General features: G+C 68.6%; 54 protein-coding genes, 1 pseudogene and 1 riboswitch (1 of these 56 cut by a window edge). Of the genes and pseudogenes, 27 read left to right on the forward strand and 28 right to left on the reverse strand.

Going from position 1 to position 55,006, the window contains the following annotated elements; genetic code table 11:
- The 5 genes and pseudogenes from ACSFBE_RS05950 to ACSFBE_RS05970 all read left to right on the forward strand — a co-directional run.
- Window positions 1-277 (forward strand): annotated as a pseudogene (locus tag ACSFBE_RS05950) (acetyl-CoA C-acetyltransferase); the annotation flags it as partial.
- Window positions 278-281: 4 nt separating this feature from the next.
- Complete coding sequence (locus ACSFBE_RS05955) at window positions 282-1,541, forward strand: glutamate carboxypeptidase (protein WP_435489466.1); 1,260 nt, start codon at window positions 282-284, stop codon at window positions 1,539-1,541.
- Between the two features lie 47 nt (window positions 1,542-1,588).
- Window positions 1,589-2,719 (forward strand): acyl-CoA dehydrogenase family protein, encoded by a 1,131-nt coding sequence (locus tag ACSFBE_RS05960; RefSeq protein ID WP_435489467.1) that lies wholly within the window; start codon window positions 1,589-1,591, stop codon window positions 2,717-2,719.
- 31 nt (window positions 2,720-2,750) lie between these two features.
- Entirely contained in the window at window positions 2,751-3,182 is a 432-nt protein-coding gene (locus tag ACSFBE_RS05965) for a YchJ family protein (RefSeq protein WP_435489468.1), read from the forward strand.
- A 122-nt stretch (window positions 3,183-3,304) separates the two neighbouring features.
- Window positions 3,305-4,138 (forward strand): DUF3047 domain-containing protein, encoded by an 834-nt coding sequence (locus tag ACSFBE_RS05970; RefSeq protein WP_435489469.1) that lies wholly within the window; start codon window positions 3,305-3,307, stop codon window positions 4,136-4,138.
- A gap of 115 nt (window positions 4,139-4,253) precedes the next feature.
- Here the strand turns inward: ACSFBE_RS05970 and map are convergent, their stop codons facing one another.
- The 11 genes from map to ACSFBE_RS06025 form a co-directional block, all read right to left on the reverse strand.
- The gene (gene map / locus ACSFBE_RS05975) at window positions 4,254-5,045 is read right to left on the reverse strand and encodes a type I methionyl aminopeptidase (RefSeq protein ID WP_435489470.1); all 792 of its coding nucleotides are present in this window, start codon (window positions 5,043-5,045) and stop codon (window positions 4,254-4,256) included.
- Window positions 5,045-5,302, reverse strand: a complete 258-nt coding sequence (locus ACSFBE_RS05980) for a ParD-like family protein (RefSeq protein ID WP_435489471.1) — start codon at window positions 5,300-5,302, stop codon at window positions 5,045-5,047. The genes map and ACSFBE_RS05980 overlap by 1 nt, the downstream gene beginning before the upstream one ends.
- A gap of 97 nt (window positions 5,303-5,399) precedes the next feature.
- On the reverse strand, window positions 5,400-6,980 hold the full coding sequence (gene tnpC / locus ACSFBE_RS05985) for an IS66 family transposase (RefSeq protein ID WP_435489472.1): 1,581 nt from the start codon (window positions 6,978-6,980) through the stop codon (window positions 5,400-5,402).
- 65 nt (window positions 6,981-7,045) lie between these two features.
- Window positions 7,046-7,384 (reverse strand): IS66 family insertion sequence element accessory protein TnpB, encoded by a 339-nt coding sequence (gene tnpB, locus ACSFBE_RS05990; RefSeq protein WP_435489473.1) that lies wholly within the window; start codon window positions 7,382-7,384, stop codon window positions 7,046-7,048.
- Window positions 7,381-7,767, reverse strand: coding sequence for a transposase (locus tag ACSFBE_RS05995; protein WP_435489474.1), 387 nt, complete (start codon window positions 7,765-7,767; stop codon window positions 7,381-7,383). The genes tnpB and ACSFBE_RS05995 overlap by 4 nt, the downstream gene beginning before the upstream one ends.
- 131 nt (window positions 7,768-7,898) lie before the next feature.
- Entirely contained in the window at window positions 7,899-8,771 is an 873-nt protein-coding gene (locus tag ACSFBE_RS06000; RefSeq protein WP_435489475.1) for a hypothetical protein, read from the reverse strand.
- Window positions 8,772-8,864: 93 nt separating this feature from the next.
- Entirely contained in the window at window positions 8,865-9,656 is a 792-nt protein-coding gene (eutC, locus tag ACSFBE_RS06005; protein WP_435489476.1) for an ethanolamine ammonia-lyase subunit EutC, read from the reverse strand.
- A gap of 58 nt (window positions 9,657-9,714) precedes the next feature.
- Window positions 9,715-11,121: an ethanolamine ammonia-lyase subunit EutB gene (locus tag ACSFBE_RS06010; protein ID WP_435489477.1), complete on the reverse strand. Its 1,407-nt coding sequence runs from the start codon at window positions 11,119-11,121 to the stop codon at window positions 9,715-9,717.
- Window positions 11,122-11,143: 22 nt separating this feature from the next.
- On the reverse strand, window positions 11,144-11,920 hold the full coding sequence (locus ACSFBE_RS06015) for a DeoR/GlpR family DNA-binding transcription regulator (protein ID WP_435489478.1): 777 nt from the start codon (window positions 11,918-11,920) through the stop codon (window positions 11,144-11,146).
- A 152-nt stretch (window positions 11,921-12,072) separates the two neighbouring features.
- Window positions 12,073-14,286, reverse strand: coding sequence for a phosphocholine-specific phospholipase C (locus ACSFBE_RS06020; RefSeq protein WP_435489479.1), 2,214 nt, complete (start codon window positions 14,284-14,286; stop codon window positions 12,073-12,075).
- 20 nt (window positions 14,287-14,306) lie between these two features.
- On the reverse strand, window positions 14,307-14,498 hold the full coding sequence (locus ACSFBE_RS06025; protein ID WP_435489480.1) for a hypothetical protein: 192 nt from the start codon (window positions 14,496-14,498) through the stop codon (window positions 14,307-14,309).
- Between the two features lie 204 nt (window positions 14,499-14,702).
- Window positions 14,703-14,812, forward strand: a riboswitch (TPP riboswitch).
- Window positions 14,813-14,891: 79 nt separating this feature from the next.
- Between ACSFBE_RS06025 and thiC the strand changes: the two genes are divergently transcribed.
- Window positions 14,892-16,772, forward strand: a complete 1,881-nt coding sequence (gene thiC, locus ACSFBE_RS06030; RefSeq protein ID WP_435489481.1) for a phosphomethylpyrimidine synthase ThiC — start codon at window positions 14,892-14,894, stop codon at window positions 16,770-16,772.
- Between the two features lie 29 nt (window positions 16,773-16,801).
- Window positions 16,802-17,497: an HAD family hydrolase gene (locus ACSFBE_RS06035; RefSeq protein ID WP_435489482.1), complete on the forward strand. Its 696-nt coding sequence runs from the start codon at window positions 16,802-16,804 to the stop codon at window positions 17,495-17,497.
- 3 nt (window positions 17,498-17,500) lie between these two features.
- On the opposite strand, the gene soxR is transcribed toward ACSFBE_RS06035, so the two are convergent.
- Window positions 17,501-17,971 carry a redox-sensitive transcriptional activator SoxR gene (gene soxR, locus ACSFBE_RS06040; RefSeq protein ID WP_435489483.1) on the reverse strand — a complete coding sequence of 157 codons (471 nt, stop codon included), beginning with the start codon at window positions 17,969-17,971 and terminating at the stop codon, window positions 17,501-17,503.
- An 88-nt stretch (window positions 17,972-18,059) separates the two neighbouring features.
- On the opposite strand from soxR, the gene ACSFBE_RS06045 reads away from it, so the two are divergent.
- From ACSFBE_RS06045 to ACSFBE_RS06055, 3 genes are all read left to right on the forward strand, one after another.
- Entirely contained in the window at window positions 18,060-18,521 is a 462-nt protein-coding gene (locus ACSFBE_RS06045) for a RidA family protein (protein ID WP_435489484.1), read from the forward strand.
- 96 nt (window positions 18,522-18,617) lie between these two features.
- Entirely contained in the window at window positions 18,618-19,298 is a 681-nt protein-coding gene (locus ACSFBE_RS06050) for a glutathione S-transferase family protein (protein ID WP_435489485.1), read from the forward strand.
- Between the two features lie 83 nt (window positions 19,299-19,381).
- Window positions 19,382-20,977, forward strand: a complete 1,596-nt coding sequence (locus ACSFBE_RS06055; RefSeq protein ID WP_435489486.1) for an MFS transporter — start codon at window positions 19,382-19,384, stop codon at window positions 20,975-20,977.
- Here the strand turns inward: ACSFBE_RS06055 and ACSFBE_RS06060 are convergent.
- From ACSFBE_RS06060 to ACSFBE_RS06080, 5 genes are read right to left on the reverse strand one after another with little or no spacing between them, the layout of a single operon-like run.
- A complete protein-coding gene (locus tag ACSFBE_RS06060) occupies window positions 20,974-21,795 on the reverse strand; it encodes a VOC family protein (protein ID WP_435489487.1) in 822 nt (273 codons plus the stop codon). The genes ACSFBE_RS06055 and ACSFBE_RS06060 overlap by 4 nt on opposite strands.
- Before the next feature lie 44 nt (window positions 21,796-21,839).
- On the reverse strand, window positions 21,840-22,475 hold the full coding sequence (locus tag ACSFBE_RS06065) for a glutathione S-transferase family protein (protein WP_435489488.1): 636 nt from the start codon (window positions 22,473-22,475) through the stop codon (window positions 21,840-21,842).
- A 10-nt stretch (window positions 22,476-22,485) separates the two neighbouring features.
- Window positions 22,486-23,268, reverse strand: a complete 783-nt coding sequence (locus tag ACSFBE_RS06070) for a class II aldolase/adducin family protein (protein ID WP_435489489.1) — start codon at window positions 23,266-23,268, stop codon at window positions 22,486-22,488.
- 33 nt (window positions 23,269-23,301) lie between these two features.
- Window positions 23,302-23,688, reverse strand: a complete 387-nt coding sequence (locus tag ACSFBE_RS06075; RefSeq protein WP_435489490.1) for a RidA family protein — start codon at window positions 23,686-23,688, stop codon at window positions 23,302-23,304.
- An 8-nt stretch (window positions 23,689-23,696) separates the two neighbouring features.
- Window positions 23,697-24,641: an NAD(P)-dependent oxidoreductase gene (locus ACSFBE_RS06080; protein WP_435489491.1), complete on the reverse strand. Its 945-nt coding sequence runs from the start codon at window positions 24,639-24,641 to the stop codon at window positions 23,697-23,699.
- A gap of 233 nt (window positions 24,642-24,874) precedes the next feature.
- Here ACSFBE_RS06080 and ACSFBE_RS06085 point away from each other — a divergent pair, with 233 nt between their 5' ends.
- On the forward strand, window positions 24,875-25,855 hold the full coding sequence (locus ACSFBE_RS06085) for a Bug family tripartite tricarboxylate transporter substrate binding protein (protein ID WP_435489492.1): 981 nt from the start codon (window positions 24,875-24,877) through the stop codon (window positions 25,853-25,855).
- A 20-nt stretch (window positions 25,856-25,875) separates the two neighbouring features.
- Here ACSFBE_RS06085 and ACSFBE_RS06090 read toward each other — a convergent pair whose 3' ends face one another.
- Window positions 25,876-26,691 carry a GntR family transcriptional regulator gene (locus ACSFBE_RS06090; protein WP_435489493.1) on the reverse strand — a complete coding sequence of 272 codons (816 nt, stop codon included), beginning with the start codon at window positions 26,689-26,691 and terminating at the stop codon, window positions 25,876-25,878.
- A 98-nt stretch (window positions 26,692-26,789) separates the two neighbouring features.
- Here ACSFBE_RS06090 and ACSFBE_RS06095 point away from each other — a divergent pair, with 98 nt between their 5' ends.
- Window positions 26,790-28,010: an MFS transporter gene (locus ACSFBE_RS06095; RefSeq protein ID WP_435489494.1), complete on the forward strand. Its 1,221-nt coding sequence runs from the start codon at window positions 26,790-26,792 to the stop codon at window positions 28,008-28,010.
- Between the two features lie 9 nt (window positions 28,011-28,019).
- Here ACSFBE_RS06095 and ACSFBE_RS06100 read toward each other — a convergent pair whose 3' ends face one another.
- Window positions 28,020-28,691: a hypothetical protein gene (locus ACSFBE_RS06100; RefSeq protein WP_435489495.1), complete on the reverse strand. Its 672-nt coding sequence runs from the start codon at window positions 28,689-28,691 to the stop codon at window positions 28,020-28,022.
- A gap of 115 nt (window positions 28,692-28,806) precedes the next feature.
- Between ACSFBE_RS06100 and ACSFBE_RS06105 the strand changes: the two genes are divergently transcribed.
- Both ACSFBE_RS06105 and ACSFBE_RS06110 read left to right on the forward strand, forming a co-directional pair.
- Window positions 28,807-29,652, forward strand: a complete 846-nt coding sequence (locus ACSFBE_RS06105) for a PA4780 family RIO1-like protein kinase (protein WP_435489496.1) — start codon at window positions 28,807-28,809, stop codon at window positions 29,650-29,652.
- A 121-nt stretch (window positions 29,653-29,773) separates the two neighbouring features.
- Entirely contained in the window at window positions 29,774-30,070 is a 297-nt protein-coding gene (locus ACSFBE_RS06110; RefSeq protein WP_435489497.1) for a hypothetical protein, read from the forward strand.
- A 16-nt stretch (window positions 30,071-30,086) separates the two neighbouring features.
- On the opposite strand, the gene ACSFBE_RS06115 is transcribed toward ACSFBE_RS06110, so the two are convergent.
- A complete protein-coding gene (locus ACSFBE_RS06115) occupies window positions 30,087-31,112 on the reverse strand; it encodes an AraC family transcriptional regulator (protein WP_435489498.1) in 1,026 nt (341 codons plus the stop codon).
- Window positions 31,113-31,252: 140 nt separating this feature from the next.
- Here ACSFBE_RS06115 and ACSFBE_RS06120 point away from each other — a divergent pair, with 140 nt between their 5' ends.
- From ACSFBE_RS06120 to ACSFBE_RS06145, 6 genes are read left to right on the forward strand one after another with little or no spacing between them, the layout of a single operon-like run.
- Complete coding sequence (locus ACSFBE_RS06120; protein WP_435489499.1) at window positions 31,253-32,434, forward strand: isovaleryl-CoA dehydrogenase; 1,182 nt, start codon at window positions 31,253-31,255, stop codon at window positions 32,432-32,434.
- A 9-nt stretch (window positions 32,435-32,443) separates the two neighbouring features.
- A complete protein-coding gene (locus tag ACSFBE_RS06125) occupies window positions 32,444-34,108 on the forward strand; it encodes an AMP-binding protein (protein ID WP_435489500.1) in 1,665 nt (554 codons plus the stop codon).
- Window positions 34,105-35,727 carry a carboxyl transferase domain-containing protein gene (locus tag ACSFBE_RS06130; protein ID WP_435489501.1) on the forward strand — a complete coding sequence of 541 codons (1,623 nt, stop codon included), beginning with the start codon at window positions 34,105-34,107 and terminating at the stop codon, window positions 35,725-35,727. The genes ACSFBE_RS06125 and ACSFBE_RS06130 overlap by 4 nt, the downstream gene beginning before the upstream one ends.
- 15 nt (window positions 35,728-35,742) lie before the next feature.
- Window positions 35,743-36,528: an enoyl-CoA hydratase/isomerase family protein gene (locus ACSFBE_RS06135; protein WP_435489502.1), complete on the forward strand. Its 786-nt coding sequence runs from the start codon at window positions 35,743-35,745 to the stop codon at window positions 36,526-36,528.
- A gap of 7 nt (window positions 36,529-36,535) precedes the next feature.
- Window positions 36,536-37,210 (forward strand): DUF4126 domain-containing protein, encoded by a 675-nt coding sequence (locus tag ACSFBE_RS06140; protein ID WP_435489503.1) that lies wholly within the window; start codon window positions 36,536-36,538, stop codon window positions 37,208-37,210.
- Window positions 37,203-39,197, forward strand: coding sequence for an acetyl/propionyl/methylcrotonyl-CoA carboxylase subunit alpha (locus tag ACSFBE_RS06145; protein ID WP_435489504.1), 1,995 nt, complete (start codon window positions 37,203-37,205; stop codon window positions 39,195-39,197). Before ACSFBE_RS06140 ends, ACSFBE_RS06145 begins: the two co-directional genes overlap by 8 nt.
- A 31-nt stretch (window positions 39,198-39,228) precedes the next feature.
- Here the strand turns inward: ACSFBE_RS06145 and ACSFBE_RS06150 are convergent, their stop codons facing one another.
- From ACSFBE_RS06150 to ACSFBE_RS06170, 5 genes are all read right to left on the reverse strand, one after another.
- Complete coding sequence (locus ACSFBE_RS06150) at window positions 39,229-40,194, reverse strand: Bug family tripartite tricarboxylate transporter substrate binding protein (protein WP_435489505.1); 966 nt, start codon at window positions 40,192-40,194, stop codon at window positions 39,229-39,231.
- A 79-nt stretch (window positions 40,195-40,273) separates the two neighbouring features.
- Window positions 40,274-41,236 (reverse strand): Bug family tripartite tricarboxylate transporter substrate binding protein, encoded by a 963-nt coding sequence (locus ACSFBE_RS06155; protein ID WP_435489506.1) that lies wholly within the window; start codon window positions 41,234-41,236, stop codon window positions 40,274-40,276.
- A complete protein-coding gene (locus ACSFBE_RS06160) occupies window positions 41,233-42,039 on the reverse strand; it encodes a citryl-CoA lyase (protein WP_435489507.1) in 807 nt (268 codons plus the stop codon). The genes ACSFBE_RS06155 and ACSFBE_RS06160 overlap by 4 nt, the downstream gene beginning before the upstream one ends.
- Before the next feature lie 27 nt (window positions 42,040-42,066).
- Complete coding sequence (locus ACSFBE_RS06165) at window positions 42,067-42,975, reverse strand: dioxygenase family protein (RefSeq protein ID WP_435489508.1); 909 nt, start codon at window positions 42,973-42,975, stop codon at window positions 42,067-42,069.
- A gap of 29 nt (window positions 42,976-43,004) precedes the next feature.
- The gene (locus ACSFBE_RS06170; protein ID WP_435489509.1) at window positions 43,005-44,153 is read right to left on the reverse strand and encodes a CaiB/BaiF CoA transferase family protein; all 1,149 of its coding nucleotides are present in this window, start codon (window positions 44,151-44,153) and stop codon (window positions 43,005-43,007) included.
- Between the two features lie 146 nt (window positions 44,154-44,299).
- On the opposite strand from ACSFBE_RS06170, the gene cynR reads away from it, so the two are divergent.
- On the forward strand, window positions 44,300-45,214 hold the full coding sequence (gene cynR / locus ACSFBE_RS06175; RefSeq protein ID WP_435489510.1) for a transcriptional regulator CynR: 915 nt from the start codon (window positions 44,300-44,302) through the stop codon (window positions 45,212-45,214).
- Window positions 45,215-45,364: 150 nt separating this feature from the next.
- Window positions 45,365-46,288, forward strand: coding sequence for a hydroxymethylglutaryl-CoA lyase (locus ACSFBE_RS06180; protein WP_435489511.1), 924 nt, complete (start codon window positions 45,365-45,367; stop codon window positions 46,286-46,288).
- Between the two features lie 53 nt (window positions 46,289-46,341).
- Here the strand turns inward: ACSFBE_RS06180 and ACSFBE_RS06185 are convergent, their stop codons facing one another.
- From ACSFBE_RS06185 to ptsP, 3 genes are read right to left on the reverse strand one after another with little or no spacing between them, the layout of a single operon-like run.
- Window positions 46,342-48,138, reverse strand: a complete 1,797-nt coding sequence (locus tag ACSFBE_RS06185) for a PTS fructose-like transporter subunit IIB (RefSeq protein WP_435489512.1) — start codon at window positions 48,136-48,138, stop codon at window positions 46,342-46,344.
- A 23-nt stretch (window positions 48,139-48,161) separates the two neighbouring features.
- Window positions 48,162-49,199, reverse strand: coding sequence for a 1-phosphofructokinase family hexose kinase (locus ACSFBE_RS06190; RefSeq protein WP_435489513.1), 1,038 nt, complete (start codon window positions 49,197-49,199; stop codon window positions 48,162-48,164).
- 15 nt (window positions 49,200-49,214) lie between these two features.
- Window positions 49,215-51,788 (reverse strand): phosphoenolpyruvate--protein phosphotransferase, encoded by a 2,574-nt coding sequence (gene ptsP / locus ACSFBE_RS06195; RefSeq protein WP_435489514.1) that lies wholly within the window; start codon window positions 51,786-51,788, stop codon window positions 49,215-49,217.
- A 254-nt stretch (window positions 51,789-52,042) separates the two neighbouring features.
- Here ptsP and ACSFBE_RS06200 point away from each other — a divergent pair, with 254 nt between their 5' ends.
- From ACSFBE_RS06200 to ACSFBE_RS06220, 5 genes are all read left to right on the forward strand, one after another.
- Window positions 52,043-53,029, forward strand: a complete 987-nt coding sequence (locus ACSFBE_RS06200; RefSeq protein ID WP_435489515.1) for a LacI family DNA-binding transcriptional regulator — start codon at window positions 52,043-52,045, stop codon at window positions 53,027-53,029.
- Between the two features lie 44 nt (window positions 53,030-53,073).
- On the forward strand, window positions 53,074-53,562 hold the full coding sequence (locus tag ACSFBE_RS06205) for a YbaK/EbsC family protein (RefSeq protein WP_435489516.1): 489 nt from the start codon (window positions 53,074-53,076) through the stop codon (window positions 53,560-53,562).
- 2 nt (window positions 53,563-53,564) lie between these two features.
- On the forward strand, window positions 53,565-53,849 hold the full coding sequence (locus tag ACSFBE_RS06210; protein WP_435489517.1) for a DUF1289 domain-containing protein: 285 nt from the start codon (window positions 53,565-53,567) through the stop codon (window positions 53,847-53,849).
- Window positions 53,846-54,487 (forward strand): 2-hydroxychromene-2-carboxylate isomerase, encoded by a 642-nt coding sequence (locus tag ACSFBE_RS06215; RefSeq protein WP_435489518.1) that lies wholly within the window; start codon window positions 53,846-53,848, stop codon window positions 54,485-54,487. Before ACSFBE_RS06210 ends, ACSFBE_RS06215 begins: the two co-directional genes overlap by 4 nt.
- A 155-nt stretch (window positions 54,488-54,642) precedes the next feature.
- On the forward strand, window positions 54,643-55,006 hold the start of the coding sequence (locus ACSFBE_RS06220) for an MFS transporter (RefSeq protein WP_435489519.1). The gene runs 1,331 nt beyond the window's last position; the window shows 364 of its 1,695 coding nt (coding positions 1-364); the start codon lies at window positions 54,643-54,645; its stop codon lies beyond the right edge, outside the window.

Raw genomic sequence — 55,006 nt, forward strand, 5'->3', positions numbered from 1 at the left:
CAAGACCGGCTGGGGCGTGAAGGACGTCGACCTGTGGGAAGTGAACGAAGCCTTCGCCGTGGTGCCGATGGCGCTGATGAAGGAGATGGGCGTGGCGCACGACATCGTCAACGTGCATGGCGGCGCCTGCGCGCTGGGCCACCCGATCGGCGCCAGCGGCGCGCGCATCATGGTCACGCTCATGCATGCGCTGCAATCGCGCGGCCAGAAGCGCGGCGTCGCGACGCTGTGCATCGGCGGCGGCGAAGGCACGGCCGTCGCCATCGAGCTCGCCTGACCGCATGATCGTCTCGAAGAAGAAGAAGGCGCTTGCCCTGGCCACCGCGCTGCTCCTGGGCAGCGCCGGCTTCGCGCCCGCGGCCTGGGCGCAGAAGCGCGACAACGTGCTGTTCGACGCGGCCACGAGCGAGCAGCCGGCGGTCGTCAAGACGCTGGAGCGCCTGGTCAAGATCGAGAGCGGCACCGGCGATGCCGAGGGCATCGCGGCGGCTGGCGCGATGCTGGAAGGTGAACTCAAGGCGCTGGGCTTCACGGTCACGCGGCACAAGGCGGTGGCCAACGTCGTCGGCGACAACATCGTCGGCAAGCTCCGCGGCCGTGGCGGCAAGAGCCTGCTGCTGCTGTCGCACATGGACACCGTCTACCCGCGCGGCATGCTCGCCAAGGCGCCGTTCCGCGTCGAGGGCAACCGGGCCTACGGGCCGGGCATCGCCGACGACAAGGGCGGCAGCGCGGTCATCCTGCATGCGCTGAAGCTGCTCACCACCTACGGCTTTCGCGACTTCGCGACCATCACGGTGCTGTTCAACGTCGACGAGGAGAAGGGCTCTTTCGGCTCCCGCGACCTGATCCAGCAGGAGGCCCGCGCGGCCGACTACGTGCTGTCCTTCGAGCCCACCAGTGCCCAGCGCGAGAGCTTCTACCTCGGCACCTCCGGCATCGCCTACGTGCAGGCCGACATCCAGGGCAAGGCCTCGCATGCGGGCGCCGCGCCGGAGGCGGGTGTCAACGCGCTGGTCGAGGCGTCGGACCTGATCCTGCGCACGATGGACCTCGACGACAAGGCCAAGGGCCTGCGCTTCAACTGGACGGTGGCCAAGGCGGGCACCGTGTCGAACATCGTCCCGGACGCCGCCACCCTCAATGCCGACGTGCGCTACGCGCAAAACGACGACCTCGAGGCGATGCTGAAGACGCTGGAAGAACGCGCCCAGCAGAAGAAGCTGCCCGCGGCCGAGGTGAAGCTCACCGTCACGCGCGGCCGCCCGGCCTTCAACGCCGGCACCGAAGGCCGCAAGCTGATCGACAAGGCCAGCGCCTTCTACCGCGAGGCCGGTGGATCGCTCGAGGTCGACGAGCGCAGCGGCGGCGGCACCGACGCGGCCTATGCCGCGCTGGCAGGCAAGCCGGTCATCGAAGGCCTGGGCCTGCCGGGCTTCGGCTACCACAGCGACAAGGCCGAGTACGTGATGGTCGACGCGATCCCGCGCCGGCTCTACATGGCGGCGCGGCTGATCATGGACCTGGGTTCGGGCAAGTAGCGGCCGACGCGCCTTCCGCAACCAAAAACGAAGAACGAGAGACAACCATGCTGCTGACCAACGACCAGGAAGCCATCCGCGACGCGGTGCGCGACTTCGCGCAGAAGGAGCTGTGGCCGCACGCCCCCGCATGGGACCGCGAGCACAGCTTTCCCAAGGCCGCGCACCAGGGCCTGGCCGCGCTCGGTGCCTATGGCATCTGCGTGCCCGAGGACGACGGCGGCGCCGGGCTCGACTACCTCACGCTCGCGCTGGTGCTCGAAGAGATCGCGGCCGGGGACGGCGGCACCAGCACCGCCATCAGCGTGACCAACTGCCCCGTCAACGCCATCCTCATGCGCTACGGCAACGCTGCGCAGAAGAAGCAGTGGCTCTGGCCGCTGGCGCAGGGCCAGATGCTCGGGGCCTTTTGCCTGACCGAGCCGCAGGCCGGCAGCGACGCGTCGAGCCTGCGCACCACCGCGCGCAGGGACGGCGACGCCTACGTGATCGACGGCGTCAAGCAGTTCATCACCAGCGGCAAGAACGGCCAGGTCGCCATCGTCATCGCCGTGACCGACAAGGGCGCGGGCAAGCGCGGCATGAGCGCCTTCCTGGTGCCGACCGATGCGCCGGGCTACAACGTCGCGCGCCTGGAAGACAAGCTGGGCCAGCACAGCAGTGACACGGCGCAGATCAACTTCGACGGCTGCCGCATTCCGGTGGAGAACCTGATCGGCGCCGAAGGCGAGGGCTACAAGATCGCGCTGGGCGCGCTCGAGGGCGGCCGCATCGGCATCGCGGCGCAGAGCGTGGGCATGGCGCGCAGCGCCTTCGACGTGGCGCTGGCCTATGCCAAGGAGCGCCAGGCCTTCGGCGGCGCCATCTTCGACCAGCAGGCGGTCGGCTTCCGCCTGGCCGAATGCGCCACGCAGCTCGAAGCCGCGCGCCAGCTCATCTGGCACGCCGCCGCCCTGCGCGACGCCGGCCGGCCCTGCCTGAAGGAAGCCGCGATGGCCAAGCTCTTCGCCAGCGAGATGGCCGAGAGGGTGTGCAGCGCGGCCATCCAGACGCTCGGCGGCTATGGCTACGTCAACGACTTCCCGCTGGAGCGCATCTACCGCGACGTGCGCGTGTGCCAGATCTACGAGGGCACCTCGGACATTCAGAAGCTGCTGATCCAACGGGCTTTGGCATGACGTTCGGCGGAGATGTTCCAATCGGGGTTCCATGAGCGCCAATCCGACATCTCCCGGCCCCTGCCCCTGCGGGCGCACCGACCAGCGTGCGCGCCCCCTCCAATACGCGCTGTGCTGCGGCCGTTACCTCGAGGATTTCGCGGGCACGCCGGCCCCCGATGCCGAGTCGCTGATGCGCTCCCGCTACACCGCTTACGTGCGCGAGCAGGCCGACTACCTGCTGGCCACCTGGCATGCGTCGACCCGGCCGGCCGCGCTGACCTTCGAGCCCGGCACCAAGTGGCTCGGCCTGGACGTGCGCTCGCGCTCGGTGCTCGACGCCGATCATGCGCGGGTCGAGTTCGTCGCCCGCCAGCGCGATGCGGCGGGCACCGCCAGCCGGCTGCACGAGCGCAGCAATTTCCAGCGCGAGCTCGACGGCGAACTGCAGCGCTGGTACTACGTCGACGGCGAAGCCGGGTAGGACGACCGCGCGCGATTGTCTCCAGGGGGGAGACAGCGCAGTTCCTTTCGGCGTATTTATCGGCAGGCGCCGCCGCGGCACACTGGCGGCTTTCCATCGGCGCGGCCGCCCAGGAGCTCCCCATGCACATAGCGTCTTCGGCGTTTCCGTTTTCCCGGCGCGCGTGGGCCGGCCTCGGGGCGCTGCTGGCAGCGGCCCTCTGCGTCGTCGCCGCGCCGGCCCATGCCCAGGCCCCTGCGCCGGTCTGGCTGAGCGGTTTCTCCAGCGCCGCGCCCGGGCCGGCACCCGAGCCCTGGCACTTCACGACGCTGCCGCACAAGAACGCGACCCACTTCGAGGTGGTGCGGCAGGACGGCCGTTCGGTGCTGAAGGTCGAGGCCGACGGCTCCTACGGCAATCTGGTGCACCCAGTGCGCGTGGCGCTCGATGGCGCCGCCACGCTCGCCTGGCGCTGGCGGGTCGAGCGCTTCGTCGACGGGGCCGACCTGCGCAGCCGAAGCGGCGACGACGGCGCGGCCAAGCTCTGCGTCTTCTTTGCGCTGCCCACCGAACGGCTGCCCTTCGGCGAGCGCACCCGGTTGGCGCTGGCGCGTTCGGCCACCGGCGAGGACGTGCCGAGCGAAACGCTGTGCTACGTGTGGGATGCGAAGGAGGCGAAGAGCGCGCTGCTGCCGAACGCCTTCACCCGGCGCATCCGCATGCTGGTGCTCGAATCGGGCCCCGCCGGTGCCGGCGCGGACGGCTGGCGCGGCGAGCGCCGCAATCTGCTGGCCGACTACCAGCGTGCCTTTGGCGACGAAGCCGGCGGCCTGCAGCCCGACATCGTCGGTGTCGCCATCTCTGCCGACGCCGACAACACCGAAGGGCACGGGCTCGCCTTCTTCTCCGATCTGGAAATGCAGGGCACGCCGGCCGTGCCGCAGATGCAGGGTAAGCGGACGGCCGTCCCACCTTGACGAGGCGTTAGCTCTTAGATCTACAGGCTAGACTGCAGTAAGCGGTCAAGCTAGGCGTGCCGACGGTGCTTCCATACTGCAAATGCCAAAGGGAACAGCCGTGCTTTACTGCATGTCAAACGGGCGGGTAGCCGCCTGTGCCGCCCGGCCAAACTGTCAACACCTCATAGCCCTCTGACGTGACGGCTACCATGTGTTCCCACTGGGCGGACAGGGACCTGTCCTTTGTCACAACGGTCCAACCATCAGGCAATTGCCTGGTTTCGCGTTTGCCTGCATTTAGCATCGGCTCGATGGTGAACACCATCCCTTGCTCCAGCTTCAGCCCTTCGCCGCGCAGCCCATAGTGAAGCACCTGCGGTTCGTCGTGGTAGACGCGACCAATGCCGTGCCCGCAGTATTCACGCACCACGCTAAATTGCTCCCGCCGCGCGACGGACTGGATCGCGTGTCCGACGTCGCCCAAAGTCGCTCCAGGCTTGACCTGTTGGATTCCGGCCAGCATCGCTTCGTATGTCGTCTCCACCAAGCGTCGAGCCAACACACTCGGCGCTCCGACGAAGTACATGCGACTGGTGTCACCGAACCAGCCTTCCTTCTCCACGGCAACGTCGATGTTGACGATGTCGCCCTTTTTCAGAATCTTGTCAGCCGATGGGATGCCATGACAAACAACCTGATTGACTGAAGTGAGGATGGTCTTCGGATAACCGTGGTAACCGACGTTGGCTGGAGTTGCGCCTTGAACGTTCACGATGTAGTCGTGACAGATGCGGTCGAGCTTTTCAGTGCTCACACCCGGAACGACGTAGGGCTCAATCATTGCAAGCACCTCAGCAGCCAGCACGGCAGCGCGCCTTGCCATGTGCATGTCGTCGGCGGTCTTGATTGGAACGCCGTGCGGCATCAATGTTTGCCTGCCAACGGTGCACGCGACTTAGCAGGAGGTTGAGGCGTGATCGCCGCGACAATGTCCAGTCCACCGGACAGTTCGGCGCGAATCAGAAGTCGACAGATTTCCTGGTGGTCCAGTTCGGGGTGCATTTCGGTCAGCATGCCGACACGCATCCAGTGCTCTGCCTGCGCATTTATAGACCGGCTCAGGGCACTGCCCGCAACGCGCAGGTTCTCGTGCATCAGATCCGAAATTTTGACGATACCCATCACCACACCCTGATATGAACTATGCATGAAGTGTACATGATTCATATGCTGTGTGGCCGGTCAGCGGTGGCCGCGCCATAGACGGTGAGCGTGAGGCTCAGTGGGCGGGCTGCCAGATGTGCGGAAGCAGTTCGTCGATGCGGCTGTTCAAGTGCGTGGGCAGACGGTTGAGAACGTCTTTGAGGTACGCCCAGGGGTCGTGCCCGTTGAGTTTGACCGATTGCACCAGACTCATCACGATGGCGGCGCGCTGCCCGGCCAGTTGGCTGCCGGCGAAGAGCCATGCCTTTCGCCCCATTGCCCAGGGCCGCATCAGGTTCTCGATGTGGTTGTTGTCCACGGGGACGTCACCGTCGCCCAGGTTCACCGTCAAGGCGCCCCAGTGGTTCAGGCTGTAGTCAATCGCGCGCGCGATGCCGCTGCCATCCGGCACGCGCGTTCGCTCCAGCCGCAGCCACTCAAGAAGTGCATCCCACGCCGGCTTGGCGTGCGTCTGTCGAATGGCAAGCCGCTGCTCAGCGGGCCACCCCTGCGCCTCGCGTTCCAGCCGGTAGATCCACCCGATTCGCTGTACGGCTTCGGCAGCCACCGGGCTGTGGCCCGTCTTGATCAACTCGTCGAACTTCCTGCGCGCATGCGCCAGGCAACCGGCGCCCAGTCGCTGCTCCAGCTTCAGGACCGTCTCGTAGCCTTTGAACTCGTCGCGCACCAGCGTGCCCGACCACCCCCTGAGAAACTCCGCGGGGTACTTGGCGCCACGGTCGCAGCGGAAGTCGTAGATGACGCCGGGCTGGGCGTCGAACGCACCACGTGCATAGGCCCAGACGTAAGCCTTCCTGGTCTTGCCCGCACCCGGATCCAGCATCTCTACCGGTGTTTCGTCGGCGTGCAGCACGCGAGCGCCCAGCACGAATTCGCGCTGCGCCTCGTACAGCGGCATCAGGGCAGCACCGCCTCGGCCTGACCAGGCTGCGAGGGTGGAGCGCGGCGTGTGCACGCCCGAGCGCGCGTTGATCTGCTCTTGCCGGTAGTACGGCAGATGGTCCACGAAGCGGCTCACTAGGGTGTGTGCCACCAAGCCCGCGGCGGGCATGCCGCCGTCGATGATGTGTGGATCCACAGGGTCTTGCACCAGGCGCTCGCAGCACTTGCACGCCCACTTGCCGCGGATGTGGCGGTGCACAAAGAACTGCGCGGGCACCACGTCCAGACGCTCGCTCATGTCCTCGCCGATGCGCCGCATCGGCTGTCCGCAGCTGCATGTCGTGGTCTCCGGCTCGTGGGTATGCACGACGCGCTGCAGGTGCTCGGGCAGGATCTGCCGCTTGGGCTGGATACGCGGCTTATGCTCCTTGGGCAACGTGTCTGCGTGCTGCTGCAGGGCTTCCAGTTGAGCTTGCAGGTTTGCTTCATCGGCGGCGAGCGTCTCCTCGAAGAGCTGGCGCTGCTGGTCGTTCATGCGCTCAGTGCGGGCGGCAAACTTCCAGGCTTTCAGGCGCGCCAACTCGAAGGTGACGCGCTCCAGTTTGGCGTCGCGAAGCTTAATGGCCTGCGCCTGGCTGTCGATGCGTTGGTCCTGCTCGTCGATGTGGGCCAGCATGCGCGAGAAGACCTCGGCGACCTGCGAGGGACTCAGTCCCTGGAGGTCGGTGGCTTGCAGCGCTTGCACGTCGAGCATGGCCGCAACTTTGCCGCATGCCTCCAAGCCCCGCCATCGGGGATGTGGGGATTGCCTAGCTGGCGCTAGATCCTCGTGATCACACGCAGGCTCTCCAGACTCTGCCAGGACAGGCCCAGGCAGAGCGCATCGAACTGCTCGCGGGTGAGTTGCAGCGGCCCCGCCACCTCACCTGGCCGGAGCCAGGCGAAGCGGCCTTCATTGAGGCGCCGCGCCGCGCACCAGACTCCGAAGCCATCGTGGATCAGCAGCTTGATGCGAGTGGCGCGCGCGTTGGCGAAGAGGTAGCCGTGGTGCGCTTGGGCACGGCCAAAGACCTGCACGACTCTGGAGAGCAGCCGGTCGGCGCCGGCGCGCATGTCCGTAGGCTCCACGGCCAGCCACAGCGCGTCAATGCGGATCACCGCAGCAGCTCGCGCAGCATGGCGGTGCAGCCCTGCGCGTCTGCCGCCGGCCAACTTAGATTGATGGCCAATCCGGAGCGCTTGATCTCGATGGCGACCACCCCGTCCGCAGGAGCTTCGCTGCAATGCAGGCGCATCGGGACGAACTGCGCGTGGGCTGACGGCGCGGGCGCGGACAGTGCGGGCAATGAGGAGGTGGCGCCGTGGCTTTGCACGACCCAGCGCCGCAGCAGGCTGGGATTGATGCCGTGGATGAGGGCTACCGAGGCGAGAGAAACGCCGGGCTGCCTGCAGGCGTCGACCAACTGGTTCTTGAAGTCGTCGCTATGCCGCCGACGGGTCCTGCCCGGCTTCGCGCTTGCCTCTGGTTCGATAGTGCGCACGTGTCCACCTAAAAGTTAAGTGGACACCATCGTCGCGCCTGATTCGCGACATTCAAGATTGGGATGGCTGGCCGCTTACGATGCAGGCGACGCACGCGCCCTGAGCCGGCACGCGGCCGGCGCTGGCGTGGCTACTTGAGGATCTTGCCGGTCGCCACGTCGATCACGCTGCCGTCGACCAGGCTCACGCGGTAGATCTCGCGCGTCACGTTGCCCGAGAAGGCCAGCTCGACGATCGACACGTCGCGGAAGGTGGTTTCGATGCCGTTGGGCAGCACGGTGTTGAACTTCGCCGCCACCTGGTTCATCGAGGCCTGCAGCGCGGGCGTGAACGGCGTCATGCTGTAGACCAGCGTGTTGTGCGGGTTGTGCGAACGCAGTTCCTTGCCGTCCTTCACCACGTTCACGCCGCTCACGCCCACCGTCTTCACCAGATCCTTGCCGGCGTCGCCCATCTTGGCGTAGACCGGGCCGGTCACGCGTGGCAAGGGGCCGTCGCGCAGCGGGGCCATGGCGGCGGTGGTCACCGTGTTGTAGGCCATCATGGCCTCGAAGCCAGGGCCGGTCTTGACGATGCCGAGGTCAAGCCACCACGGGCGGCCGGCGTCCTTGGCGGCCTCGGTCGTGTAGAAGTTCTTCAGCGTGAGCTGGATCGGTGCCGGCGGCTTGGGCAGCGCCTTGAGCATTTTCTGAGGCGTCGTCGGGTCGGCGCTGTGGATGTGCACCACTGTCACATGCGGGATGTTGACGTTCTGTACTTCGGCCTGCAGACCGAGGCGCGCCAGGTCTTGCCGCAGAGCCGGGTACACGCGTGCGTCGAGCACGTCATTCACGTCTTTCGGCAGCGTGTAGACCACGCCGTAGGTGGCTTTGTGGGCGCGGAAATCGGGCTGGCCGATCGCGCTGTTGTCGATGGCGGGCGCCGAGGGGCCGGTGGTGCCGCAGGCCGTCAAGAATGCGCCGACGAAGGCGGTGAGGACCAGGGGCCGGAGGGTGCGAATCATGGGCAACTCCAATTTCAGGAACAAGGTGGTTAGGCCACCGACGACGAGGGCCGGCCCGGGCGAATTCCCGTGCCGGCAGGGAACGTTGGGGGGTCAGTCCGGCAGGGCCGGCAAAGCGGTCGATGGCGGGGCAGCGAGCACCGCGGCGTCGCTGCGGTCCTTGAGCTGCACGCCGGTGAGTTGCAGGCGCTTCGCTTCCTGCGCGAGCCACCAGAAGCGGCGGGCGGCGGCCGCGGGCGACAGGCCTTCGGGGCGGATGTTCGAGATGCAATTGCGCTCGGCGTCGTGGCGGCCGACGGCCGGCTTCCAGGTGAGGTACAGGCCCAGGCTGTCGGGTGAGCTCAGGCCCGGGCGCTCGCCGATCAGCATGGCGACCAGGCGTGCGCCGAGCAGGGCGCCGGCGTCGTCGGCGAGTGCGACGCGTGCCTGCTGCGCGATCACGACCGGGCCGAGGGTCCAGTCCGCGGGCATGCCGGCGCGGATGGCCGTGGCCATGGCGTGCGCGTTGCGCTCGACGGCCAGCGACGAGAGCCCGTCGCCGATGACCAGCAGCAGGTCGCAGCCCGCCGCGGGGCTGGGGCCGGCGGCTTCGCGCAGCGACTGTGCGCTGGCGTCGTCGAGCCGGCGGCCGAGGTCCGGGCGCAGCAGGTAGCTGGCGCGGTCCACGGCGGCGCTGTGCACCTGCAGTGACGGCAGTCCGTCGGCGGCCAGCGCGGCGGCCAGCGCCTGCGTGTCGAGCTGCACATGCACCGCGTCGCGCGCCTGGGCATGCGCGAAGCCGAAGCGCAGCAGCTCGGCGGTCGGCATGCTCGACCCCGCTCGGCCGAGCGCGAGGCGGGCGGCGGTGTAGGCGCGCAGATCGTCCCAGGGGTCGGGCGTGCTCATGGATAACCTCCGCCCTGCGGGCTGCGGTGCTGAGCGCCTTCGGGCGGCCGGGCGGCGCTCATGAAGTGCCTCCGTCGCCGAGGCGCAGTTGCCGCAGCTGCTGCAACGCCGGGTGCTGCGGCGTCACGCTCAGCACGCGGCCCTGCGCATCGGCCAGCTGCATCCGCTGCAGCCAGGCGTCGAACTCGGGTGCGCGCTTCAGGCCCAGCACCTCGCGCAGGTAGAGCGCGTCGTGGAAGGAGGTGCTCTGGTAGTTGAGCATGATGTCGTCGGCGCCCGGCACGCCCATGATGAAGGTCAGGCCGGCCGTGCCCAGCAGCGTCATCAGCGTGTCCATGTCGTCGGAATCGGCTTCGGCATGGTTGGTGTAGCAAACGTCGCAGCCCAGCGGCACGCCCATCAGCTTGCCGCAGAAGTGGTCCTCGAGCCCGGCGCGGATGATCTGCTTGCCGTCGTACAAGTACTCCGGCCCGATGAAGCCGACGACGGTGTTCACCAGCAGCGGCCGGAAAGCGCGTGCCACCGCGTAGGCCCGCGCCTCGCAGGTCTGCTGGTCGACGCCGTGGTGCGCACCGGCCGACAGCGCGCTGCCCTGGCCGGTTTCGAAGTACATGACGTTGTCGCCCAGCGGCCCGCGCTTGAGCGAAAGGGCCGCCTCGTGCGCCTCGCGCAGCACGGCCAGGCTCACGCCGAAGCTGGTGTTGGCCTTCTCGGTGCCGGCGACCGACTGGAAGACCAGGTCGACCGGCGCGCCCTGTTCGATCATCTGCACCGTGTTGGTCACGTGCGTGAGCACGCAGGACTGCGTCGGGATGCCGAGCTTGACGATCACCTCGTCGAGCATGTGGACCAGTCGGGTCAGCGCGGGCACGCTGTCGGTGGCCGGGTTGATGCCGATCACCGCGTCGCCCGCGCCGTAGAGCAGGCCGTCGACCATCGACGCCGCGATGCCGCGCAGGTCGTCGGTCGGGTGGTTGGGCTGCAGCCGCACTGCCAGGTGGCCGGGCAGGCCGATGGTGTTGCGAAAGCGCGTGACCACGCGGCACTTGCGCGCGACGAGGATCAGGTCCTGGTTGCGCATCAGCTTGCTCACGGCCGCCGCCATCTCGGGTGTGATGCCGGGCGCCACGCGCGCCAACATGGCGCTGTCGGCCGCATCGGACAGCAGCCAGTCGCGGAAGTCGCCGACCGTCAGGTGCGCGATGGGCGCGAAGGCCGCGGCGTCGTGCGTGTCGATGATGAGCCGCGTGACCTCGTCGCTTTCGTAGGGCACCAGGGCCTCGTCGAGAAAGCGCTGCAGCGGCACCTCGGCCAGGCACATGCGGGCGGCCATGCTCTCGACCGCCGTCGATGCCGCCAGCCCGGCCAGCACGTCACCCGAGCGCGCCGGCGTGGCCTTGGCCATCAGCGTGCGCAGGTCGGCGAAGTCCCAGGTGGTGGTGCCGGCGGTGTGGCGATAGGGCATGGTGCGTCGGCCTCGGTGTGCGTCAGGCGATGACGAGTCGTTCGCAGGCCTTGCGCAACGCGGCCAGGCCTGCGACCTCGCGCGCCTTGGCGTCGGTCACGACGATGTCGATGTCGGCGTTGCGCGCGTAGGTCACGCGGCTCGCCAGCCCGATCTTGCTGTGGTCGGCCAGGATGAGCACCTGCTGCGCCTGCTCGGCCATGGCGCGCGCGACGGCCGCTTCGTGGTGCTCGAAGCTCATGGCACCGTGCCTGGCGTGCAGGCCGACCGGCGACATCAGCGCCACGTCGGCGCGGAAGCGGCGGATGTCTTCCAGCGTGCCCTCGCCGTGCGTGGCCTGCGTCTTCACGTCGATCTCGCCGCCCAGCAGCCGGACCTCGTTGCGCGAACTGCGGCCCTCGTCGGCGCCGGCCAGCTTGAGCGCGATGGTCAGCGAATTGGTGATGACCGTCATGCCGCTGAGCGTGGCGATTTCCTCGGCCAGCGTCGACGTGGTGCTGCCGGCGTCGAGGAACAGCGTCTGCCCCGGGCGCAGCAGGCCGACCGCGGCCTTGGCGATGGCCCGCTTCTCCTTCTGGCGCACCACCAGCCGCACGGCCAGCGGCGGCTCGGGCTCCGGCCCGGTGGCCACGGCACCCCCGTGCACCCGGCGCAGTTCGCCGCTGCCTTCGAGCTCGAGCAGGTCGCGCCGCACGGTTTCGCGCGAGACGGCGAGGTCTTGCACGATGCGCTCGACGCTCACGCGCGAGAAGGTCGCCAGCAGGCTGCGGATGCGGAGGAATCGTTCTTCTTGGAGCATGGGTCGATAGGTTGCGTGCACCAGATGCGCGTACAGCATGGATTGTCGGACGAGCAGATGCAATAGCAATGCCACCGCGAGCCGACGCGCCGAATGCCCGCGCTTGAAGCGGCAACGGTCCGCACGGGGCGGACCGCTGCTTCATGTCGGGCTCAGACGTCGGTCGCACCCATCGCCGGGTCGCTCACCGAGTGCTTGCCGGTTTCGACCCGACCCGCGAAGCGGCGGTAGTAGTTGATGTCGGCGTCGCAGGTCACCTCGAAGTCGTACCAGCGCCCGCTGTCCGCCAGTTCCCAGTGCTGCTCGGCCGTCGCGCCGGCGGCGACTGTCGCCGTCCAGGGGCCGTCTGCGCGGTAGGCCTTGGCGCGGATGGTGAACGTGGCCGCGCTCTTGCCCGTGTTCATCATGCTCAGGTACACGTTGCCGTTGGTGATGTCGTAGCAGACGCGCACCTCCGGGGCGGCCGCAGTGCTCGCGCGCAGCGTGTTCAGGTCGCCCTTGAAGTGGCGGTGGTAGCCATTCGGTCCGAGCACCCACAGGTCGTAATGGCCGGCGTTGTCGGTCACGACGTTCCACGTGTCATCCAGCGTCTTGCCGGCTTCGACCGCATAGCGGCGCGGAAGGCGGCCGAGGTTGAGTCGGTCGTAGACGTGGAACACGGCGCCCGCCTTGCCCGTGTTGGCGAACAGCAGTTGCAGTTTGCCGCCGACGCTGTCGCTGCGTGCGCTGGTGTGCAGCTCGTAGGGCAGGGCACGCGAAGGCCGTGTGCCGGGCGCCTGCTGGGGTCGCTGCCGCGTCGTGGCCGGAACCACCTGCGCCAGTGCCTGCTGCTGGGCGCGCAGCGCATCGGCGTCATTCTTGCTCCTGCGGCCGGCCAGCGTGGGCAGCACTTCGGTGTTCGGCGTCTCGAAGTTGAAGGCGCTCGTCAGGTCGCCGCAGATCGCACGGCGGTAGCCGCTGATGTTCGGTTCCTTCACGCCGAAGCGCTGCTCGATGAAGCGCAGTACCGAGGTGTGGTCGAACACCTCCGAGTTGACCCAGCCACCGCGGCTCCACGGCGAGATCACATAGGCCGGCACGCGCACGCCTGGGCCGTACACACGGCCGTCGGGTGCTGGCTGGCTGGTGGTGCCGGGCGGGGCGGGGTGCGTGAAGCGCTCGAAGGCGACGTCGGTGGCCGACAGCGTGGTCTTGCCCGCCGCCGTGCCGTCGAGGTTGAGCGAGGGCGCGGCCGGAGACGGCACATGGTCGAAGTAGCCGTCGTTCTCGTCGAAGTTGACGATCAACACCGTCTTGCTCCACACCTCGGGCACGGCGGTCAGCGCGTCCAGCACCTCCTGCGTGTACCAGGCGCCTTGCACCGGGCTCGACGGGCCGGGGTGCTCGGAGTAGGTCGACGGCGCCACCACCCAGCTGACCTTGGGCAGCTTGCCGGCGAGCACGTCCTGCTTGAAGGCCTGCAGGAAGCCGCCGTCGGGCATGGTGTTGGCGATGCCCTTGTAGAGCGGGTTGCCGGTGTTGTCGCTGGCCGGGTCGTAGGCCGGCGAGACGACGCTGTCGTCGTGGCTCACGGGCTTGCCCGACACCTCGTTCGCCTTGCGGTACTGCTTGAAGCCGGACAGCGAGTTGTCGGTGTAGTTCTCCGGCATGTTCTGGTAGACGATCCAGCTGACGCCGGCTGCCTCCAGGCGCTCGGGGTAGGTCTTCCATTCGTAGCCGAGCGTCGAGGGGCCGATGTCGTCCCACTCATTGTTGACCGTGGCCACGCCGGCACCGGTCGGACCGTTGGTGCCGGTCCACAGGAACATGCGGTTCGAGTTGGTTCCCGTGTGCATCGCGCAGTGGTAGGCGTCGCAGACCGTGAAGGCGTTGGCCAGCGCGAACTGGAAGGGCAGCTCGGCTTCCTGGAGATAGCCCATCGACTGCGTGAAAGGCGCCGTCCCCGTCTTCTTGTACCGCGCCCACTGGTAGAGGCGCCCACCGTCCCAGGCGTTCTGGCCGTCAATCCACGAATGCGGCGTGCTGGTCACGCGCTGGGCGTTGCCTTGCGTGCCGTCGAGGTGATAGGGCAGCACCGGCTTGCCGGTGTCGTCGAGTTGCTCCCAGACGCTTCGGTATCCAGGCAGTGGGATGGTGAAGCGGTCACCAAAACCGCGCATGCCCCTCATCGTGCCGAAGTAGTGGTCGAAGGAGCGGTTCTCCTGCATCAGGATCACGATGTGCTCGACGTCGTTGATCGTGCCGGTCTTGTTGTTCGCAGGGATGGCGAGCGCGCGACGGATGCTCGGCGGAAAGGCAGCCAGCGTGGCGGCGGCGATGCCGGTGGTGGCGGTGTTGCGCAGGAAGTTGCGGCGTGAGGTCGTCATGGTGTGTGTTCTCGAAGGAGTCAGGGAGCGCAACGCATCTCGGGCTTGACGGTGGTGTCAGGCGGGGTGGGCGCGGTCGGTGTCGTGGGGGTGGCCGGCGTGCTGTCGCTGCCGCCGCCGCAAGCGGTCAGTGTGAGGGTCAGCAGGGCCAGCGCGGCGCCGGCAGCCAGCCGGCGCGGCGTTGCGCGCAATGAAGGCGAGAGAGGTTTCATCGGGGGCTTTCAAAGGGGTGGGTCAATGCGGTGAATCCGGCGAATTTGCAGTTGCGTCGAAAGTGCAACGAAATCCACAACTACCATTCGTGCCACGATCTTCATCCGCGTGCATGACAAGCCTTTGACAGCCGACGAGCGGCAACCGATGCGCGGATCGCCCATCACGGCCCTTGCATCGGTGGTTGCTCGCCCCCTAGAATCCGTTCCGCTCCGGGGCGCACGTGATGACGTGCTGAGATGGCGAATCCGATCGCCGAACCCGCGAACTTGAACCGGTTAGTACCGGCGGAAGAAGAGCTGCAGTTCCCTGGTCCACAGGCCCGTTTCTTTGCGCGGGCCATGGGTCCGTCGAGCGATTGCGGAGCACCCTCATCCCCACAGGAGTGCCCCATGAACGCCATCGACAAGTTCGCCTCGCTGCTCACGCTCACCCGCGAGCCCTTCCCCGCCTCCACCAAGTCCGCCATCGTCGGCAGCCGGGCCGACCTGCGCGTGCCGGTGCGCGACGTGGCGCTGACCAACGGCGAATGCGTGTCGCTCTACGACACGTCGGGGCCCTACACCGATGCCGCGGTCGCCATCGACGTGCGCCTCGGGCTGCCCGGCGTGCGCGACGCATGGATCGCGGAGCGCGGCGACACCGAAAGCTACGAAGGTCGTCAGCTGGCCGCGCTCGACGATGGGGTGAAGGGCGAGGAGAACGCGCGCATCGCGCAGCTGCGTACCGATGCCGCCGCGCTGCAGCGCACGCCGCGCCGTGCGAAGTGCGGTGCCAACGTGACACAGATGCACTACGCGCGCCGCGGCATCGTCACGCCCGAGATGGAATACGTGGCGCTGCGCGAGAACGGCAAGCGCGAATGGATGGCCGAGTACCTGGCCAACGGGGAGCGCGAGAAACGCGTGATGGGCAACCCGATGGGCGCGTCGATCCCGAAGATCATCACGCCCGAGTTCGTGCGCGACGAAGTGGCACGCGGCCGCGCCATCATCCCGGCCAACATCAACCACCCCGAGGTGGAGCCGATGGCGATCGGCCGCAACTTCAAGGTGAAGATCAACGCCAACATCGGCAACTCGGCCGTCACTTCCAGCATCGAGGAAGAGGTGGAGAAACTGGTGTGGGCGATCCGTTGGGGCGCCGACAACGTGATGGATCTTTCCACTGGCAAGAACATCCACACCACGCGCGACTGGATCGTGCGCAACTCGCCGGTGCCCATCGGCACGGTGCCGATCTACCAGGCGCTCGAGAAGGTCGGCGGCGTGGCCGAAGACCTGACCTGGGCGATCTACCGCGACACGCTGATCGAGCAGGCGGAGCAGGGCGTCGACTACTTCACCATTCACGCGGGGCTGCGCTTGCCCTTCATCCACCTCACCGCGAACCGCATGACCGGCATCGTCTCGCGCGGCGGCTCGATCATGGCCAAGTGGTGCATCGCGCACCACCAGGAGAGCTTTCTCTACACGCACTTCGAGGACATCTGCGACATCATGAAGGCCTACGACGTGAGCTTCTCGCTCGGCGACGGCCTGCGGCCCGGCAGCGGTGCCGACGCCAATGACGAAGCGCAGTTCGCCGAGCTGCGCACGCTCGGCGAACTCACGCAGGTGGCCTGGAAGCACGACGTTCAGACCATGATCGAAGGCCCGGGCCATGTGCCGATGCACATGATCCAGGCCAACATGGACGAGCAGATCAAGACCTGCCACGAGGCGCCCTTCTACACGCTCGGTCCGCTGACCATCGACATCGCGCCGGGCTACGACCACATCGCCAGCGCTATCGGTGCGGCCATGATCGGCTGGGCTGGCACCGCGATGCTCTGCTACGTCACGCCCAAGGAGCACCTGGGCCTGCCGGACCGCGACGACGTGAAGCAGGGGATCATCGCGTACAAGATCGCTGCGCACGCGGCCGACATCGCCAAGGGCCACCCGGGCGCCCGCTCGCGCGACGATGCGCTCAGCAAGGCGCGCTTCGAGTTCCGTTGGCAGGATCAGTTCAACCTCGGCCTCGACCCCGACACCGCGCGCGATTTCCACGACGAGACGCTGCCCAAGGACGCCAGCAAGACCGCGCACTTCTGTTCCATGTGCGGTCCGAAGTTCTGCTCGATGAAGATCACGCAGGAAGTGCGCGAGTACGCCGCGCAACGCGGGCTCGACGAAGGCGCGGTGGTGTCGGATGGCATGCACGCCAAGTCGGCGGAGTTCAAGGCGGGCGGGGGCGAGATGTACATCCCGATTCAGCCCGAGCGCTCATAGCGGCAGGGGGCGGTTGATAGGATCGCCCCATGAACCCTTCTTTCCCTTTCGATGCCGTGCTGTTCGACTGCGATGGCGTGCTGGTCGATTCCGAACCCATCACCAACGGCGTACTGCGCGACATGCTGGAAGAGCGCGGCTGGACGCTCAGCGCCGACGAATGCATGCGCATCTTCATCGGCAAGGCCGTCAAGGACGAGCGTGCGCTGATCGAGGCGAAGACCGGCGTGCCGGTCACCGACGAATGGCTGCGCAGCTTCTGGGAACGCCGCAACGTGCAGCTCGACCGCAGCCTGGTCGAGATCCCCGGTGCGCCGGCCGCTGTGCGTGCGCTGCAGGCCGCGCTGGATGGACGTATCGCCTGCGCCTCCGGCGCAGACCGCCGGAAGGTCGAACTGCAGTTGCAGAAGATCGGCCTCTACGATGCCTTCGAGGGCCGCATCTTCAGCGGGCACGAGACGCCGCGGTCCAAGCCTTACCCCGATGTGTACCTCGCGGCCGCAGCGGCACTCGGCGTCGACCCGGCGCGCTGTGCGGTGGTCGAGGACACGGTGACGGGCGCGACCGCCGGTGTCGCTGCCGGCGCCACCGTGTTCGGCTACAGCCCGGGCGGCCTCGGGCACAGCGGTGCAGACGCCTTGCGCGCGGCCGGCGTGGCGCAGGTCTTCACCGACATGGCGCAGTTGCCCGCGCTGCTGGCTGCGTGGCGGCCGGTCGCCGCCTGATTCTCAATCCTCGAAGTGCGGGCCGGGGCCCTCCCGGGCCAGCGTGTCCTGCGCATTGCGCAGCGGGCAGGCCTTGAGCGACAGACAGCCGCAGCCGATGCAGCCGTCGAGCTGGTTGCGCAGCTGCGTCAGCGTGCGGATGCGCTCGTCGAGTTCGGCGCGCCATTCGCGCGACAGCCGCCGCCAGTCGGCGGCCGTCGGCGTGCGCCCTTCGGGCAGTGCCTGCAGGGCTTGCGCGATCTCGGCCAGCGGAATGCCCACGCGTTGCGCCGCCTTGATGAAGGCCACGCGGCGCAGGATGACGCGCGGATAGCGCCGCTGGTTGCCGCCGCTGCGCGCCGCCTGGATCAGCCCCTTGCTCTCGTAGAAGTGCAGCGCCGAGACGGTGACGCCGCTGCGCGCCGCGACTTCGCCGACAGCCAGTTCGGGCGCCGGGACATGCGCGTCGGAGAAGGGGGCAATGGCAGATGTCATGGCGTGGAGGAATGCGTGTCGAAAACGCTTGACCTCAAGTTAAGTTGAGATTTGATACTAGCGCCTTCCCATCGCTTGTCCTCTCGCCATGACCACCTTGTCCTTCTTCACGGCCACAGTACCGGCAGCACCACCGCTGCCGTTGTTCATCAACCCGCCGCGCCTCTACGACCCGCGCCCCAATGGCTATTCGCACGTGGCTGTGGCGACCTCGCCGGCACGCTTCATCTATGTGGCGGGCCAGGGCGGGGAAGACGCGTCGGGCGCGCTGTCGCCGGACTTCGCCGCGCAGGTCGACCAGGCCCTGCACAACCTGCGCATCGCACTCGAGTCCGCGGGCGCCGAGCCCCTCGACGTGGTGCGCCTGGTCGTGCTCGTGGTCGACCACAGCGAGGCGCGCCTGGGGGTACTGAGCCGCGCGCTGAAGGCCACATGGGGCGACGAGCCGCCGCCGGCCTGCACGTTGATTCCGGTGCCGCGGCTGGCGCTCGACGGCATGCTGTTCGAGATCGAAGCCACGGCGGTGAAGGGGATGGCACGCGGCGCTTGAGCGGGCGTGATGGTCCGCGAGGCAGCCGCCGTCGGCACCGACCACATGGGGAATGCCATCGTGGCGGCGCTGCATGCGGGCGGCTAGAGTCGCGGCATGATCATTCTTCACCACTGCGTCAGTGCCCGGTCCTTTCGCCCGCTCTGGATGCTCGAGGAACTCGGCGCGGCGTACGAGTTGCGCATGCTGCCCTTTCCACCGCGCGTGCTGGCGCGCGCCTACCTCGACCTCAATCCGCTCGGCACCGTGCCGCTGCTGGTCGACGGCGCCACGCGCATGACCGAATCCGCCGCGATGTGCCAGTACCTCGCCGAACGCTGTGACCCTGAAGGAACGACGGGTCTTGCCGTGCGGCGCGACGAGCCGGCCTACGGCATGTGGCTCAACTGGCTGCACCACGGCGAAGCGACGCTGACCTTTCCGCAGACGATCGTGCTGCGCTACGGCCGCTTCGAGCCTGCCGAGCGCCGCCTGCCGCAGGCGGCGGACGACTATGCCAAGTGGTTCATCGCACGTCTGCGCGGCATCGAGGCCGCATTGGCCGGCAACGACTGGCTCTGTGCAGGCCGCTTCACCGCCGCCGATGTCTCGGTCGGCTATGCATTGCTGCTCGCGAGCCACCTCGATCTGGTCCAGCGCTTTCCACCGAACGTGGCCGCCTACTGGGGGCGCCTGCAGCAGCGCGAAGCTTTCGGCCGCGCCATGGCAGCGCAGGCGACTGCGGCGATCGGGCAGGGCGTGTCGGTGGAGCCGTCGCCCGGCCAGGCCAGACCTTGAAGGGCGATTGACGCCCGCGGCGCTTCGCACCACAGTGCGCGGGCGCCATCGCCTTGTCTTCGTGCGGCGCACCCAGGAACGCCATGACCCAGATTGGAAAACCCCCCTGCGATGACGCCGTCATCCGCAGCGACCACGAAGTCGCCGCGCCGTGCTCCGACGCGGCCAAGCGCGGCATCCTGCTCGCCGCCATCCTTGGCTCGAGCATGGCCTTCATCGACGGCACCGTCGTCAACGTCGCGCTGCCGGCCATCCAGCGCGATCTGCACGCCGATGCCTTTCAGGCGCAGTGGGTGGTGGAATCGTATGCGCTGTTCCTCGCGGCGCTGCTGCTGGTCGGCGGATCGCTCGGCGACCACTTCGGCCGGCGCCGCATCTTCGCCATCGGTGTCGCTCTCTTCGCGGTCGCGTCGGCCGCGTGCGCCGCCTCGGCCACGGTGCAGCAATTGATCGCCGCGCGTGCTGTGCAGGGCATTGGCGCGGCCTTGCTGGTGCCAGGCAGCCTGGCGCTCATCAGCGCGTCCTTCCCCGAAGGCGAGCGCGGCAGGGCGATCGGCACCTGGTCGGGCGCGAGCGGCATCACGGCCGCGATCGGCCCGGTCATCGGTGGCTGGCTGGTCGATCAGTACTCATGGACCTGGGCCTTCCTCATCAACGTGCCGATGGCGGCGGTGGTGCTGTGGGTGGTGTGGCGCCGCGTGCCCGAAAGCCGCAGCCCGTCGGCGAGTGGCCTCGACGTGGGGGGCGCGGTGCTCGCGACCGTCGGCCTGGGCGGCATCGTCTACGCCTTCATCGAAGCGCCGGTGCAGCAATGGCGCGCGCCCGTGGTGATCGCAGCGCTGCTCGTCGGCGTGGCGGCCAGCGCCGCCTTCGTGTGGGTCGAGTCGCGCGCCCGCGCGCCGATGTTGCCGCTCGCGCTGTTCGCGCGCCGCAATTTCGGCGGTGCCAACGTGCTCACGCTGCTGCTCTATGCAGCGCTCGGCGGCGGCCTGTACTTCTTCCCGCTCAACCTGATCCAGGTGCAGGGCTACTCCGCCACGGTGGCGGGCGCGGCGCTGCTGCCCTTCATCGTCATCATGTTCCTGTTCTCCGCCAAGGCGGGGCAGCTGGTCGACCGTTTCGGCCCGCGCCTGCCGCTGGTCGTCGGGCCGGTGATCGCCGGTGTCGGCTTCGCGCTGTTCGCGCTGCCGGGCATCGGCGCGAACTACTGGACGGCCTTCTTCCCTGCCGTGGTGGTGCTGGGCATCGGCATGACGATCACCGTGGCGCCGCTCACCACCACCGTGATGAACGCAGTCGGGCCCGACCTGGCGGGCATCGCTTCGGGCGTGAACAACGCGGTGTCGCGCACGGCGGCGGTGCTGGCCATCGCCGTGTTCGGCCTGGTCATGGCGATGGCTTTCGACGCGAGCCTGGCGACGGGCCTGCGCGAGATGCAGGCTTCGCCCGAACTCGTCGCCCACCTGCAGGCGCAGCGCAGCCGGCTCGCCGCCGCCGAGCCGCCCACCGGCATCGATGCGGCGAGCGCACAGGCCGTGAAGGCAGCGGTGCAGGGCGCCTTCGTCGCGGGCTTCCGGTGGGTGATGGGCATCAGCGCGCTGCTGGCCCTGTTGAGCGCGCTGAGCGCGTGGCTGTGGATCGGCGGCAAGCCGGTGGCGGGCGCAGCGGAGAAATCCTAGCCGCCGTTCGCTTCGAAGCGGATCGGCGCGCCGTGCGTCCGGGCGAGGTCGAGCACCTGGCCCGCCTGTGCGGTGTCGGCACGCCGGAGCACGAGCGCCGAGGGGCCTTCGCCGCGCGATGCGAGGCGCCGGGCGATCGCGTTCGGTGACGCAGCGCCCGAATCGGTCGGCGACGACAGCGCCAGCGTGCTGCTGCCGACGGTGATCCGCGCATGGCGCACGCCGCTGTCGGGCTCGGTGACCACGGCGCCGATCTGCGCATCGGAGTCGGCCTCGCCGAACAGGGCGCGGTAGCGCGCCAGGCTGGCGTCGAGGTCGTGCACCGCGATCTCCAGGCGCGCCACGCCGGTGGTGCCGTTGGGGTGCACGCGCGCCGCGCCTTCCGGCACCCGCAGGGCGCGTGGCGTGATGTCGCCGCACAGGAAGGGCAGGTCGGCCGAAGACGGTCGCGCGGTCTGCCACACCAGGCGTTCGCCGTCGGGCCGCAGCCGGCCGCCGTCGAGCGGGCCTTCGAGCACCAGGCCACGCTTCGCGGCACCCGCCACCGTCTCGGCGGTGTCCTGCGGCAGCAGCGCGAAGTCGACGATGCCTTCGCCGTGCCGCTGCAGCAGCGGCCACCAACGCTCCTGCGGCGCGGGCGACTTCCACGCGATCAGCTCGAGGTAGCTGCCGTCGGCGAAGACGACGAGCGCGTTGTGCGTCGGGCGGCCCGGATGGTCACCGCCGCGCAGCACCTGGAAGCCGAGGGCGGTGTAGTCCGCGATGGCGGTCTCGAGGTCGAAGACGGCGATGACGACGTGGTCCAGCGGCAGTGACATGGAGGCTTTCATGGGTCGAGGAACGACGGCGAAGAAGGGACCGACTAGAACGCGATCATCACGTGTTCCCGGTACGCCGGCCGCGCCTGCAGCCGCTGGTACCAGGCCATGACGTTCGGCAGCGGCGGGCGCGGGATGTCGAGTTCGAAGTAGCGGTACAGGCAGGTGCCGGCAGGGATGTCGGCCAGCGTGAGCCGGTCGCCCTCGATGAAGTCGCGCGTCTGCAGGAGCCGGTCGAGCACCTGGAACGATGCCGCGCACTGCGCGATGCTTCGCTCGACCAGCGCCAGGTCTCGCTGCGCTTCCGGCGTGCGGCACAGCGGCATGAAGATGCCGTCGATGAGGGCGGGCTGCAGGCGGCTCAGCGACCAGTCCATCCAGCGGTCGCGTTGCGAGCGGCCGGCCGCGTCGACGGGCCAGAGCACGTTGTCTCCATGTGCCGCGCCGTACGTCGCCGCGAGGTAGCGCAGGATGCTGTGTGATTCCCACACCACCGTGCCGTCGACGTCCTGGATGACCGGGACGCGGCCATGCGGGTTCAGCGCCAGGAAGTCGGGCTGCTCGATGAGCCCGAAGCTGCCGCCGGCCGGCACGTGCGCGTGCGGCAGGCCGAGCTCGTCGATCAGCCACAGCACCTTCTGCACGTTGAACGCGCTGCGCCGTCCCCAGACCTTCAGCATGCCGATGTCTTCAGCAGTTGTAGTCGCCGCCGTCGCGGTCGAGCAGCCGCAGCAGCGCGGTCCATTCGCGGTCGAGGTGCACCGTGTCGAGGTAGGCGTAATCGTCGTGCTGCTTGGCCGCGTGTTCGCAGACCTCGGGCGAGGGCAGCACATATTTCTGGCCCATCGACAGCGTCTGCACCTGGATCTCGCAGGCGCGGTTCAGATAGAACATGCGCGTGAAGGCCTCGGCCACCGAGCGCCCCGTGGTCAGCAGGCCATGGTTGCGCAGGATCAGGTAGTGCGCGTTGCCCATCGACTGCACGATGCGCTGGCGCTCGTCGAGATCGAGCGAGATGCCTTCGTAGCCGTGGTAGTTCACGCGGTTGTAGAACTGCATGCTGATCTGGTTGAGCGGCAGCAGCCCGCATTCGAGTGCCGCCACGGCCATGCCGGCGTTGGTGTGCAGGTGCACCACGCATTCGACGTCGGGCCGGCTCTGGTGCAGCGCGCTGTGGATGGTGAAGCCTGCAGCGTTCACCTCGAAGCGGTCGTCGCCGATCGGGTTGCCGTCGACGTCGATCTTCACCAGGCTCGACGCGGTGATCTCGTCGAAGAACCAGCCGTGCGGATTGATCAGAAACTGGTCATGCCGGCCCGGCACGCGCACCGAGATGTGCGTGTAGATGAGGTCGGTCAGCGCGAACTTGGCGGCCAGCCGGTACGACGCGGCGAGCTGGGTGCGCACGGCCCATTCGGCGTCGCTGATGTTGCGTGGCTTGCGGTTGCGGTGCGGGTCGGTGGTGGAAATCATTGGGGGGTGTCCGTCGGTGGGAGGGAAGTCGGTTCAGGGCAGCAGGGCTGTCACCACGATCTCGACCCGGTATGCCGGGTCGGCCAGTTCGACCTTGCCACAGCAGCGCGTCGGCGTTTCGCCCGGCACGACCCAGTCGTCCCATACGGCGTTGAGTCCGGCAAAGTCGCTCATGGAGGCGAGCCAGATCTGTGCCGTGACCAGGCGGTCGCGTGTGGTGCCGGCCCGGGCGAGCAGGTCGTCGATCTTCTGCAGCACCTGGCGGGTCTGGCCGCCGATGTCGAGCGTCTTGTCGTCGGCGACCTGGCCGGCGAGGTAGACCATGCCGCCGGCCATCACGGCGCGGCTGCGGCGGCCGTTCTGGTCGAGGCGCACGATGTCGCGCGGGGCCGATTCGGTGTGAGGGGTAGACGGGCTCATTCGATTCCTCAGGTGTTCTCGGCAACGATGCGGCGGCAGTGCGCCAGCGCGGCTTCGCCGAGGTTGGCATTGGCTTCCGGCGTGCGGAAGGCCGAGTGCGCCGACAGCGTGACGTTGGGCAGCGTCGTGAGCGGATGGCCGGCGGGCAACGGTTCGGTCGTGAACACGTCGAGGCCGGCCGCGCGGAGCTTGCCGGCGCGCAGTGCATCGACCAGCGCGTCCTCGTCGGTCAGCGCACCGCGCGCGGTGTTCACCAGGATCGCGCCGTCGCGCATCGCGGCGATGCGCTCGCGCGACAGGAAACCGCGCGTCTCGTCGTTGAGCAGCAGGTGCAGCGACACCACGTCGCTGCGCGCCAGCAATGCGTCGATGCCGACGAACTCGACGCCCGCGTGCTGCTTGGGCGAGCGGTTCCAGGCGATGACCTTCATGCCGGCGCCGACGGCGAGGCGCGCCAGTTCTTCGGCAATGCCGCCGAAGCCGATCAGGCCCAGCGTCTTGCCGGTGAGCTGGACGGCCTCGGTGCGCAGCCACTGGCCGGCGCGCATCCCGCGGTCCATCAGTCCGAAGCCCTTGGCGGCCGACCACATCAGCGAGAAGGCGCATTCGGCCACGGCCGTGTCGCCATAGCCCTTGATGGTGTGCACGCGGATGCCGAGCGCCGCGAGTTCTTCGACATCCATATAGCTGCGCGCGCCGATGCCGAGGAACACGACGTGCTTCAGGCCTTTGCATTCACGGGCGATCGCGGTCGGCAGGAAGGTGTGGTCGACGATGGCGATCGGCGCGCCCGCCAGCACGGCAGGCAGTTCGGCGGACGTGATGTCGGGCTGGCGGTTGATGTGCAGCGGCAGGTCGTCGGCACGATGCAAGCCCGAAAACACTGCGGAGAGCGTGGGATTGGCGTCCACGAAGGTCGCCCGCCATTCCCCAAGTTGGGGAATGGATGGCACGGCGGCGGCATGGGAAGCAGAAGACGTCACAGGCGGGTTCTCCGGAAAAAAGAGGAATCTGGATGCGTGGAAAGATGCGAACCAAATCGGTGCACATCCTCCTGAAAATGTGCGGAAAGCATATCGCTTGTCAGCATACAAGGCAATAGTTATAGTCTGTATACAGGACGGAGCGCAGACGTTGCATTTTGCAGGCGCCCGCTTCGTCGTACCATTCTTTCGAGGAAATCCGTATGAAGTTGCGTTGTCTTCTGGCGTCCGTGGCGGCCTTCTTCAGCGGCGCGGCCATTTCGCAGGATGCCAATTGGCCCAGCCAGCCCATTTCCTTCGTCAGCGGCTTTCCGGGCGGGGCCGCGACCGATATCTATGCGCGCAAACTCGGCGCCGAATTGACGCCCGTGTTGAATACGTCATTCATTTCCGATAGCCGCACCGGCGCTGGCGGGAATATCGCGTCGAGTATCGTGGCGCAGGCGAAGCCCGACGGCTACACCTTCCTGCTGGGAACGGCCGGCACCCACGCCATCAATCCGGCGCTGTACAAAAAATTGCCTTTCGACCCGGTCAAGGATTTCACGCACATTGCGCTGCTCGGCAATCTGCCCAATGTGCTGCTGGTGAACCCGGAAAAGCATCCGGATATCAAGACCTGCAAGGACCTGCTGGCGCTGGCCAAGAAGAAGCCCGGTGAACTGAATTACGCCTCGACCGGCAATGGCGCTTCGGGCCACCTGGCGGCCGTGCAGTTCGGCGGCGCGTCGCAGACCCGCTACACCCACGTGCCTTACCGCGGCCAGGGCCCGGCCATGACGGCGCTGCTCTCGGGCGAGGTCGACTTCTTCTTCAACCAGAGCTCGCCGAGCATCCCGGTGGTCCAGTCGGGCAAGGCGCGCGCGCTCGCGGTCACCTCATCGCAGCGCATCGCCGCCCTACCGAACGTGCCGACCGCTGCCGAAGCCTGCGACCTCGCGGGCTTCGAGAGCACGACCTGGTACGGCCTCTTCGGCCCGACCGCGCTGCCGCCCGCCATCCAGACCAAGATGTCGCAGGCGGTGCTCAAGACCATTCAGACCGACAGCTTTCGCGCCTGGCTCATCAGCCAGGGCATCGCACCGATCGAGGACGGCTCGCCGGCCGCCTTCAAGAAGGTGCACGAGGCGGACCTGGTGCGCTGGGCGAAGATCGTGAAGGAGTCGGGCGCGCAGGTGGATTGACGCGCGCCGCCGGCGTCGCTTCAGGCGACCGGCGCGCTGCTCATGTAGATCTGCGCGTAGCCTTCCTTCAGGGCGGACGAGATCTGGTCGAGGCGGCGGTTGATGTGCTTGCTCAGGATCGGAATGCACAGGTCCGGGTCGCGCGCCTTCAGGCCCAGCAGGATGTCGCGGTGGTCCTTCTGGCTCAGGGTGCGGTCGCAGCGTTCCATGTCGATCCAGCGCACGAAGCGGATCCTGGCGTTGACGTTGGCCAGCACACGCATCATTTCGGCGTTGCCCGACATCTGCATCAGCCGCTCGTGGAAGGTTTCGTCCAGGCGAACCAATTCATCGACGGTGCGGTCACCGGGCTCGGGGCCGGTGTTGTCCAGAAAGGCGAGGAGGGCGTCGATGTCATCGTCCTTCGCACGGTCGATGGAAATTCGCAGCGCCTCGACTTCGATCACTTTTCGCAATTCGTACAGCGAAAAAACTTCCTGCACGTCGAGGTTGCGGCAATAGAAGCCCTTGCCGGAAACGAATTGCAGAAGCCCTTCGGTGTAAAGCCGTGTCAAAGCCTCGCGCAGCGGCGTCCGGCTCACGCCGAGCGAGCGCGCGAGCGTGCCCTCATTCAGGCGCTCACCCGGTTTGAAGCTGTAGTCGATGCTCATCAGCTTCAATTTCTCGTAAACCTGTTGGACGATGCTGTCGGATGTCTCTGTCACCGGGTGCCTCTGTTCGCGGCGCGGATGGGCCGAATGTGGGGCGTGAGTATACCAGCCGAAGTACAGGTGTGCATATTGAAATACGGGGCGCGGGAATTGGCAATAAAATGAATTGACGATAATCGATCGCAAATTGATTTGCGGAAATTCTGCCGACCGACGCTGTCATGTCCGCAAATGGCCAGACAAGACGCGCGGGCCCGCCGATGATCGGATCTTTCCCGCATCCCATGACCGCTCCTCTTCCCCGTTCCTTCGCCGCCCTCACCGGCGCCAACCTGGCCGCGCAATCGGCCGAGCAGTTGAGTCTGGCGGCCGTGCCGCTGGTCGCGGTGCTGCTGCTCGGCGCCGGGCCCGGCGAAATCGGCCTGCTGGCGGCGGTGCAGACCCTGCCCTTCCTGCTGCTGTCGCTGCCGCTCGGCTGGATGGCCGATCGGCTGCCGCGGCGACGGCTCATGCTCGGTGCCGAAGTGCTGCGCGCGCTGTCGTTGCTGGCCCTGCTGGCGGCTGTGCTGCTGAATCGACTGTCGATCGAGGGCATCGCGCTGCTCGGATTCATCGGGGCGGTCGGCACCGTTGCTTTCAGCGTGGCGGCGCCGGCCTTGGTGCCCGCGCTGGTGCCGCGTGCCGCGTTGGCACAGGCCAACGGACGGCTCGAGTTGGCGCGCAGCGCGGCCTACGCGGGCGGGCCGGCGATCGGTGGAGCGCTGGTGGCGTGGGCGGGTGCGTCGGCGGCCTTCGTGCTGGCGACGGTGCTGTCGATCGCAGCCATCGCGCTGTTGTGGCGGTTGGTCGAGCCGCCGATGGCACCCCGCGCGGCGCGCCATCCACTGCGCGAAGTGCAGGACGGCGCGGTCTTCGTCTGGCGCGACCCGATGCTGCGGCCCATGCTGCTCACGGCAGTGGCCTGGAACATCGCGTGGTTCGTGCTGCAGGCGGCGTACGTTCCCTACGCTGTGCGGGTGCTGGGTCTGGGCGCGGGCGTGGTCGGCGTCACGCTCGGCGCTTTCGGCGCCGGCATGGTGATGGGCGCGCTGCTGGCGCCGCGCCTGGTGCGCGCCATGCCTTTCGGTCGCGCGATCCAGCTGGGGCCGGCGGTGTCGGTGGTCGCGGCCGCGACCATGGTCGCCACCTTGTTCGTGCCGAGCGCCTGGGTCGCGGGGCTGTCCTTCTTCCTCTTCGGCGCCGGGCCGATCGTGTGGACCATCACGTCGACCACGCTGCGCCAGAGCCTCACGCCCGCCGCGATGCTCGGCCGCGTGGGCGCGCTGTTCCTGACGGTGAACGCGGGTGCCCGGCCGGTGGGGGCGGCGCTGGGCGGGCTGGTCGGTGTGCGCTGGGGCGAGGCCGCCTGCCTGTGGCTCGCGCTCGCGGGCTTCGTGCTGCAGGCGCTGCTGATCGTGCGATCGCAGGTCGGCGGGCTGCAGCGGCTGCCCGAAGCCGTCGTCTGATCTGAACGATCAGTTCTGCGCGAAGCAGTAGAGCAATCCGCCGCCGCCCGTCTTCTTGAGCGCGTCGATGCTGCAGCCCTGCGTGGAATGCGACGAATTCCACGACTTCGACGGCGCGTCGTCGCGCAGGCCCATGCGGTCGTGGTGGCCGACCAGCGCCGAGCCGTCGCCGCTCTTCGTCCAGTTACCGCAGGTGTTGTCCTTGCCGTCGTTCACCGCGCGGCCGTCGGGCGACGAGCCGGTCAGCATGTCGTGCAGGTTGACCGGGTCTCCGCGCCCGCTGATGGTGGTGCCCCGTTCGGTCAACGCGGTCTGCTTGGTCAGGTTGTTGGTGTCGCTGTGCAGGTTGGCCACGCTGGTGGCGATCACGTCGCCCTTCACGTTGCGCCACGGGCCGCTGCCGATGCGGTCGCGCGCGTCGACCGACGGGCTTCCGGGCATGGCGCTCGCGCTGAGGTAAGCGCGCCATGTGCGGCTCCCCGCGCCGGCGCTGGCGCCCAGCGCCTGGCAGTAGCGGTCGGCACCGGCCAGGCCACCGAAGTCCGCGCCCTTGCCCGGGTTGGCGCTGGTCACGAAGAAGCTCATGCCGGCCTGCGGCGTCGACGGGCCCATGGCGCCGCACGCGGCCAACAGGGCCGCGGCTGCTGCGGAGAGGGCGATGAAGGATGAACGACGGATCATGGCGATGCTCCAGGGGGGGCGGTTGGTGAGGGGGCGACAAGAAAGTCGACGGACGGTACGCGCGGCCGACGGGCATGACAAGGGGGGCGACCCGGCCGCAGCGCAAAATGCGCCGATGAAAGCTCCTCCCCGTTTGCAGTCGCTCGTCGACGAAGGCCTGATCGACACCGTGGTGCGCCAGCTCATGAGCGGCAAGGAAGCGATGGTCTATGTGGTGCGTTGCGGCGATGAAACGCGCTGCGCGAAGATCTACAAGGAAGCGACCAACCGCAGCTTCCGCCAGGCCGTCGACTACACCGAGAACCGCAAGGTCAAGAACACGCGCCTGCAGCGCGCCATGGCCAAGGGCACGAAATTCGGTCGCCAGGCCACCGAGGCCGCCTGGCAGAGCGCCGAGGTCGACGCGCTCTACCGTCTGGCCGCCGCCGGCGTGCGCGTGCCGGTGCCCTACAACTTCTGCGACGGCGTGCTGCTGATGGAGCTGGTGACCGACGCCGAGGGCGATGCCGCACCGCGCCTGAACGACGTGGTCTTCACGCCCGAGGATGCGCGCCGCCACCATGCGTCCTTGCTCGCCGAAGTGGTCCGCATGCTGTGCGCGGGCGTCGTGCACGGCGACCTCTCCGAATTCAATGTGCTGCTGGCGGCGGACGGCCCGGTGATCATCGACCTGCCGCAGGCGGTCGACGCCGCGGGCAACAACCACGCCAAACGCATGCTCCTGCGCGACGTGGAGAACCTCAAGGTCTTCTTTGGCCAGTTCGCGCCCGAGCTGCTGCAAAGCCGCTACGGCGAGGAAATGTGGAACCTCTACGAACGCGGCGAGCTCGACACCGCCTCGGTGCTGACGGGGCAGTTCGTTCGCGCCACCGGCCCGGTGGACGTGGGCGGCGTGCTGCGCGAGGTGGACGATGCGCGTGCTGAAGAGTCCGCGCGCCGTGTGCGCATGGCCGGCGGCTGATTCGCCGCGCTGCAGACGCGTTGCACCTGTTCATCAGAATTCGTCGCAGCCTTACGTGGCGTTCACATCGGGCCTTCAATATGAAGGCTCCTGAACACAACGCCTTGAAGGAGTTGCCATGATGAAGAAGATGTCCCTTGCGATCGGCACCGCCGCACTTCTGGCACTGGCCGCCTTGAGTGCGCCGGCCCAAGCCCAGCATTACGACCATCGCCCGGACTACCGGCCGCGCGTGGTGGTGGTCCCGCCGCCACCGCCCCGCCATGTGGTGCGTCCGGGCTACGACCATCGCTATGACCACCGGGACGACCATCGCCGCTACGACCGCCGCGACCATCGTCGCGGCATGCGTGACGACGACCGCGACGGTGTGCCCAACCGCTACGACCGCCGGCCCAACAACCCGTACCGTCACTGAGCGCGGGCCCCCGAACTCAGCGCCCCTCGCGCCGGAATTCGCCGGGGGTCGTGCCGGTCCATTCGCGGAATGCGCGTGAGAAGCTCTTCTCGTTGCGAAAGCCCACGGCCAGCGCGACCTGCTTGATCGGCCGGCTCGTGCGCCGCAGCAGGTCGGCGGCCTGCGCCTGGCGCACCTCGTCCTTCAGGGCCTGAAGCGGCACGCCTTCTTCCTGCAGTTGCCGATGCAGCGTGCGGCTCGACATGTGGAGCAGCGCGGCGATGGCATCGGCCGTCGCGGCTTCCACCGGCCGAAGCCGCAGCAGCTCGCGCACCCGTTCGCCCAGCAAACGGTCGCGTCGGTACTGCAGCACCGTCAGCGGCAGGGCGCGCTTGAGCATCGTGCGCAGCGCCGGCTCATCGCGCTGCAGCGACAGCTGGAGGTAGCGCTCGTCGAAGCTGTAGCGGGCGCGCTCGGCATCGAAGTGCAGTTCGCCGGTGAACATCAGCGGGTAGGCGTCGCGGTGCGGCGGCGGCGCGAAAGGGAAGTGCGCGCTGCGCAGCGAGATGCGCGAGTCGATCGCCCAGCAGGCGTAACCGTGCAGGAAGCGCAGGCTCGACACCAGGCACAACTCGCGGAACACGCCCAGGTCGCGGTGTTCGGTAATCGACACCGTCGCCACCCCGCCCGCCACCTGCAGGTCGAGCGCGATGTCGTCGGTCAGCAAGCGGTGATGCCGACACCAGCGTTTGATGGCCACGCCCAGGTCCATGGCGCTGAGCGAGGCGCGACACAGCATGCCGTAGCTGCCCCACGGCAGTCGCCGCGTGAACCAGCCGAGCGCCTCGTCATCGAGCTCCTGCATCGCATGGGCATTGAGTGCCTCGAACTGCAGCGCGGTCACGTGCGCGTTCGGCCGGGCCAACTCGCGCGGCGCTATCTGTGCCGCACGCAACGCCTTCGCCGGGTCCACGCCGTATCGGGCGTAGCCTTGCACGATCGCTCGCACGAAGGCCATCGGCGTGGCGGCACGGCCGGGCTTGAGGAAGGCGGGTGCGGTCATGATGAAGAGCCGTTCGGCTGGCGCAATTTGCAACCATTGTGGCGGCAAATGCGCCGGAGGCGGGCGTAAGCTGCGGCTTTTGCGGGTGCTGCGGCTTCGTTGGCGCATCACGCGCCAGCCCCCCAGAGGAGACAACGCCCATGCCCGCACCGAGCCTTCCCGGCCTGAACTTCGACCTCGGCGACACCGTCGACTCCCTGCGCGAGGCGATCGACGATTTCGCGCACCACGAGATCACGCCGCGCGCCGCCGAGATCGACCGCGAGAACCTGTTCCCGCACGACTTGTGGAAGAAGCTCGGCGACCTCGGTCTGCATGGCATGACGGTGAAGGAAGAGTACGGCGGCACCGAGCTCGGCTACCTGGCGCACATCGTGGCGATGGAAGAGGTGTCGCGTGCCTCGGCCTCGGTTGGCCTGTCGTACGGCGCGCATTCGAACCTGTGCGTGAACCAGATCCACCGCAACGGCAGTGAGGCGCAGAAGAAAAAGTACTTGCCCAAACTGGTCAGCGGCGAACACGTCGGCGCATTGGCCATGAGCGAGGCGAACGCCGGCTCCGACGTGGTGAGCATGAAGCTGCGCGCCGAGAAGAAGGGCGACCGCTACGTGCTCAACGGCGGCAAGATGTGGATCACCAACGGCGGCGACGCCGACACGCTGGTGATCTACGCCAAGACCGAACCCGAGATGGGCGCACGCGGCATGACGGCCTTCATCGTCGAGAAGGGCTTTGCGGGCTTCAGCGCCGGCACCAAGCTCGACAAGCTGGGCATGCGCGGCAGCAACACCTATCCGCTGTTCTTCGACAACTGCGAAGTGCCCGAAGAGAACGTGCTGGGCGGCGAAGGCCTGGGTGCCAAGGTGCTGATGAGCGGTCTCGACTACGAGCGCGCCGTGCTGTCGGGCGGCCCGCTGGGCATCATGGCTGCCTGCATGGACGCGGTGATCCCCTTCGTGCACGAACGCAAGCAGTTCGGGCAGAGCATCGGCGAATTCCAGTTGATGCAGGGCAAGATTGCCGACATGTACTCGACGTGGCAGGCCACGCGCGCCTATGTCTACGCCGTGGGCAAGGCCTGCGACCGCAACGACCATGCGCGCAGCTTCCGCAAGGATGCCGCCGGCGCCATCCTCTATTCGGCCGAGAAGGCGACCTGGATGGCCGGCGAAGCGATCCAGGCGCTGGGCGGCGTGGGCTACACCAGGGACTTCCCGGTCGAGCGCCTGTGGCGCGATGCCAAGCTGTACGAGATCGGCGCCGGCACCAGCGAGATCCGCCGCATGCTGATCGGCCGCGAACTCTTCAACGAAACCGCCTGAGGCTGCACGATGGCAGCGAACCCGAGCTACGCCAAGGGCGCCACCGACATCCCGCTGATCGAGCAGACGCTCGGCGCCTTCTTCGACGCCATGGTGGCGAAGCAGCCCGACCACGAGGCGCTGGTGAGCCGCCATGAAGGCCTGCGCCTTACCTACCGTGAACTGCAGAAGGCCGCCAACCGTCTGGCGAGCGCGCTGCTGAACACGGGCCTGCTGCCCGGCGACCGCGTCGGCATCTGGTCGCACAACAACGTGCCCTGGATCCTGATGCAGATCGCGACCGCGAAGGTCGGGCTGGTGCTGGTCAACATCAACCCGGCCTACCGCACGTCGGAGGTCGAGTACGCGCTGAACAAGGTCGGCTGCAAGCTGCTCGTGACCATGGCGCAGTTCAAGAGCAGCGACTACCTGGGCATGCTGCGGGAACTGGGGCCGAAGCGGCTGCCGCTGCTGCAGCGGACCGTGTGGATCGACAAGGCGGGGGATGCGGCGCAGGAGGGCATGCAGCGTTTCTCGGAACTGCTCGCCAGCGGCGATCCGGAAGACCCCCGCATTGCACAGGTCGGCGCCCGACTCAAGGGACAAGATCCCATCAACGTCCAGTTCACCAGTGGCACCACCGGCTTCCCCAAGGGCGCGACGCTGACGCACCGCAACATCCTCAACAACGGCTTCTTCGTGGGCGAGTGCATGGGCCTCGCGCCGGCCGACCGGCTCTGCATCCCGGTGCCGATGTACCACTGCTTCGGCATGGTGCTGGGCAGCCTGGCCTGCCTCACGCACGGCAGCACCATCGTGTTTCCGAACGACGGCTTCGATGCGCTGTCGGTGCTCGAGACGGTGCAGGCGGAGAAGTGCACGGCACTGCATGGCGTGCCGACCATGTTCATCGCGGAACTCGACCACCCGCGCTTCGCCGAGTTCGACTTGAGCACGCTGCGCACCGGCATCATGGCCGGCACCGCCTGCCCGATCGAGGTGATGAAGCGCGTGGTCGAGCGCATGCACCTGGGCGAGATCACCATCGCCTACGGGATGACCGAGACCAGCCCGGTCAGCTGCCAGAGCGCGGCCGACACGCCGCTCGACAAGCGCGTGGCCACGGTCGGCAAGGTGCAGCCGCACCTGGAGGTGAAGATCGTCGACCCCGAGACCGGTGCCACCGTGCCGCGCGGCCAGTCGGGCGAACTGTGCACCCGCGGCTATTCGGTGATGCACGGCTACTGGGAAGACGAGGAGAAAACCCGCGAGGCGATCGACGCCGAGCAATGGATGCACACCGGCGACCTGGCCACGATGGACGACGAGGGCTACGTCAACATCGTCGGCCGCATCAAGGACCTGGTGATCCGCGGTGGCGAGAACATCTACCCGCGCGAGATCGAGGAGTTCCTCTACCGCCATCCCAAGGTGCAGGACGTGCAGGTGGTCGGCTTGCCCGACAAGAAGTACGGCGAAGAGCTGTGTGCCTGGGTCATCGTCAAGCCGGGCCAGACGGCGACCGAGGACGAGATCCGCGACTTCTGCAAGGGCCAGATCGCGCACTACAAGGTGCCGAAGTACATCCAGTTCGTCACCGCGTTCCCGATGACGGTGACCGGCAAGATCCAGAAATTCAAGATCCGCGACGAGATGAAAGAGCGGCTCGGACTCAACGAAGAAAAGACGGCATGACCAAACTCGAGACAAAGCTCAATGCGCGCAGCGCCGATTTCCAGGCCAATGCCACCGCGATGCGCGCGCTGGTCGATGACCTGCACACCCAGTTCGCCAAGGTCGAGGCCGGCGGTGGCGAGGCGGCGCGCGCCAAGCACGTCGCGCGCGGCAAGCTGCTGCCGCGTGATCGCGTGGCTGAGTTGCTCGACCCGGGCACGCCCTTCCTGGAGATCGCGCCGCTGGCGGCCTACGGTATGTACCTGGATGCCAAGGGCGCGGAATCCGCACCCGGCGCGGGCCTGATCGCCGGCATCGGCCGCGTGAGCGGCGTCGACTGCATGATCGTCTGCAACGACGCGACGGTGAAGGGCGGCACCTACTACCCGTTGACCGTCAAGAAGCACCTGCGCGCGCAGGAGATCGCCGAGCAGAACCGCCTGCCCTGCATCTACCTGGTCGATTCCGGTGGTGCCAACCTGCCGAACCAGGACGAGGTCTTCCCCGACCGCGATCACTTCGGTCGCATCTTCTACAACCAGGCGCAGATGAGTGCGCAGGGCATCGCGCAGATCGCGGTGGTCATGGGGTCGTGCACGGCGGGCGGCGCCTACGTGCCGGCGATGAGCGACGAGTCGATCATCGTGAAGAACCAGGGGACCATCTTCCTGGGCGGCCCGCCGCTGGTGAAGGCTGCGACCGGCGAAGTCGTCACCGCCGAAGATCTGGGCGGCGGCGACGTGCACACGCGGCTGTCGGGCGTGGTGGACCATCTGGCGCAGAACGATCTGCATGCGCTGTCGCTGGCCCGGTCGGCCATCGCCAACATCAACCGCAAGGACGCGACCGAGGCGTTGCACCCCGACGTGCGACAACCGGAGTTTCCCCGCGAAGAGCTTTACGGCGTGATCCCCACCGACACGCGCAAGCCTTTCGACGTGCGCGAGATCATCGCGCGCATCGTCGACGGCAGCGAGTTCCACGAGTTCAAGGCGCGCTTCGGCGCCACGCTGGTCTGCGGCTTCGCGGAAATCGAAGGCATGCCCGTCGGCATCGTCGCCAACAACGGCATCCTGTTCAGCGAGTCGGCGCAGAAGGGCGCGCACTTCATCGAGCTGTGCTGCCAGCGCAAGATCCCGCTGGTGTTCCTGCAGAACATCACCGGCTTCATGGTGGGCCGCAAGTACGAGAACGAGGGCATCGCACGCCACGGCGCGAAGATGGTGACGGCCGTGGCCACGGCCAACGTGCCGAAGTTCACCATCATCATCGGCGGCAGCTTCGGCGCCGGCAACTACGGCATGTGCGGCCGCGCCTACTCGCCGCGCTTCCTCTGGATGTGGCCCAACGCGCGCATCAGCGTGATGGGCGGCGAGCAGGCCGCGAGCGTGCTGGCCACCGTCAAGCGCGACGGCATCGAGCTGAAGGGCGGCAGCTGGAGCAAGGAAGAGGAAGAGGCCTTCAAGGCGCCGATCCGCCAGCAGTACGAAGACCAGGGCCACCCTTACTACGCGACGGCGCGGCTGTGGGACGACGGGATCATCGATCCGGCGGACACGCGGCGGGTGCTGGCGTTGGGGTTGGCTGCTTCGCGGAATGCGCCGGTGCCCGAGCCGAAGTTCGGCATCTTCCGGATGTAGTGCTGAGACTGACGCATGACCTTTACCAAACTCAAGCTCACCACCGAAGGCCCCGTCGCCCGCATCTGGCTCGACCAGCCCGACACGCGCAACGCGTTCGACGACGTGGTCATCGCCGAACTGACGCAGGCCTTCCTCGAGGCCGGCGCCGCACCACAGGTCAAGGCCATCGTGCTCGGCGCCAACGGCCCCGCCTTCTGCGCGGGCGCCAACCTCAACTGGATGCGCCGCATGGCCGACTACACGCGCGACGAGAACCTCGCCGACGCGGGCAAGCTGGCCGACATGCTGCGCACCATCGCCGAGTGTCCCAAGCCCACGATCGCACGGGTGCAGGGCGACGTGTATGCCGGTGGCATGGGCCTGGTCGCGGCTTGTGACATGGCGGTGAGCGTCGATACCGCCTGGTATTGCCTGAGCGAAGTGAAGATCGGCCTGATCCCCGCGACCATCAGCCCGTACGTGATTCGTGCGATGGGCCCGCGCGCCTCGCAGCGCTATTTCCTGACGGCCGAGCGCTTCACGGCGGCCGAGGCACACCGCATCGGCTTCGTGCACGAAGTGGTGGCGGCCGATGCGCTCGACGCCAGGGTCGACGAACTGCTCAGGGCGCTGACCGGCGCCAGCCCGGCTGCCGTGCGCGCGTGCAAGACGCTGCTGGCCGACGTCACCGGCCGCGCCATCGACGACGCACTGATCGCCAAGACCGTCGACGGCATCGCCGACATCCGCGCCAGCGACGAAGGCCGCGAAGGCGTGCAGGCCTTCCTGCAGAAGCGCAAGCCGTCGTGGCTGAACTGAGCTGACCATGCCTGAACTCGACATGCCCCAATTGCTCGCGCTGGCCGCGGCCCTCGGCTGGGCCAGTGGCGTGCGCCTCTACCTCGTCGTGCTGCTGACGGGGCTGGCCGGCTACTTCGGCTGGGTGCCGCTGCCCAGTGGCCTGCATCTGCTGGCCAATCCGGTCGTGCTGGCGGTGAGCGGCTTCATGGTGTTCGTCGAGTTCTTCGCCGACAAGATCCCCGGGCTCGATTCGCTATGGGACATGGTGCACACCGTCATCCGCATCCCGGCGGGCGCCGCGCTCGCGGCCGGCGTGTTCGGCGGCGACCATGCGGTGATGGCGCTGGTCGCCGCGCTGCTCGGCGGTGGCTTCGCGGCCACGGCGCATGCGGCCAAGGCCACCACGCGCGCGGCCATCAACACCTCGCCGGAGCCCTTCACCAACGTCGGTGCGTCGCTGGTCGAAGACAGCATGGTGCCGGCCGGGCTGTGGCTCGCGGTGGCGCACCCGCTGGTATTCCTCGTGCTCTTCGTGCTCGTGCTGATCCTCAGCGTGTGGCTCATCCGCAAGAGCTGGCGCTTCCTGCGCGGGCTGGTGAACCGCGTCACTCGCATCTTCAGCGGCAAGCCCGACCCGGGCGTGCAATCCGCCTTCTCATTCAAGACCAAGAACGACTCCGGAGATCCACCCCATGTTTAAAAAGATCCTGATCGCCAACCGTGGCGAGATCGCCTGCCGCGTCGCCGCTACCGCACGCCGCATGGCCATCCGCACCGTCGCCGTGTATTCCGATGCCGACGCCCACGCCAACCATGTGCGCGCCTGCGACGAGTCGGTGTACCTCGGCGGCAGCGCGCCGAAGGACAGCTACCTGCGCTGGGAAAAGATCCTCGAAGCCGCCAAGGCCACCGGCGCCGAGGCGATCCACCCCGGCTACGGCTTCCTGAGCGAGAACGAGGAGTTCGCGCAGGCCTGCGCCGACGCGGGGCTGGTCTTTATCGGCCCGCCGCCCTCGGCCATCAAGGCCATGGGCCTGAAGGCCGAGTCGAAGCAGTTGATGGAAAAGGCCGGCGTGCCGCTGGTGCCTGGCTACCACGGCCACGACCAAGATCCGGCGCTCCTGCAACGCGAGGCCGACCGCATCGGGTACCCGGTGCTCATCAAGGCCAGCGCGGGCGGTGGCGGAAAGGGCATGCGCGCGGTCGAGGGGTCGGAAGATTTTGCGGCGGCGCTCGCGTCCTGCCAGCGTGAAGCCATCAACAGCTTCGGCGACGACGCGGTGCTGATCGAGAAGTACGTGCAGCGCCCGAGGCACATCGAGATCCAGGTGTTCGGCGACATGCACGGCGATTGCGTCTACCTGTTCGAGCGCGACTGCTCGGTGCAGCGGCGCCACCAGAAGGTGCTGGAAGAAGCGCCGGCGCCCGGCATGACCGAGGCGATGCGCGCAGAGATGGGCGCAGCCGCTGTGGCTGCGGCCAAGGCGGTGAAGTACGTCGGCGCCGGCACGGTCGAGTTCATCGTCGAGCAGCGCGACGGCGGCGCGATGAACTTTTTCTTCATGGAGATGAACACGCGCCTGCAGGTGGAGCATCCGGTGACGGAGGCCATCACCGGCCTCGACCTGGTCGAGTGGCAGCTGCGCGTGGCGTCGGGCGAGCCGCTGCCGCTCAAGCAGGGCGAACTCAAGATCCACGGCCATGCCATCGAGGCGCGCATCTGCGCCGAGAACCCCGACAACAACTTCCTGCCGGCCACCGGCACGCTGCAGGTCTATCGCAAGCCGCAAGCGACGGCCTTCCAGCGCAGCCGCGTGCGCATCGACGACGGCGTGCGCGAGGGTGGCGAGATCTCGCCCTTCTACGACTCGATGATCGCCAAGCTGATCGTCCACGGCGCGACGCGCGACGAGGCGCTCGCCCGGCTCGACGCGGCCCTGGCGCAGACGCACATCGTCGGCGTGCAGACCAACGTGCAGTTCCTGCGCGGCGTGCTCGCCACCGAATCGTTCGCCAAGGCCAACCTCGACACCGCCCTGATCGAGCGCGAGCGCGCGGTGCTGTTCGACCGCGAGCCGCTCGGCTTGCCGCTGGCCGCCGCCGCATCGATCGCCCGCACGCTGCTCGACGAGCGCGCGACGAACACGCCCGACCCCTTCAGCCAACGCGACGGCTGGCGCTCGCTCGGCACCACGGCGCGCATTTTCGCCTTCGAGTTCCGCGGCGAAACGCAGACCGCCACGCTGCGCTACCTGCACGACGGCGCGCTGACGCTCGATGTCGGCGGCGCCAGTGGTCCGCTCGTCATCGGGCGCCTGCCGGACGGACAGATCGAACTGGCCTTCAACGGCGCGCGCCACACGCTCGACGTGTACGAGCGCCAGGGCGCGGCCCATGTGTTCACCGACAAGGGCGCCACGCGCATCGCCGCCATCGACCGGCTCGCGCATGCGGGCGACACGCAGACCGAGGGCGGGCGCCTCACGGCACCGATGCCGGGCAAGGTGGTGTCCTTCGCCGTCAAGGCGGGCGACAAGGTCGCCAAGGGTCAGCCGCTGGCCGTGATGGAAGCGATGAAGATGGAACACACCATCGCCGCGCCCGCCGACGGTACGGTCGAGGAGCTGCTCTACGCGCCGGGCGACCAGGTGACCGAAGGCGCCGAACTGTTGCGCATCGCCGCCTGACCGTCGTGCCCGCCCGGCGAGCGTCGCGCGTTCAGTCGACGCGTATGTTCTTCGCCTTGACGATGCGGCTGTAGATGTCGGCGTCGCGGCGCACCATCGCCACCATCTCGGCCTGCGTCAGGCCCAGCGGTTCGCTGTTGAGGTCGCGGATGCGCTTGGCCAGGTCGGGATCCTTGCTGGCCTGGATCATCAGCGCGTTGAAGCGCGTGACGATCGGGGCCGGCGTCGCCGCTGCCGCCCACAGGCCGTGCCACGACATCATGGTGAGGCCGGGCACCACCTCCGACAGCGTGGGCACGTCGGGCATGGCGGGGTGGCGTGTCTCGCCGGAATAGGCCAGCGCGTTCACGCGGCCGCCGCTGATCAGCGGGTAGCCGGTGGCGATGGGTTCCATCAGCGTGTCGACCTGGCCGCCGATCAGGTCGGCCACCGGGCTGGCGCGGTAGGGCACGTGCAGCATCTCGGTGCCGGTCTCGTCCTTGAGCCACTCGACGATCAGGTGCGACGGGCTGCCCGCGCCGTACGAGGCGTGCGAGATGGTGCCCGGCTTGGCCTTCGCGGCGGCCACCAGTTCCTTCACCGACTTGGCCGGGAACTTGGGCGGTGCGATCAGCACCAGGCCCTGGCGCATGGTGGTCGCCACCGGCACGAAGTCCTTCTGCGGGTCGTAGGGCAGCTTGGTGTAGATGTACGGGTTGATGGTGAACCCGGTCGACAGGTTGTAGAGGTAGGTGTAGCCGTCGGCCGGTGCCTTGGCCACGGTGTCGGCCGCCAGGTTGCCGGCGGTGCCCGGCTTGTTGTCGATCACCACCGGCACGCCGAGTTGCTTCGACGCGTAGTCGCCGTACAGCCGCGCGAAGATGTCCGGCGGCGTGCCCGGCGCGAAGCCGACCACGATGCGGATCGGCTTGCTCGGCCAGGCCGCGGGCTGCGCGGCGGCGAGGCTGCATGCCAGGCCCAGGCAGAGGGCCGTCAACCATTGAATTCTCGAACGCATGTCTGTCTCCTTATGGCGGGCGTGTGCCCGCTTGTTTGAAAAATCGCCTCGCTGATGTGCGTGGGTGGTGGGTGTCTCCTCAGTCGATCTGCGCGCCGGAGCGCTGGACGGCTTCGCCCCACTTGGCGATCTCGGCACTGGCGAAGGCGTCGAGCTGGGCGGCGCTCATGTCGTTGCGCTCGATGCCCTGCTGCGACAGCTTCTCGCGCACCTCCGGCTGCGCCAGCACCTGGCGCGTGGCCTCGCGCAGCCGGTCGCGCTGGTCGGCCGGCATGGTGGCCGGCGCATACACCATGAACCAGGCGACGAGGTCGAAGTCGGGCACGCCCTGCTCGATCAGCGTGGGCACGTCGGGCGCGGCGGCGCTGCGCTTGGCGCTGGATGCGCCCAGCGCGCGCAGCCGGCCGGCGCGCACCTGCGGCAGCACCGCGGCCGGGTGATAGAACATGAACTGCACGTTGCCGGCGACCAGTTCGGTCATGGCCTGCGCGCCGTCGCGGTAGGGCACATGGACGAAGCGCTTGCCCAGCCGCACGTTGAGCAGCTCGCCCGCCAGGTGGCCCGAGGTGCCGTTGCCGGCGGAGGCGAAGTTGACGGCCGCATCGCCGGCCTGGCGCAGGTCGGCCACGCTCTTCCACGGCGAAGCGGTCGGCACCACCAGCAGCGTCGGCGTGGCGCCGATGAAGCCCAGCGGCGTGAAGTCGCGCAGCGGTGAATAGCCCAGGCGCTTGTAGAGCGTCGGGTTGATGGCGTGCGTGCCCACCGTGCCCAGCAGCAGCGTCTGGCCGTCGGTGCCCGACTTGGCGACCTGCTCGCTGCCGATGGCGCCGCCCGCGCCCGGCTTGTTCTCCACGATCACGGCCTGGCCGAGTTGCCGGCCGAGCGCGTCGGCCAGGGTGCGACCGACGATGTCGGTCGTCGTGCCCGCGCCGAAGGGCACGACGAGCTTGATGGGACGCGACGACGGCGTCTGCGCCATCGCCACGCCGGCGGCCAGCAGCGTGCTGGCGATCAGTGCGCGACGAGAGAGGTCCCGCGTCATGTCGACGCCCCGAAGCCGGCGGGCACCTCGCCCTCGTACTGCAGTTCGCGCGTGGCCTGGTACGACAGCGCGAAGCCGCTCGGCGTCTCGGCCTCTTCGGCCAGGTGCGCGATCAGCCCCGCCGTGCGCGCGAGGATCGGCACGCCGCGCAGCGACGCCACCGGAAAGCCCACGCCCAGCAACACGGCGGGAATGGCCGCCGAAACGTTCAGCCGCAGTTCCTTGCCGACGATGCCGGGGATCACGCGCTCGATCGCCTGCGCGATGCGCACGAAGCGCAGGTCGGCGCCGGCTTCGGTCGCGACGGCGATCAGGCGGTCGACGCGCGGGTCGTTGGTCTTGTGCAGCGGGTGGCCGTAGCCGGGGATGGCGCGGCGCTCGGCCTTCAGCGTGCGGATGACATCGGCGGCCACGTCGTCGAGCGCCTCGCCCGCATCGACGCGGGCCGCGACCTCGGTGAAGAGCCGGCCTGCGGTTTCCGACGCGCCGAGGATCACCGAGCCGCAACCGAGGATGCCCGCGGCGACCGCGCCCTGCAGCGCGTCGGGCGCCGCGGCGTAGGTCATGCGGCTGGCCTGCACGCTCGGCACCAGGCCGTGCTCGGCGATGGCCACCAGCGTGGCGTTGAGTACTGCGCTGCACGCGGCATCGGGGCGTTTGCCGGTGAGCAGCAGGAAGAAGTAGTCCGCGAAGGACACGTGCCCGATCAGGTCGTTGCACAGGTCCTCGCCGCGCACGACGATGGTGTGTTCGTCCGACGTGCAGATGGCGGTGCGCGGGACGGTGGATTTGCCGATTTTCATGATGCGTGTACGTGGAGGTGTGCGCGCTCAGGCGGCCGTGGGTTGCAGGTGGAAGTCGTAGTGCGCGGACCAATAGGGCGTGTCCAGCGCGCGGCCGTCGGGCGCGCGGCCCGCGGGGTGCGACTCGAAGTCGACGATGAGGCTGGGCCGCACGCCGAACACTGCATCGGAGTCGATGTAGGGGCTGCCCGCCACGAAGAGGTGGGTGGTGACCGGTACATGCGACGGGGCCGACACCATCATGTGGATGTGGCCGGGCCGGTTGGGGTGGCGGCCCATGCCGTCGAGCATGCGGCCCACGGGGCCGTCGACCGGCACCGGGTAGTACGACGGCCGGATGGACCAGAACCAGTAGCGGCCTTCGGCGTCGGTGCGGATGCGCGCGCGTGCGGCCATGCCGGCGCCCTCGACCTGCATGTCGTACACGCCCTCGCCGTCGCCCGACCAGATGTCGAGCAGCGCGCCGGCCAGTGGCTGGCCGCGCGTGTCGGTGACCCGGCCGCTGTAGAAGGTCGGCTCGCCGGGCGTGCCCTTGGCGATGTCCGCGCCGCAGGGCATCTCCGGCGCGCCGGCCCAGTAGTAGGGGCCCTGGACCGTGGCCTCGGTCGTCGGCGTTACCGGCAGGTCGCCGGTGGCGCCTGCCGCTTGCGCGCTGCGTGCGGCGCGCAACTGGTCGAGCATCACGACCATCATCGAAGCGCCGAGCGTGTCCGACAGCAGGATGAATTCCTGGCGCTTGTCGTCGCAGGCCTTGCCGGTGGCGGTGAGGAACTCGATGCCGCGCATCCACTCGTCGGGCTTCAGGTCGACCTCGCGGATGAAGGCGTGCAGGTGCGTGATGAGCGAGGTCATGACCTGCGCGAAGCGCGGGTCGGTGGCGCCTTCGAGCCGCTGCAGCGCGGCCTGGGTCAGTTCGTTTTCGTTCGAGGGGGTCATGGGCTTGTCTCCGTCTTATTTGTTCGAGGTCAGGCTTCGCGCAATCGCCGTCGCAGCGGCTCGACGATGGCGTCGTTGTCGGCGCCGAGCGTGGGGGGCGCCGTGACTTCCAGCGGGCGTTCGCCATCGAAGCTCACCGGCGAGCGGATGGTTCGCCACTCGCCGCCGTCGGGGTGCGGTGCACTCACCTCCAGCTGCAGGTGCCGCGCCTGCGGGTCTTCCATGGCTTCGCGCGTGTCGTACATGGGCGCGTGCGGCACGTCTTCGGCTTCGAGCCGGGCGCACCAGTCGGCGCGCGTGCGCTCGCGGAACAGGCCGTCGAGCAGGGCGATCATCTCGGTCTGGTGCGCGATGCGGCCTTCGCGATTCGCAAAGCGCGGGTCCTGGAACAGGTCGGGCCGCTCGATCGCGTTGGCCAGCCCTTGCCAGAACTTCTCCGGCGACGACATGTGCAGCGCGATCCACAGACCGTCGGCGCACTCGAGCACGTACGACTGCGACACGCTGGGCCGGCTGAAGGGCCCCATGATCTCGTTCTCGGAGAAGTAGTGCGTGAAGGCGTCGAGGTTGAAGTGGCACATCGCCTCGAGCATCGACACCTCCACCGTGCGGCCGACGCCGGTGCGGCCGCGCTCCACCAGCGCGCCCATCACGCCGTAGGCGGCGTAGAAGCCGGTCATCGCGTCGGCCACCGCCGGGCCGACCACGCGCGGGTTGGCCGGGTTGACCAGCAGCTTGAGAAAGGCGCTGGCGGCCTGGGCCACGGTGTCGTAGGCGGGTCGGCCGGCCGCCGGGCCGGTCTGGCCGAAGCCGCTGATGGCGCAGTACACCAGCCGCGGGTTGAGGCCACGCAGGCGCGCCGCGCCGGCACCCAGGCGCTCGGCCGCGCCGGGGCGGAAGTTCTGGATGTAGACGTCCGAGTCCTTCACCAGCTCGTCGAAGACCGCCGCGTCGTCGGGCAGCTTGGGGTTGAGCGTGATGCTGCGCTTGTTGCGGTTGTAGGTCTGGAAATGCGGGCTGTAGAGGCCGCCGCGAAAGGCGCGGAACGGGTCGCCGCTGCCGGGCTGCTCGACCTTGATCACTTCGGCGCCGAGGTCGGCGAGGAACATGCCGGCGGCCGGGCCGGTGATGAACGTGCCTTGCTCCAGCACCTTGATGCCGCTGAGGACTTTTTGCAACGCGTTGTCTCCTGTGTTCGTTCGCCCGTCGAGGGGCTGGGTGTGAACTCTAGGCAGGCCGGGCGATTTTTAACAATGATGGTTTTTCATGGATACCATCGACGGCATCGATCGTGAGCCCTCGTACCACGGCACCGGAGACATCCATGGAACTGCGCCACCTGCGCTACTTCAGCACCCTGGCGGGCTCGCTCAACTTCACCCGCGCGGCCGAGCGGCTGCATGTCACGCAGTCGACCCTGTCGCACCAGATCAAGCAGCTGGAGGACGAACTGGGCACGCAGCTCTTCGACCGCGGCGGCAAGCGCGTGGCGCTGACCGAGTCGGGCGAGGCCTTCCTCCACCACGCCACGCGGGCACTGCAGGAAATCGACCGTGGCCTCGGCGCGCTGCGCGAGGATCCGAAGGAGGTATCGGGCCAACTGCGCATCGGCTCGACGCCGACCTTCAACCTCGGCTTCATTCCCGACTGCATCGCCGCCTTCCAGCCGCGCTACCCCGGCGTGCGCGTGGTGGTGGAAGAACTGGCGGCCGACCTGATCGCGCAGCGGCTGCAGCAGGGCACGCTGGACCTCGGCATCGCCTACCGGCCGGCGGCGCCGGGGGCGCTGCAGTTCGAGCCGCTCTACAACGAGGAGATGGTGCTGGTGGTGGCGCAGGGCCATCCGCTGGCGCGCCGCAAGCGGGTGCGCATGGTGGAGCTGCACCGCCTGCCGATGGTGCTGCTGCCCGCGAGCTTCGCCACGCGCCAGATGCTCGACGAGTGCTTCCGCTCCTGCGGTGCCGAGCCGCAGGTGGTGGCCGAGATCAATGCGTTGGCGCCGATCATGGGCCTGGTCGCCAAGACGCGGCTGGCGGCCATCGTCGCAGCCAATGCCGTGCTGCTGCATTCGGGGCTGGCCATCGTGCGGCTGGAGAGCCCGACGCCGGTGCGCACGCCGGGCATGCTGTGGTCGCCGCCGGCCCAGGAATCCGCAGCGACGCGTGCTTTCTCGGCCATCGTGCGCAAGGTCGCTTTCCGCACCAGCCTGCAGGAGCGCCGCAGCGACGCCAAGTCGTGAGAGCCCGGCCGCTGGCCGTATTTGCAACCCCGCTGGCGCGGATTGCGACCTCGCAACTGCCCATGTCGCGCGCAGGCCCAGGCGGGCTGGCCGACAATGGCGCAGCTCCTTCGAACCCCTGCGGCTCACCGCGACCTGAGAGGCAACCCCATGACACTCCCCACCCGCGTCAAGCTCATCGACGTCGGCCCGCGCGACGGCCTCCAGAATGAAAAGCAGCCGGTCTCGGCCGAGGTCAAGATCGGCCTGGTGCATCGCCTGCAGGACGCGGGCCTCCAAGAGATCGAGGTCACCAGCTTCGTGAGTCCCAAGTGGGTGCCGCAGATGGCCGACAACGCGCAGGTGATGCACGGCATCGTGCGCAAGCCGGGCGTGCGCTACTCGGTGCTCACGCCCAACATGAAGGGCTTCGAGGCGGCGATTGCCGCGCCGCGCGAGGAGTGGCCCGACGAAGTCGTGGTGTTCGGCGCCGCCAGCGAGGCCTTCAGCCAGCGCAACATCAACTGCTCCATTGCCGAGAGCATCGAACGCTTCGCGCCGGTGGTGGCGGCCGCGCGCGAGCGGGGCATCCATGTGCGCGGCGCGATGTCGTGCACGGTGGGTTGTCCGTACGAAGGCGAGATCGCGCCGGCCCGGGTCGGCTACCTCGCGGGGCTCATGAAGGACGTGGGCGTCGAGCGTGTCGACGTCGCCGACACCATCGGCGTGGGAACACCGCGCGCGGTGCAGGCCGCCATGCAGGCCACGCTGGCGCACTTCGGCGTCGATCAGATCTCTGGCCATTTCCACGACACCTACGGCCAGGCACTGGCCAACACGCTGGCCGCGCTCGAGCTGGGGGTGTGGAACTTCCAGTCGTCATCGGCGGGCCTGGGCGGCTGCCCTTATGCCAAGGGCGCGACCGGCAACGTGGCCACCGAAGACGTGGTGTACCTGCTGCACGGCATGGGCATCGAGACCGGCATCGACCTGGACAAGCTGATCGATGCGGGCGTGTACATCAGCCAGGCCCTGGGCCGCAAGACCGGATCCCGCGTGGCGACCGCGCTGCTCAACAAGCGCGAGCCCGCCTGAACTCCGTGCATCCCGGCACGCCGGGATGCACCGCCGCGCCGGTCAGGCCGCGGTCATGCCGCGGTGTCGGGCAGGCGCTTCTTGAACAGGCCCAGCGCCACGCTGGTGACCACCGAGCCGGCCACGATGGCGGCGGCATACAGCAGCACGTGGTTCACGGCGTTCGGAATGGCCAGCACGAACACGCCGCCGTGCGGCGCCTGCAGGCCGATGTTCCATGCCATCGACAGCCCACCGGCCACGGCCGAGCCCAGCATGCAGGCCGGGATGACGCGCAGCGGATCGCGTGCGACAAAAGGGATGGCGCCCTCGGAGATGAAGGCCAGCCCCAGCACAGCGGTGGCCTTGGAGGCCTCGCGCTCTTCGGCCGTGAAGCGGCTCTTGAACACCCAGCAAGCCAGCGCGATGCCCAGCGGCGGCGTCATGCCCGCGGCCATGGCGGCGGCCATGGGCTGCGTCACCTGGCTGGCGATGAGGGTGGTGGAGAACACGTAAGCGGCCTTGTTGACCGGGCCGCCCATATCGACGGCCATCATCGCGCCGAGCACGATGCCCAGCATCACGGCACTGCCGGTCTGCATGCCGGTGAGCCAGCCAGTGAGCGCGCTCATCACCGCGGCCATCGGCGTGCCGATGACCATCATCATGAGCACGCCCACGATGGCTGCACCCAGCAGCGGCAGCAGCAGCACGGGCTTCAGGCCCTCCAGCCCGCGCGGCAGCCGGATCCAGCGGTTGAGCAGCTTCACGCTGTAGCCGGCGATGAAGCCGGCGGCGATCGCGCCCAGGAAGCCTGCACCCACGGTGCCCGCCAGCATGCCGCCGATCATGCCGGGCGCGATGCCGGGCCGGTCGGCAATGGAGTACGCGATGTAGCCTCCGAGCGCGGGCAGCATGAGCGCAAAGCCCGCCTTGGCGCCGACCTGGAACAGCACCCAGCCCAGCGTGCCCTTGTGCGCGTCGTCGTACACGTAGATGCCGCCCAGCGCGAAGGCCAGCGCAATGAGCAGCCCGCCCGCCACCACGAAGGGCAGCATGAAGGACACGCCGGTCATCAGGTGCTTGTAGACGCTGACGGACTCGCGCTGCGGCGACCCTGGAGTCGATGCGCCTGCCGACGTGGCCGCGGCATCCTTGCCCGTGCCCCACACCGTGGCCTGTGCCTGCGCCTGGGCGAACACCGCCGCCGCGTCGTGGATGGCGGCCTTGGTGCCGGTGGCGTACAGGCGCTTGCCCGCGAAGCGGTCGCGGTTGACCTGCGTGTCGGCGGCGATCACGACCAGGTCGGCGCCGTCGATGTCCTCGGGCTGCAGCGTGTTCTGCGCGCCCACCGAACCCTGCGTCTCGACCTTGATCTTGTGGCCCAGGGCCTTGGCGCCTTGCTCCAGCGCCTCGGCGGCCATGAAGGTGTGGGCCACGCCCGTGGGGCAGGAGGTGATGGCGACGATGCGCAGCGGTGCCGCGGGCGCATCTGGCATCGGGGCAACGGCGGCAACCGCAGCGGCCGGTGCAAGCGGTGCGGCATCGACGGCAACGCCCGCCCGCGCCAGCGCCTCGCGCACCACCCGCGTGGCATCGGCCAGCACAGCGGCCGGCGAGGCTTCGTGCACCGGCGCGGCGACGTTGCCCAGCAGTTCCTGGCGGTCGATGCGCATGTCGGCCGCCACGATGACGGCGCTGGCACGCGCGAGTTCGGTGTCGCTGAAGCCGCCCTGCGTGCCCAGGCTGCTGTGCACGCTGAGCGCGATGCGGTGGCCGAGCGTGGCGGCTGCAGCGCGCAGCGCCTCGGCCACCATGAAGCTGTGCGCCGGGCCAGCCTGGCTCGCGGCGATGGCGATGAGTTGGGCCATGGATATCTCTCCTGAATAGGGGGTTACAACGGCACGGCGACGATGGCGGCCGCGAGGGCGTCCACTTCGCTGCGCTGCGGCAGGCCGGGGGCGATGCGCTGGATGCGCGCCGCCGCGCAGGCCATGCCGAACGTGGCGGCGCCGGGCATGGGCAGGCCTTGCGCCAGGGCGGCCAGCGTGCCCGCCACCAGCGCGTCGCCCGCGCCCACGGTGGTGGCCACCGGTACTTGTGGCGCAGCGGCCTGCCAGCAGCCGTCGCGCGTGGCGATCACGGCGCCTTCGCCGCCCAGCGACACCACCAGTTGGCGCACACCGTGGTCGCGGCACAGTGCCTGGGCCGCGGCGGCCACGTTGGCCAGCGTCGGCAGCGCATGGCCCGACAGCTCTTCCAGCTCGGCCCGGTTCGGCTTGACGAAGGCCACCGGCACCACGGCGCCGCGGGCCGGGTCGGCCAAGTGACGCAGCAACTGCAGCAGCACGGCACCACCGGTGTCGATGGCGATGTGCGCGCCGCGTGCGGCCAGGGCGCGCGCGATGCGCTCCCAAACCGCCGCATCCGCGCCGGGTGGCAGGCTGCCCGCCAGCTCGCACCAGTCGCCGGGCTGCACGCGCCGTGCGAGCGAGGCCAGCAGGTCGGCCTCGGCGCGGGCCAGTTCCTCGGGCGACAGCGCCAGGCCGGGCAGGTTGATGTCGGTCGAATCGCCGCGCGCGGCGTCGGCGATCTTGATGTTGGTGCGTGTGCTGCCGGGCAGGCGCAGCATGCCGTCGTCGATGCCGCGCGCGGCAAAGGCGTCGCGGAACACGGCGTCGTTGTCGGCGCCCAGCCAGCCGCAGGCCGTCACGGGCTGGTCGAGCGCGGCCAGCACGGCGGCCACGCCCACGCCCTTGCCGCCGGCTTCCACCTGCTGGCCCTGGGCGCGGTGCACGTCGCCGGGGATGAGCGCAGCGACGCGCACGGTGTGGTCGATGGCTGGGTTGAGCGTGATGGTGAAGATGCGCGGGGCCGAACGGCCCGGTGCGGATGCGGTGTCGGCAGTCATGGCGTCGAGCGGATGTGACATGGTTGCGCTCCTGTCTCAGGCGTCGGTCGGGCGCAGCGCGGCGCCCAGCGCGCGCACTTCGTCGGCGGTGTCCACGTCCAGCGCGCGCCGCGCCAGGTCCTGCAGCTCGGCCAGCGAATGGCGGCGCAGCAGTGCCTTGACGGTGCTGATGTCGCTGGTGCTCATGCTCAGTTCGTTCACGCCCAGGCCCACCAGCAGGGCGGCGCCCAGGGGCTCGCCCGCCAGGCCGCCGCACACGCCGACCCAGCGGCCGTGCTGGCGTGCACCGGCCACGGTGCGCTCGACCAGGCGCAGCACCGCGGGGTGCAGGCTCTCGGCCATGCCGGCCAATTCGGGATGCTGGCGGTCGACGGCCAGCGTGTACTGGGTCAGGTCGTTGGTGCCGATGGAGAAGAAGTCCACGTATGCGGCCAGCCGGTCGGCCAGCAGCGCGGCCGAGGGCACCTCGATCATGATGCCGACCGGCACCGCGGGCGCGTCGAGCTCGATGCGCACGGCTTCCATGCGCGCGCGCAGGGTGCGCACTTCTTCCACCGTGCTGATCATCGGGAACATGATCTGGATCGGGCCGTGCTTGGCGGCGCGGTACAGCGCGCGCAGCTGCGGCACGAGCAGGTCGTCGCGGCGCAAGGCGAGTCGCGCACCGCGCACGCCGAGGAAGGGGTTCTCCTCGACCGGCAGGTCCAGGTGCGGCACCTTCTTGTCGCCGCCGATGTCCAGCGTGCGCACCACCAGCGGCAGGCCGTGCAGGGCTTCGACCATGGCGCGGTAGGCCTGGTACTGGTCTTCCTCGTCGGGCACGGTGTCGCGTTCCAGGAAGAGGAACTCGGTGCGCATCAGGCCCACGCCCTCGGCCCCGGCTTCCAGCGCCTTGACGGCCTGGTCGGCGCGGTTCACGTTGGCGGCGATTTCCACGGTGTGGCCATCGGTGGTGGTGGCGGGCAACTGGCGCGAGCGGGCTTCTTCTTCCTGCAGGCGGGCCAGGCGCGCGATGTGCGTGCGTGCCTCGACCAGCGCGATCTCGCTGGGCGCCACGTACAGGCGACCGCGATAGCCATCGAGGATGGCGACGGTGCCGGCCAGGCTGGGCGTGCCTGCCGTCCCTGCGCCCGCGCCCTCTGTGCCGGGTGGCAGCACGGCCGGGCCGGCGGCCACCACGGCGGGCAGGCCCAGCGCGCGCGCCAGGATCGCGGTATGGGCCGTGGGGCCGCCGCGCGCCGTGCAGAAGCCACGCACACGGGCCGGGTCGATCTGCGCGGCCATCGATGGCGAGATGTCGTCGGCCAGCAGGATCGCATCGTCGGGCCAGGCCGGCGCGGCAGCACGGTCGTCCTGGCTGCGGCCCAGCAGGTGGCGCAGCACGCGCTCGCCCACGTCCTGCAGGTCGGCCGCGCGGGCGGCCAGCGTGGCGTCGGCCAGGGCGCGCTGGGCGGTCACGCGCTCGGCCATGGCGTGGCGCCAGGCCCATGCGGCACCGTGCTGCTGCACGACGCTGCGGCTGACGGCCTGCAGCAGTTCGGCGTCCTGCAGCAGGCCCTGGTGGGCCGTGAAGATGGCGGCCTGTTCCTGGCGTCCGCCGGTGCGGGCTTCGTCGGCCAGCCCGTGCAGCTGGCCGAGCGCCGCGGTCAGCGCGTGGTCGAGCGCGGCGGCTTCGGCAGCGACGGAGGTGAAGCGGTCTTCCACGTCGAGCGCCGTGTCGCCGACATGGACCAGCGTGCCGACCACCAGCCCGGGGCTGGCGGCGATGCCGGTGACGGTGTGGCGTGCGGCCGGCTGCCAATCGCCGAGCGCGCGGCCCAGGCCCTGGGCCTGCGCCTGACGCGCGGCCGACAGTTCGGCCTGGCGGCTTTCTTCGTCGCCCAGCCGGGCGATGGTGGCTGAGAGTGTCGACAGTGCCGCAGCCGCATCGCTGCCCTGTGCCGACAGCCGCAACTGCGCGCCGCGGGCGGCACCCAGGCTCAACAGCGCGGCCACGCTCTTGGCGTCGGCCACGGTGTCGCCGCAACGCACGTGCACGCGGGCCTGGAAGCGGCCGGCCACGCGGGCCCACTCACCCGCGGGGCGGGCATGCAGGCCGCTCGGGTAGTTGAGCGACAGCTCGCGGCCGAGCGGAAAGTCTTCCAGCGCGGCGGCACTGCCGGGTGCGTCGGCCGGGCCATCGGCGAGCAGGGCGCCGATGATGTCCTGGGCGTTGGTGGTGGTGGCCAGGCGTTGCATGAGCGCGCTGTCGCGCATCACGCGGGTCAGCCGGCGCAGCACCTGCAGGTGGCCGTCGGACGCGGCGGCAATCGCCACCACCAGACGGGCCTGCTTGGCATCGTCGCCCCAGCGCACCCCGGCAGGCACCTGCAGCACGGCCAGGCCGGTGCGCAGCACCAGGTGCTTGTCTTCGACCATGCCGTGCGGAATGGCCAGGCCCTCGCCGAGGAAGGTGTTGGCCGCCTTTTCGCGCTGCAGCATGCTGTCGACGTAGGCCGGATGGATGTGGCCGGCTTCGGCGAGCAGGGCGCCCGCAGCGCGCACGGCGTCCTCTCGGTTGTGGGGGGCCGCGCCCAGGCGGACTTCGACCGGAATGGTGGGCATGGTCATGTCTCCTGCAAATTTGGTATCGATTCCAGACTCGATTATGAAATGGGCACTGCGCATTCCACAACCCTGGGACGGTTCATGTCGCTTGAAGTCAAGGGAAAACCCTGATAAATCAAAGGCAAGTCTGCGCTTACGGCGGCATATCGACGCAAAGATGGGCGTTTCATCAGTAGCACTGGTTCGAATTCGACCCAGGTCTCGACGTATGTTCTGAAATCGTTACCATTGCAGAAGGTTTTTTCAGGAGCTTCCCATTGGCCAGCATCAAGGACGTCGCGCAGCGCGCGGGCGTATCGACCACCACCGTGTCGCGGGTGCTCGGCACGCCCGAGGCCGTGCGTGCACCGCTGCGCACGCGGGTGGAGCAGGCGATCGCCGATCTGTCCTATCGCCCCAACCTGGCCGCCCGCCGCTTGCGCCAGCGCCGGGCGTCGCTGGTGGGGCTGATCGTGTCGGACATCCGCAGCCCCTTCTTCACCGACGTGGGCCGCGCGGTCGAAGACGTGGCCTACCGCCATGGCCTGCGCCTCATCCTGTGCAACAGCGACGAGAACCCGGCCAAGGAGCAGTCCTACCTCGAACTGATGGCCGACGAGCAGGCCAGCGGCGTGATCCTCTCGCCGACCACGCAGGGTCTGCAGCGCCTGCGCCCCGACGCCTGGTCGTTCCCGCTGGTGCTGGTGGACCGCGCGCTCGAGAACACCCGCGCCGACCGCGTGGTGCTGGACAACCAGGCCGCCGCGCGCCGCGCCACCGAGCACCTGCTGCAGTCCGGCTACCGGCGCATCGCCCTGTTGGCGGGTGCCCACAGCACCACCGGCCAGCAACGCCACGCCGGTTATGTGCAGGCGCTGGCCGCGCAGGGGCTGGCGCCGCGGCCTGTGTGGGTCGAGCCCACGCACGCGGCAGGCGTGCAGGCCGCGGCCGACGTGCTGTCGGGCGCCGACCGCCCCGATGCCCTGCTGGTCACCAACGGCGTGCTGCTGCTGGGCGCGCTGCAGGCGATCCAGGCCGCCGGCCTGCGCACACCGCACGACATCGGCCTGGCGGGCTTCGACAACAACGACTGGACCGCGCTGCCCGCGCTCGACGTGACCACCGTGGCCCAGCCGACCTACGACATCGGCCGCACGGCCGCCGAACTGCTGCTGCAGCGTATGCAGGACCCGGAGCGCCCGGTGCGCCAGGTGGTGCTGGAGGGCGCGCTCGTGGTGCGCGGCTCCAGCGGCGGTCGCTCATAAGATCGGCGTTTCCAACGAAGGCCCGCAGGGCCGGGACATTTCTCATGTGCGGTTCCGAACTCCATCCCTTTCCCGAAGGCGTGCAGCGCGTCGCGCGCCTGCTGCAGGACGCCGGCCATGCGCACGCACCGCGGATGCTCGACGACGCCGCGCGCACCGCGCAGCAGGCGGCCGATGCGCTGGGGATCGCGGTCGGGCAGATCGCCAAGAGCATCGTGTTCCGCCGCAAGAGCGACGACGTGGCGGTGCTGGTCGTCACCTCCGGCGACAAGCGGGTCGACGAGAAGAAGGTCGATGCGATCGTCGGCAAGACGGGCCGGGCCGATGCCGAGTTCGTGAAGGCGAAGACGGGCTTCTCGATCGGCGGCGTGTCGCCTTTCGCGCATGCCACGCCGCCGGTCACGCTGATCGACCGCGAGCTGTTCCGCTTCGACGAGATCTGGGCGGCCGCTGGCCATCCGCATGCGGTGGTGAAGCTGTCGCCGCAAGACCTCGAGCGGCTCACCGGTGCGCCGGTCGCGGACGTGGTGTGACGATGACCCCGATCGACCTCACCGACGTCACTGACGCAGCCGCGCTCGCGCAACGCGCGGCCGATGTCGCCGGCACCAGCGGCGACGAGGTGCCGTCGCCCTGCGTGTCGGTCTGCCGCATGGACGCCGAGCGCGTGTTGTGCATCGGCTGCCTGCGCACCATCCCCGAGATCGCCGGCTGGAGCCGTTCCGACGCAGCCGGCAAGCGCAGCGTGTGGTGCGCGATCGAAGTGCGCGCCAGGGCGCAGGCCGACCGCCTTCGACCGACTGGAGGCGTCACGCCATGAAGCACATCGACTTCTACCTCGACTTCGTCTCGCCCTACGCCTACCTCGCCTTCGAGCACCTGCCCCAAGCGCTCGAAGGCCTGAGCTACAGCGTGGCCTACAAGCCGGTGCTGCTGGGCGCCATGCTCAAGCACTACGGGCAGAAGGGGCCGGCCGAGGTGCCGAGCAAGCGCGCCTGGACCTACCGCCATGTGCTGTGGCTCGGCCATGCGCACGGCATTCCGATCGAGATGCCGGCCACGCATCCCTACAACCCCTTGGCGCATCTGCGGCTGGCGCTGTCGACCAGCCTCGACGGCGACATCAGCCGCCACGCGGCCGAGACGATCTTCCGCAACGTGTGGCGCGGCGGCGGCGAAGCGGGCGACGCCGCGCGTTTGGCCGCACTGGCGGCGCAACTGACGATGCGTCGCGACGGCAGCGGCGACGAGGCGAAGGCGGCCTTGCGCGCCAACACCGATGCAGCCATCGCACAAGGCGCCTTCGGCGTGCCCTCGTATGTCGTCAACGGGCGCCTCCTCTGGGGCTTCGATGGGCTGGCCATGCTGCGTGCAGCAGTGCAGCAAGACCCGTGGTTCGACGGTCCGGCATGGGCGGGCGCAGACCAACGCCCGGCCCTGTCGCGCAACATTCCTTGACGTTTCCTGCATACTGAAACCCCGGGCGCGGGTTTCACCTTAAATCGTCAGCAGCGATTCAGTTTCGCGAAAGGCTCCGGTCAGTCGCTCCTCCAAGAATGCCCCACGGCCCGGAAAACCAGGCCGCCGTAGCAAATCAACAGGAGACGACAGACATGGCAGCCACACTAGATTCGAGGGGGGTTCCGCATCCGGCGCCCCGACCCATGTCAAAGGAGGAGAAGAAGGTCATCTTCGCTTCCTCGCTGGGCACGGTGTTCGAGTGGTACGACTTCTACCTCTACGGTTCGTTGGCGGCGATCATCGCGCGGCAGTTCTTCAGCGGTCTGGATGCGGGCGCGGCCTTCATCTTCGCGCTGTTGGCCTTCGCGGCGGGCTTCCTGGTGCGGCCCTTCGGCGCCATCGTGTTCGGCCGCCTGGGCGACATGATCGGGCGCAAGTACACCTTCCTGGTCACCATCCTGATCATGGGCCTGTCGACCTTCATCGTCGGCCTGCTGCCCAGCTACGCCACCATCG

This window comes from Variovorax sucrosi (assembly GCF_051216635.1).
Lineage (GTDB): Bacteria > Pseudomonadota > Gammaproteobacteria > Burkholderiales > Burkholderiaceae_C > Variovorax.

What these genes read in the sequence shown, in the direction of transcription:
- ACSFBE_RS06190 (WP_435489513.1), bottom strand. Translation starts at nt 49,199, where the DNA reads ATGTCACATCCGCTCGACGCCATGACTGCCGACACCGCATCCGCACCG.
- cynR (WP_435489510.1), top strand. Translation starts at nt 44,300, where the DNA reads ATGGAACTGCGCCACCTGCGCTACTTCAGCACCCTGGCGGGCTCGCTC.
- ACSFBE_RS06165 (WP_435489508.1), bottom strand. Translation starts at nt 42,975, where the DNA reads ATGACCCCCTCGAACGAAAACGAACTGACCCAGGCCGCGCTGCAGCGG.
- ptsP (WP_435489514.1), bottom strand. Translation starts at nt 51,788, where the DNA reads ATGACCATGCCCACCATTCCGGTCGAAGTCCGCCTGGGCGCGGCCCCC.
- ACSFBE_RS06215 (WP_435489518.1), top strand. Translation starts at nt 53,846, where the DNA reads ATGAAGCACATCGACTTCTACCTCGACTTCGTCTCGCCCTACGCCTAC.
- ACSFBE_RS06160 (WP_435489507.1), bottom strand. Translation starts at nt 42,039, where the DNA reads ATGAAAATCGGCAAATCCACCGTCCCGCGCACCGCCATCTGCACGTCG.
- ACSFBE_RS06205 (WP_435489516.1), top strand. Translation starts at nt 53,074, where the DNA reads ATGTGCGGTTCCGAACTCCATCCCTTTCCCGAAGGCGTGCAGCGCGTC.
- ACSFBE_RS05965 (WP_435489468.1), top strand. Translation starts at nt 2,751, where the DNA reads ATGAGCGCCAATCCGACATCTCCCGGCCCCTGCCCCTGCGGGCGCACC.
- ACSFBE_RS06210 (WP_435489517.1), top strand. Translation starts at nt 53,565, where the DNA reads ATGACCCCGATCGACCTCACCGACGTCACTGACGCAGCCGCGCTCGCG.
- ACSFBE_RS06135 (WP_435489502.1), top strand. Translation starts at nt 35,743, where the DNA reads ATGACCTTTACCAAACTCAAGCTCACCACCGAAGGCCCCGTCGCCCGC.
- ACSFBE_RS06125 (WP_435489500.1), top strand. Translation starts at nt 32,444, where the DNA reads ATGGCAGCGAACCCGAGCTACGCCAAGGGCGCCACCGACATCCCGCTG.
- ACSFBE_RS06150 (WP_435489505.1), bottom strand. Translation starts at nt 40,194, where the DNA reads ATGCGTTCGAGAATTCAATGGTTGACGGCCCTCTGCCTGGGCCTGGCA.
- ACSFBE_RS06000 (WP_435489475.1), bottom strand. Translation starts at nt 8,771, where the DNA reads ATGATTCGCACCCTCCGGCCCCTGGTCCTCACCGCCTTCGTCGGCGCA.
- ACSFBE_RS06015 (WP_435489478.1), bottom strand. Translation starts at nt 11,920, where the DNA reads ATGCTCCAAGAAGAACGATTCCTCCGCATCCGCAGCCTGCTGGCGACC.
- map (WP_435489470.1), bottom strand. Translation starts at nt 5,045, where the DNA reads ATGCCGCACGGCGTTCCAATCAAGACCGCCGACGACATGCACATGGCA.
- thiC (WP_435489481.1), top strand. Translation starts at nt 14,892, where the DNA reads ATGAACGCCATCGACAAGTTCGCCTCGCTGCTCACGCTCACCCGCGAG.
- ACSFBE_RS06155 (WP_435489506.1), bottom strand. Translation starts at nt 41,236, where the DNA reads ATGACGCGGGACCTCTCTCGTCGCGCACTGATCGCCAGCACGCTGCTG.
- ACSFBE_RS06145 (WP_435489504.1), top strand. Translation starts at nt 37,203, where the DNA reads ATGTTTAAAAAGATCCTGATCGCCAACCGTGGCGAGATCGCCTGCCGC.
- ACSFBE_RS06180 (WP_435489511.1), top strand. Translation starts at nt 45,365, where the DNA reads ATGACACTCCCCACCCGCGTCAAGCTCATCGACGTCGGCCCGCGCGAC.
- ACSFBE_RS06035 (WP_435489482.1), top strand. Translation starts at nt 16,802, where the DNA reads ATGAACCCTTCTTTCCCTTTCGATGCCGTGCTGTTCGACTGCGATGGC.
- ACSFBE_RS06045 (WP_435489484.1), top strand. Translation starts at nt 18,060, where the DNA reads ATGACCACCTTGTCCTTCTTCACGGCCACAGTACCGGCAGCACCACCG.
- ACSFBE_RS06085 (WP_435489492.1), top strand. Translation starts at nt 24,875, where the DNA reads ATGAAGTTGCGTTGTCTTCTGGCGTCCGTGGCGGCCTTCTTCAGCGGC.
- soxR (WP_435489483.1), bottom strand. Translation starts at nt 17,971, where the DNA reads ATGACATCTGCCATTGCCCCCTTCTCCGACGCGCATGTCCCGGCGCCC.
- ACSFBE_RS06185 (WP_435489512.1), bottom strand. Translation starts at nt 48,138, where the DNA reads ATGGCCCAACTCATCGCCATCGCCGCGAGCCAGGCTGGCCCGGCGCAC.
- ACSFBE_RS05980 (WP_435489471.1), bottom strand. Translation starts at nt 5,302, where the DNA reads ATGGGTATCGTCAAAATTTCGGATCTGATGCACGAGAACCTGCGCGTT.
- ACSFBE_RS06050 (WP_435489485.1), top strand. Translation starts at nt 18,618, where the DNA reads ATGATCATTCTTCACCACTGCGTCAGTGCCCGGTCCTTTCGCCCGCTC.
- ACSFBE_RS06100 (WP_435489495.1), bottom strand. Translation starts at nt 28,691, where the DNA reads ATGATCCGTCGTTCATCCTTCATCGCCCTCTCCGCAGCAGCCGCGGCC.
- tnpC (WP_435489472.1), bottom strand. Translation starts at nt 6,980, where the DNA reads ATGCTCGACGTGCAAGCGCTGCAAGCCACCGACCTCCAGGGACTGAGT.
- ACSFBE_RS06140 (WP_435489503.1), top strand. Translation starts at nt 36,536, where the DNA reads ATGCCTGAACTCGACATGCCCCAATTGCTCGCGCTGGCCGCGGCCCTC.
- ACSFBE_RS06020 (WP_435489479.1), bottom strand. Translation starts at nt 14,286, where the DNA reads ATGACGACCTCACGCCGCAACTTCCTGCGCAACACCGCCACCACCGGC.
- ACSFBE_RS06055 (WP_435489486.1), top strand. Translation starts at nt 19,382, where the DNA reads ATGACCCAGATTGGAAAACCCCCCTGCGATGACGCCGTCATCCGCAGC.
- ACSFBE_RS06065 (WP_435489488.1), bottom strand. Translation starts at nt 22,475, where the DNA reads ATGCTGAAGGTCTGGGGACGGCGCAGCGCGTTCAACGTGCAGAAGGTG.
- ACSFBE_RS06075 (WP_435489490.1), bottom strand. Translation starts at nt 23,688, where the DNA reads ATGAGCCCGTCTACCCCTCACACCGAATCGGCCCCGCGCGACATCGTG.
- ACSFBE_RS06115 (WP_435489498.1), bottom strand. Translation starts at nt 31,112, where the DNA reads ATGACCGCACCCGCCTTCCTCAAGCCCGGCCGTGCCGCCACGCCGATG.
- ACSFBE_RS06120 (WP_435489499.1), top strand. Translation starts at nt 31,253, where the DNA reads ATGCCCGCACCGAGCCTTCCCGGCCTGAACTTCGACCTCGGCGACACC.
- ACSFBE_RS06095 (WP_435489494.1), top strand. Translation starts at nt 26,790, where the DNA reads ATGACCGCTCCTCTTCCCCGTTCCTTCGCCGCCCTCACCGGCGCCAAC.
- ACSFBE_RS06070 (WP_435489489.1), bottom strand. Translation starts at nt 23,268, where the DNA reads ATGATTTCCACCACCGACCCGCACCGCAACCGCAAGCCACGCAACATC.
- ACSFBE_RS06130 (WP_435489501.1), top strand. Translation starts at nt 34,105, where the DNA reads ATGACCAAACTCGAGACAAAGCTCAATGCGCGCAGCGCCGATTTCCAG.
- ACSFBE_RS05970 (WP_435489469.1), top strand. Translation starts at nt 3,305, where the DNA reads ATGCACATAGCGTCTTCGGCGTTTCCGTTTTCCCGGCGCGCGTGGGCC.
- ACSFBE_RS06060 (WP_435489487.1), bottom strand. Translation starts at nt 21,795, where the DNA reads ATGTCACTGCCGCTGGACCACGTCGTCATCGCCGTCTTCGACCTCGAG.
- ACSFBE_RS06010 (WP_435489477.1), bottom strand. Translation starts at nt 11,121, where the DNA reads ATGCCCTATCGCCACACCGCCGGCACCACCACCTGGGACTTCGCCGAC.
- ACSFBE_RS06110 (WP_435489497.1), top strand. Translation starts at nt 29,774, where the DNA reads ATGAAGAAGATGTCCCTTGCGATCGGCACCGCCGCACTTCTGGCACTG.
- ACSFBE_RS05960 (WP_435489467.1), top strand. Translation starts at nt 1,589, where the DNA reads ATGCTGCTGACCAACGACCAGGAAGCCATCCGCGACGCGGTGCGCGAC.
- ACSFBE_RS06105 (WP_435489496.1), top strand. Translation starts at nt 28,807, where the DNA reads ATGAAAGCTCCTCCCCGTTTGCAGTCGCTCGTCGACGAAGGCCTGATC.
- ACSFBE_RS05955 (WP_435489466.1), top strand. Translation starts at nt 282, where the DNA reads ATGATCGTCTCGAAGAAGAAGAAGGCGCTTGCCCTGGCCACCGCGCTG.
- eutC (WP_435489476.1), bottom strand. Translation starts at nt 9,656, where the DNA reads ATGAGCACGCCCGACCCCTGGGACGATCTGCGCGCCTACACCGCCGCC.
- ACSFBE_RS06025 (WP_435489480.1), bottom strand. Translation starts at nt 14,498, where the DNA reads ATGAAACCTCTCTCGCCTTCATTGCGCGCAACGCCGCGCCGGCTGGCT.